This is a genomic window from Cypionkella sp., assembly GCF_028290025.1.
GTDB lineage: Bacteria > Pseudomonadota > Alphaproteobacteria > Rhodobacterales > Rhodobacteraceae > Cypionkella.
This window is the reverse complement of the sequence record NZ_JAQGKQ010000053.1, coordinates 1-56,679: the sequence shown is the minus strand read 5'-3', so window position 1 is coordinate 56,679 and position 56,679 is coordinate 1. Positions and strand designations below refer to the sequence as shown.

General features: G+C 58.5%; 55 protein-coding genes and 1 tRNA gene. 24 read left to right on the top strand and 32 right to left on the bottom strand.

Annotated features, from left to right (window positions below):
* Positions 1–61: 61 nt before the first annotated feature.
* The gene (locus JWS10_RS08745; RefSeq protein WP_299476545.1) at positions 62–844 is read right to left on the bottom strand and encodes a M48 family metallopeptidase; all 783 of its coding nucleotides are present in this window, start codon (positions 842–844) and stop codon (positions 62–64) included.
* A 109-nt stretch (positions 845–953) separates the two neighbouring features.
* Between JWS10_RS08745 and JWS10_RS08740 the strand changes: the two genes are divergently transcribed.
* Positions 954–1,196, top strand: coding sequence for a hypothetical protein (locus tag JWS10_RS08740; RefSeq protein WP_299476542.1), 243 nt, complete (start codon positions 954–956; stop codon positions 1,194–1,196).
* Here the strand turns inward: JWS10_RS08740 and JWS10_RS08735 are convergent.
* Entirely contained in the window at positions 1,193–1,462 is a 270-nt protein-coding gene (locus tag JWS10_RS08735) for a DUF167 domain-containing protein (RefSeq protein WP_299506440.1), read from the bottom strand. The genes JWS10_RS08740 and JWS10_RS08735 overlap by 4 nt on opposite strands.
* Before the next feature lie 89 nt (positions 1,463–1,551).
* On the opposite strand from JWS10_RS08735, the gene JWS10_RS08730 reads away from it, so the two are divergent.
* A complete protein-coding gene (locus JWS10_RS08730; RefSeq protein ID WP_299506437.1) occupies positions 1,552–2,115 on the top strand; it encodes a nitroreductase in 564 nt (187 codons plus the stop codon).
* Positions 2,116–2,134: 19 nt separating this feature from the next.
* Positions 2,135–2,827, top strand: a complete 693-nt coding sequence (locus tag JWS10_RS08725) for an EI24 domain-containing protein (RefSeq protein ID WP_299506493.1) — start codon at positions 2,135–2,137, stop codon at positions 2,825–2,827.
* Between the two features lie 22 nt (positions 2,828–2,849).
* Here the strand turns inward: JWS10_RS08725 and JWS10_RS08720 are convergent, their stop codons facing one another.
* On the bottom strand, positions 2,850–3,125 hold the full coding sequence (locus tag JWS10_RS08720) for a DUF1467 family protein (RefSeq protein ID WP_299476534.1): 276 nt from the start codon (positions 3,123–3,125) through the stop codon (positions 2,850–2,852).
* Entirely contained in the window at positions 3,122–3,526 is a 405-nt protein-coding gene (gene mce, locus JWS10_RS08715; protein WP_299506434.1) for a methylmalonyl-CoA epimerase, read from the bottom strand. Before mce ends, JWS10_RS08720 begins: the two co-directional genes overlap by 4 nt.
* 166 nt (positions 3,527–3,692) lie before the next feature.
* Between mce and JWS10_RS08710 the strand changes: the two genes are divergently transcribed.
* Positions 3,693–4,421: a response regulator gene (locus tag JWS10_RS08710; protein ID WP_299506431.1), complete on the top strand. Its 729-nt coding sequence runs from the start codon at positions 3,693–3,695 to the stop codon at positions 4,419–4,421.
* Between the two features lie 52 nt (positions 4,422–4,473).
* Here JWS10_RS08710 and aspS read toward each other — a convergent pair whose 3' ends face one another.
* Positions 4,474–6,462, bottom strand: coding sequence for an aspartate--tRNA ligase (aspS, locus tag JWS10_RS08705; protein ID WP_299506428.1), 1,989 nt, complete (start codon positions 6,460–6,462; stop codon positions 4,474–4,476).
* Between the two features lie 236 nt (positions 6,463–6,698).
* Between aspS and JWS10_RS08700 the strand changes: the two genes are divergently transcribed.
* Complete coding sequence (locus tag JWS10_RS08700) at positions 6,699–7,964, top strand: cyclopropane-fatty-acyl-phospholipid synthase family protein (protein WP_299506425.1); 1,266 nt, start codon at positions 6,699–6,701, stop codon at positions 7,962–7,964.
* Here the strand turns inward: JWS10_RS08700 and JWS10_RS08695 are convergent.
* Both JWS10_RS08695 and JWS10_RS08690 read right to left on the bottom strand, forming a co-directional pair.
* Entirely contained in the window at positions 7,899–8,507 is a 609-nt protein-coding gene (locus JWS10_RS08695) for an aminotransferase class IV family protein (RefSeq protein WP_299506490.1), read from the bottom strand. The genes JWS10_RS08700 and JWS10_RS08695 overlap by 66 nt on opposite strands.
* 14 nt (positions 8,508–8,521) lie before the next feature.
* Complete coding sequence (locus JWS10_RS08690; RefSeq protein WP_299506422.1) at positions 8,522–9,664, bottom strand: aminodeoxychorismate synthase component I; 1,143 nt, start codon at positions 9,662–9,664, stop codon at positions 8,522–8,524.
* A gap of 281 nt (positions 9,665–9,945) precedes the next feature.
* Here JWS10_RS08690 and JWS10_RS08685 point away from each other — a divergent pair, with 281 nt between their 5' ends.
* Entirely contained in the window at positions 9,946–11,505 is a 1,560-nt protein-coding gene (locus tag JWS10_RS08685) for an amino acid permease (protein WP_299506420.1), read from the top strand.
* Between the two features lie 67 nt (positions 11,506–11,572).
* On the opposite strand, the gene JWS10_RS08680 is transcribed toward JWS10_RS08685, so the two are convergent.
* Positions 11,573–11,962 (bottom strand): type II toxin-antitoxin system VapC family toxin, encoded by a 390-nt coding sequence (locus JWS10_RS08680; protein ID WP_299476517.1) that lies wholly within the window; start codon positions 11,960–11,962, stop codon positions 11,573–11,575.
* Positions 11,963–12,190 (bottom strand): type II toxin-antitoxin system Phd/YefM family antitoxin, encoded by a 228-nt coding sequence (locus JWS10_RS08675; protein WP_299476515.1) that lies wholly within the window; start codon positions 12,188–12,190, stop codon positions 11,963–11,965.
* 133 nt (positions 12,191–12,323) lie between these two features.
* On the opposite strand from JWS10_RS08675, the gene carB reads away from it, so the two are divergent.
* Together carB and JWS10_RS08665 are read left to right on the top strand one after the other, a co-directional pair.
* Entirely contained in the window at positions 12,324–15,653 is a 3,330-nt protein-coding gene (gene carB / locus JWS10_RS08670) for a carbamoyl-phosphate synthase large subunit (protein WP_299506417.1), read from the top strand.
* A gap of 291 nt (positions 15,654–15,944) precedes the next feature.
* Positions 15,945–16,601 (top strand): VPLPA-CTERM sorting domain-containing protein, encoded by a 657-nt coding sequence (locus JWS10_RS08665; protein WP_299506414.1) that lies wholly within the window; start codon positions 15,945–15,947, stop codon positions 16,599–16,601.
* A gap of 151 nt (positions 16,602–16,752) precedes the next feature.
* Here the strand turns inward: JWS10_RS08665 and JWS10_RS08660 are convergent, their stop codons facing one another.
* Entirely contained in the window at positions 16,753–17,550 is a 798-nt protein-coding gene (locus tag JWS10_RS08660; protein WP_299506411.1) for a DUF72 domain-containing protein, read from the bottom strand.
* A 285-nt stretch (positions 17,551–17,835) separates the two neighbouring features.
* Between JWS10_RS08660 and JWS10_RS08655 the strand changes: the two genes are divergently transcribed.
* On the top strand, positions 17,836–19,197 hold the full coding sequence (locus JWS10_RS08655; protein ID WP_299476503.1) for a DEAD/DEAH box helicase: 1,362 nt from the start codon (positions 17,836–17,838) through the stop codon (positions 19,195–19,197).
* 165 nt (positions 19,198–19,362) lie between these two features.
* On the opposite strand, the gene JWS10_RS08650 is transcribed toward JWS10_RS08655, so the two are convergent.
* Positions 19,363–19,815, bottom strand: coding sequence for a hypothetical protein (locus tag JWS10_RS08650; RefSeq protein ID WP_299506408.1), 453 nt, complete (start codon positions 19,813–19,815; stop codon positions 19,363–19,365).
* A 388-nt stretch (positions 19,816–20,203) separates the two neighbouring features.
* Here JWS10_RS08650 and JWS10_RS08645 point away from each other — a divergent pair, with 388 nt between their 5' ends.
* Positions 20,204–20,782 (top strand): thymidine kinase, encoded by a 579-nt coding sequence (locus JWS10_RS08645; RefSeq protein WP_299506487.1) that lies wholly within the window; start codon positions 20,204–20,206, stop codon positions 20,780–20,782.
* Here JWS10_RS08645 and JWS10_RS08640 read toward each other — a convergent pair.
* Positions 20,779–21,699 (bottom strand): DMT family transporter, encoded by a 921-nt coding sequence (locus tag JWS10_RS08640; protein WP_299506405.1) that lies wholly within the window; start codon positions 21,697–21,699, stop codon positions 20,779–20,781. The genes JWS10_RS08645 and JWS10_RS08640 overlap by 4 nt on opposite strands.
* A 98-nt stretch (positions 21,700–21,797) precedes the next feature.
* On the opposite strand from JWS10_RS08640, the gene JWS10_RS08635 reads away from it, so the two are divergent.
* Positions 21,798–23,423, top strand: coding sequence for an AMP-binding protein (locus tag JWS10_RS08635; RefSeq protein WP_299506402.1), 1,626 nt, complete (start codon positions 21,798–21,800; stop codon positions 23,421–23,423).
* Positions 23,424–23,487: 64 nt separating this feature from the next.
* Positions 23,488–24,501, top strand: a complete 1,014-nt coding sequence (locus tag JWS10_RS08630; RefSeq protein WP_299506400.1) for a hypothetical protein — start codon at positions 23,488–23,490, stop codon at positions 24,499–24,501.
* 60 nt (positions 24,502–24,561) lie between these two features.
* On the opposite strand, the gene JWS10_RS08625 is transcribed toward JWS10_RS08630, so the two are convergent.
* The 7 genes from JWS10_RS08625 to JWS10_RS08595 form a co-directional block, all read right to left on the bottom strand.
* Positions 24,562–25,743: an SPOR domain-containing protein gene (locus JWS10_RS08625; protein WP_299506398.1), complete on the bottom strand. Its 1,182-nt coding sequence runs from the start codon at positions 25,741–25,743 to the stop codon at positions 24,562–24,564.
* 65 nt (positions 25,744–25,808) lie between these two features.
* On the bottom strand, positions 25,809–26,441 hold the full coding sequence (gene upp, locus JWS10_RS08620) for a uracil phosphoribosyltransferase (RefSeq protein ID WP_299506396.1): 633 nt from the start codon (positions 26,439–26,441) through the stop codon (positions 25,809–25,811).
* The gene (locus JWS10_RS08615; RefSeq protein ID WP_299506394.1) at positions 26,434–27,429 is read right to left on the bottom strand and encodes an adenosine deaminase; all 996 of its coding nucleotides are present in this window, start codon (positions 27,427–27,429) and stop codon (positions 26,434–26,436) included. Before JWS10_RS08615 ends, upp begins: the two co-directional genes overlap by 8 nt.
* Positions 27,430–27,478: 49 nt before the next feature.
* Positions 27,479–28,675 carry a phosphopentomutase gene (locus JWS10_RS08610; protein WP_299506393.1) on the bottom strand — a complete coding sequence of 399 codons (1,197 nt, stop codon included), beginning with the start codon at positions 28,673–28,675 and terminating at the stop codon, positions 27,479–27,481.
* The gene (locus JWS10_RS08605) at positions 28,676–29,983 is read right to left on the bottom strand and encodes a thymidine phosphorylase (RefSeq protein ID WP_299506391.1); all 1,308 of its coding nucleotides are present in this window, start codon (positions 29,981–29,983) and stop codon (positions 28,676–28,678) included. It lies immediately after the preceding gene.
* Positions 29,983–30,432 carry a cytidine deaminase gene (locus JWS10_RS08600; RefSeq protein WP_366943524.1) on the bottom strand — a complete coding sequence of 150 codons (450 nt, stop codon included), beginning with the start codon at positions 30,430–30,432 and terminating at the stop codon, positions 29,983–29,985. Before JWS10_RS08600 ends, JWS10_RS08605 begins: the two co-directional genes overlap by 1 nt.
* Before the next feature lie 5 nt (positions 30,433–30,437).
* A complete protein-coding gene (locus JWS10_RS08595; protein ID WP_299506389.1) occupies positions 30,438–31,508 on the bottom strand; it encodes a cupin domain-containing protein in 1,071 nt (356 codons plus the stop codon).
* A 25-nt stretch (positions 31,509–31,533) separates the two neighbouring features.
* Here JWS10_RS08595 and JWS10_RS08590 point away from each other — a divergent pair, with 25 nt between their 5' ends.
* From JWS10_RS08590 to JWS10_RS08575, 4 genes are all read left to right on the top strand, one after another.
* Complete coding sequence (locus JWS10_RS08590; RefSeq protein WP_299506387.1) at positions 31,534–31,773, top strand: hypothetical protein; 240 nt, start codon at positions 31,534–31,536, stop codon at positions 31,771–31,773.
* Complete coding sequence (locus JWS10_RS08585) at positions 31,773–34,052, top strand: NADP-dependent malic enzyme (protein ID WP_299506386.1); 2,280 nt, start codon at positions 31,773–31,775, stop codon at positions 34,050–34,052. Before JWS10_RS08590 ends, JWS10_RS08585 begins: the two co-directional genes overlap by 1 nt.
* Positions 34,053–34,168: 116 nt before the next feature.
* Positions 34,169–35,728, top strand: coding sequence for a response regulator (locus JWS10_RS08580; RefSeq protein ID WP_299506383.1), 1,560 nt, complete (start codon positions 34,169–34,171; stop codon positions 35,726–35,728).
* Positions 35,725–37,155, top strand: coding sequence for a sigma-54 dependent transcriptional regulator (locus JWS10_RS08575; protein WP_299476464.1), 1,431 nt, complete (start codon positions 35,725–35,727; stop codon positions 37,153–37,155). The genes JWS10_RS08580 and JWS10_RS08575 overlap by 4 nt, the downstream gene beginning before the upstream one ends.
* A 9-nt stretch (positions 37,156–37,164) precedes the next feature.
* Here the strand turns inward: JWS10_RS08575 and JWS10_RS08570 are convergent, their stop codons facing one another.
* From JWS10_RS08570 to JWS10_RS08560, 3 genes are all read right to left on the bottom strand, one after another.
* Positions 37,165–37,587, bottom strand: coding sequence for a glyoxalase superfamily protein (locus tag JWS10_RS08570; protein ID WP_299506381.1), 423 nt, complete (start codon positions 37,585–37,587; stop codon positions 37,165–37,167).
* Positions 37,584–38,891: an MATE family efflux transporter gene (locus JWS10_RS08565; RefSeq protein ID WP_299506379.1), complete on the bottom strand. Its 1,308-nt coding sequence runs from the start codon at positions 38,889–38,891 to the stop codon at positions 37,584–37,586. The genes JWS10_RS08570 and JWS10_RS08565 overlap by 4 nt, the downstream gene beginning before the upstream one ends.
* A 524-nt stretch (positions 38,892–39,415) precedes the next feature.
* Complete coding sequence (locus JWS10_RS08560) at positions 39,416–40,180, bottom strand: NAD kinase (RefSeq protein WP_299476456.1); 765 nt, start codon at positions 40,178–40,180, stop codon at positions 39,416–39,418.
* A 203-nt stretch (positions 40,181–40,383) separates the two neighbouring features.
* Between JWS10_RS08560 and glyA the strand changes: the two genes are divergently transcribed.
* Positions 40,384–41,676 (top strand): serine hydroxymethyltransferase, encoded by a 1,293-nt coding sequence (glyA, locus tag JWS10_RS08555; protein ID WP_299476454.1) that lies wholly within the window; start codon positions 40,384–40,386, stop codon positions 41,674–41,676.
* A 199-nt stretch (positions 41,677–41,875) separates the two neighbouring features.
* Here glyA and JWS10_RS08550 read toward each other — a convergent pair whose 3' ends face one another.
* On the bottom strand, positions 41,876–42,247 hold the full coding sequence (locus JWS10_RS08550; protein WP_299506377.1) for a hypothetical protein: 372 nt from the start codon (positions 42,245–42,247) through the stop codon (positions 41,876–41,878).
* 113 nt (positions 42,248–42,360) lie between these two features.
* Between JWS10_RS08550 and JWS10_RS08545 the strand changes: the two genes are divergently transcribed.
* Entirely contained in the window at positions 42,361–43,134 is a 774-nt protein-coding gene (locus JWS10_RS08545; RefSeq protein WP_299506375.1) for an alpha/beta fold hydrolase, read from the top strand.
* A gap of 59 nt (positions 43,135–43,193) precedes the next feature.
* Here the strand turns inward: JWS10_RS08545 and JWS10_RS08540 are convergent, their stop codons facing one another.
* From JWS10_RS08540 to JWS10_RS08515, 6 genes are all read right to left on the bottom strand, one after another.
* Positions 43,194–44,252: a Gfo/Idh/MocA family oxidoreductase gene (locus JWS10_RS08540; protein WP_299506373.1), complete on the bottom strand. Its 1,059-nt coding sequence runs from the start codon at positions 44,250–44,252 to the stop codon at positions 43,194–43,196.
* Positions 44,252–45,037, bottom strand: coding sequence for a ThuA domain-containing protein (locus JWS10_RS08535; RefSeq protein ID WP_299506371.1), 786 nt, complete (start codon positions 45,035–45,037; stop codon positions 44,252–44,254). The genes JWS10_RS08540 and JWS10_RS08535 overlap by 1 nt, the downstream gene beginning before the upstream one ends.
* Positions 45,038–45,099: 62 nt before the next feature.
* Positions 45,100–46,101 (bottom strand): ABC transporter ATP-binding protein, encoded by a 1,002-nt coding sequence (locus JWS10_RS08530; protein WP_299506370.1) that lies wholly within the window; start codon positions 46,099–46,101, stop codon positions 45,100–45,102.
* A 3-nt stretch (positions 46,102–46,104) separates the two neighbouring features.
* A complete protein-coding gene (locus tag JWS10_RS08525; RefSeq protein ID WP_299506368.1) occupies positions 46,105–46,938 on the bottom strand; it encodes a carbohydrate ABC transporter permease in 834 nt (277 codons plus the stop codon).
* On the bottom strand, positions 46,938–47,903 hold the full coding sequence (locus JWS10_RS08520) for a carbohydrate ABC transporter permease (protein ID WP_299506366.1): 966 nt from the start codon (positions 47,901–47,903) through the stop codon (positions 46,938–46,940). Before JWS10_RS08520 ends, JWS10_RS08525 begins: the two co-directional genes overlap by 1 nt.
* Positions 47,904–48,021: 118 nt before the next feature.
* Positions 48,022–49,302 carry an ABC transporter substrate-binding protein gene (locus tag JWS10_RS08515; protein WP_299506364.1) on the bottom strand — a complete coding sequence of 427 codons (1,281 nt, stop codon included), beginning with the start codon at positions 49,300–49,302 and terminating at the stop codon, positions 48,022–48,024.
* Positions 49,303–49,849: 547 nt separating this feature from the next.
* On the opposite strand from JWS10_RS08515, the gene JWS10_RS08510 reads away from it, so the two are divergent.
* Positions 49,850–49,978: a hypothetical protein gene (locus JWS10_RS08510; protein WP_299476430.1), complete on the top strand. Its 129-nt coding sequence runs from the start codon at positions 49,850–49,852 to the stop codon at positions 49,976–49,978.
* Positions 49,979–50,012: 34 nt separating this feature from the next.
* Here JWS10_RS08510 and JWS10_RS08505 read toward each other — a convergent pair whose 3' ends face one another.
* Genes JWS10_RS08505 through JWS10_RS08495 form a run of 3 tightly spaced genes read right to left on the bottom strand, consistent with a single transcriptional unit; the run spans position 50,013 to position 51,940 of the window.
* Entirely contained in the window at positions 50,013–50,489 is a 477-nt protein-coding gene (locus JWS10_RS08505) for a DUF2948 family protein (protein WP_299506363.1), read from the bottom strand.
* Complete coding sequence (gene murA / locus JWS10_RS08500; protein WP_299506362.1) at positions 50,486–51,754, bottom strand: UDP-N-acetylglucosamine 1-carboxyvinyltransferase; 1,269 nt, start codon at positions 51,752–51,754, stop codon at positions 50,486–50,488. Before murA ends, JWS10_RS08505 begins: the two co-directional genes overlap by 4 nt.
* Before the next feature lie 9 nt (positions 51,755–51,763).
* Positions 51,764–51,940 carry a hypothetical protein gene (locus JWS10_RS08495; RefSeq protein ID WP_299506360.1) on the bottom strand — a complete coding sequence of 59 codons (177 nt, stop codon included), beginning with the start codon at positions 51,938–51,940 and terminating at the stop codon, positions 51,764–51,766.
* 138 nt (positions 51,941–52,078) lie between these two features.
* Here JWS10_RS08495 and JWS10_RS08490 point away from each other — a divergent pair.
* From JWS10_RS08490 to JWS10_RS08470, 5 genes are all read left to right on the top strand, one after another.
* Positions 52,079–52,153: transfer RNA gene (locus JWS10_RS08490), tRNA-Thr, on the top strand.
* A gap of 115 nt (positions 52,154–52,268) precedes the next feature.
* The gene (locus tag JWS10_RS08485) at positions 52,269–53,948 is read left to right on the top strand and encodes a site-specific integrase (RefSeq protein WP_299506358.1); all 1,680 of its coding nucleotides are present in this window, start codon (positions 52,269–52,271) and stop codon (positions 53,946–53,948) included.
* A gap of 700 nt (positions 53,949–54,648) precedes the next feature.
* Entirely contained in the window at positions 54,649–55,122 is a 474-nt protein-coding gene (locus JWS10_RS08480; RefSeq protein WP_299506355.1) for a hypothetical protein, read from the top strand.
* Complete coding sequence (locus JWS10_RS08475) at positions 55,119–55,517, top strand: hypothetical protein (RefSeq protein WP_299506352.1); 399 nt, start codon at positions 55,119–55,121, stop codon at positions 55,515–55,517. The genes JWS10_RS08480 and JWS10_RS08475 overlap by 4 nt, the downstream gene beginning before the upstream one ends.
* A gap of 548 nt (positions 55,518–56,065) precedes the next feature.
* The coding region (locus JWS10_RS08470) for a hypothetical protein (RefSeq protein WP_299506349.1) at positions 56,066–56,679 on the top strand (614 nt) is incomplete at its 3' end.

The following is a 56,679-nucleotide window of genomic DNA, read 5'->3' as shown; positions in this document are numbered from 1 at the left end:
GACCAATACCTTATAAGCTTATGATAAATAACATATACAATCAGGCGCCACACGTGGCGCGTCAGATGCCGCGCAGACCTGCCACCACTGCCGCCACCACAGCTTTGCGCTCGCTATTGCCCGGATGGGTGCCCAGAAAGTCATCGCCGGGATCGGGCAGCCGATCAAAAAATCCCGTACCGCGCATCGGATCGAACCCGGCATGAAAGGTGATCTCAGCCCCGATGGCGTCAGCCTGCAATTCGTAGTCCTTCGAGAACCGCCGCGTCGCCAAACCCGCCCCGACCTTTTGTGCCTGCTCAACCTCCGACTGCCCCGCCCCTGCAGCCGCAGCCAATATCCCCGCCATCATCGCCCCCGACAGCGCCGACTGCTCTTGCTTGGGAATGTGGCCCAGAATGTGATGCGCCGCTTCATGTCCCAGTACGAACGCGATCTCATCCGCATTGCGGGCATCCGCGATCAAAGCCAACGAGAATGCAATCACTGGCCGCCCCGCCCGATCCACGGTTTGAAATGCATTGGCGGATTGGCCGGGACGGTCATCAATCACGATCTGGAAATCACAGCGCTGCGCCACACGATGCGCCCGACAATATGCCTCAGCCACCGGTTCCACTTGGCCTACCACAGTCAGGAAGTTCAGCGCCGCCCCACGCGGCCCAAGTAGCGCACCCACCGCCTGCGGCTGGGTCAGCACAGTCACCTCAGTGACTGCCCCCCGCGCCTGGGGCGGCGCAGGATATGCCACCGGCTGCACGCAGCCCGCCAGAACCACCGCTGCCAACACCCAAAGCCCCTGCCGCATCATCATCCTGCCTTCACCGCCCGCTTGTGCTGCCATATCAAACCTGCGCCGCTTCAACAGCCCCCCTCTGCATGCACTTTCGCTTGAACTTGCCTTCGATGCGGTTTCATCTAGCCGCAGCAGATCCGGCAAAGGACGCATCCAAATGTTCACCATCGAGCATGAATTCGACGCCACAGTGATCACTCTGGTCGATGAAGGCGAGCCCGACACCCCCTTGCAAGAAGATGTGACGATCGAAGCCTTCGCCGAATGCGTCGTGCTGCGCCAGATCGACCATATCACCGACGAGCCAGTCACGATCACCCTCTCGATCGCCCAACTGCGCGATCTTGCCGCCGCCCTTGATTTGCCCGAAGGCAGCTATCGGATCGAGCGGAAAGCCTAGTCCAACCGAAACACCTTTTCGCGCGAAATAGCGCCACGCACCAACGTCAACCGGGTCTTCGCCACCCCCAACGCCTGAGCCAGCGCCATAGCCACCGCCGCTGTCGCGCGGCCATCCTCCGGCGCGGACGTAACGCTGATCTTGATCACCCAACTATTTCCCAAGCGGGCCTCGCGCACAATCGCGGCCCGCTTGGCGCGTGGCACGACTTTGCAGACAAACTCTGCCCCCGGCACCGCCCATTCCGCCCATTCACCCTTTTGCATCGCCATACCCTGCCGAAACCGCGGTGCCGCAGCAAGCCCACTTGACGCCGCCCGCCCGTAGCGCCACCTCTGGCACAAAGGAGCCTTTCATGACTCAAGATGCTTTCGCTTTTCTGCAAACCCGGCAATCCCAGCCCGCCAAGCTGTTCAAAGGCCCAGTCCCCGACCGCGACGAACTGCTCGAAATTCTTACCGCCGCGACCCGTGTGCCGGATCACGGCAAATTGGAACCATGGCGGCTGATCGTGCTGGATAAGCCTGCGATGGCCCGCCTCGCCGATCTCGCCGAGACCCATGCCACACAGATCGGTGCGGATGCTGAGAAGATCGCCAAAGGCCGCGGCCAGTATGACATGGGTCAACTTGCCGTGGTCGTGATCTCATCGCCAAAAGCCAGCGACAAGATCCCGCTCGCCGAGCAAATCCTGTCGGCTGGCGCTTTATGCTTTGGCGTGCTCAATGCAGCCCTCGCAAAAGGTTGGGGAGCGAACTGGCTTTCCGGTTGGCCTGCCCATGATGCTCAATTTGCCGCAAAAGCCTTCGATTGCACCGAGCCCGAAACCGTCGCAGGCATCATCCACATCGGCACGGTCGTCACCCCCGCCCCCGATCGCCCCCGACCTGACCTTTCCAAGCTCATCACATGGGCCTAACTCCGAGCGCCGCCAAATGATCTTCAGCGATTTCGCCAAAGCCATCAGCCAACTTGGCGACAGCCGCTTTTTGCGCATCATGTTGCTTGGCATCGTTCTTGCCGCCGCCCTGTTGACGGGAGCCTATGCCGCGCTGCTGTGGGCGATTGAGGCATTCACCCCCGGCACAATCAATATCCCCTTCGTAGGGCCGGTTGGCGGCCTCGACACCCTGCTCAGTTGGGGCTCGTTTCTGCTGATGATCGTGCTGTCGGTGTTTTTGATGATTCCGGTGGCATCGGCGTTTATCGGGCTATTCCTTGAGGACGTCGCCCAAGCTGTCGAGGATCGTCATTATCCAAGCTTGGCCGCAGTGACGCGCGCGAAATTGCTCGATACGCTGATTGATACGGTCAATTTCGTCGGACTGCTGCTGGCGCTGAACATCGGGGCGCTGCTGCTATATCCGTTTGTCGGCCCATTCAGCCCGTTGCTGTTTTGGGGCATGAACGGCTACCTGCTCGGGCGCGAGTATTTTATCCTTGTCGCCACCCGTCGTATTGGCCGTGACGCCGCGAAAGCCATGCGCAAGATCTACAGCCTTCGAATTTGGGCGGCAGGAATCCTGATGGCCGCACCCCTATCCATCCCGCTGATAAACCTCGCGGTCCCGGTGTTGGGCGTCGCCACTTTCACCCATATGTTCCACCGTTTGAACCGTAAGAAATCGTAAAAGCCTTGGTGACCACCCGAACTTAATAGCGGTTAGCCCACAAGCCAAATACGTCGAGATCGGCAATGCCGAGACGTCCCGAGGTGATCACAAGATACAGCGCCACAAAGATCACCGCTGTGATCACCGTGGTCAATTTCGCCTTCGGTTTGATCATCGCATCCATCGGCGCAGAGCGTGGTGTGCCGGGCTCTACCTCACCGGCTTGGGCCTGGCTTTTGAAGCGCATCGGCAGCACGCAGAAAAACACCATGAACCACGTGACCGAAAATAGCACCAGTGCGGCAGTGATCGTCATGTTTGCTCCAATTCCACCAAACAGCCGTTAAAATCCTTCGGGTGCAAGAACAGCACCGGCTTGCCGTGCGCACCGATTTTCGGCTCACCCGACCCCAGCACCCGCGCGCCTGAGGCTTGCAGATGGTCACGCGCCACCAGAATATCATCCACCTCATAGCAAATGTGATGGATACCACCTGCCGGGTTTTTCTCAAGAAACCCCCGGATCGGGCTGGCCACACCTAGCGGAGCCAGCAGTTCGATTTTGGTATTTGGCAGCTCTATGAAGACCACTGTGACGCCATGATCAGGCTCATCCTGTGGCGCGCCGACGTTGGCCCCAAAGGTGTTGCGATACTGATCCGCCGCAGCCATCAAATCCGGCACCGCTATCGCCACATGATTTAGACGGCCAATCATTGCACACGCTCCTCGAAAGCTTTCGATGCCTTATGGCCGCAGCCGCGCCTTCGAGCAATAGGCCGCGCTGCCGCAGGTATGAAGTTGCGAAAAAGGGTTTGCCTTTACGATTTATCAACCGAATCCATGGATGACTATGCCGATGCCACTTGTCCGCAGGTCTGCCATGCCCATCCTTTTGAATTCTGACACGCCGTTACCGTCTGGCTTTCCGCTCGCCAACCTAGGCGACCTGCCGCTGCAGGGTGTAACAATTTTGGTTGTCGAAGACAGCCGCTATGCTTGTGAAGCGTTGCGTTTGATCAGCCAGCGGGCTGGCGCGCGGTTGCGTCGCGCTGAAACCTTAGCTGCTGCCCGCGCTCATTTAAGGGTCTACCGCCCCGATGTGGTGATCGTTGATTTGGGCTTGCCGGATGGCCGCGGCGAAGCATTGATCGCTGAACTCGCCCTTTCCCAACAACGCCCTCATGTTGTGCTTGGCACCTCTGGCAATCCGGCTGGTCGCACCTCGGCATTGGCGGCCGGAGCAGAGGATTTTATGGATAAACCCGTGGAAAGCTTCGCTAGGTTTTGCGCCACCCTGCGCGCGCATCTGCCCGGCCTCGCGCCGCTACAGCAGGCAGCGTCCGAAGTGGAAGACACGGCGATCAATCCCGATCCGCTGGCGTTGCAAGATGATCTGATCCGCGCAGCAGCCGCCCTATCCCGCGATCCTGATGCGGCAGGTCGGCGCTATCTTACCGGGTTCTTGGTGGGCCTCGCACATCACGCGCATGATGTTGACCTCGCTGACGCGGCGAATCAGCCAGATCTGGAAAGTCTGCGCCTATTGCTCAACGCGCGGCTGACGACGGTTGACCAGACCGCCGTCTTTTCGGGTAAAGGCGGGGTCTAGCACTGCTCAGCGCACGAACCCGCCCGCTTGCGCTCGCCTCGACCCGCTTTGCCTATTCCTTCGGAACCACCCGCAGCCCGAGTTCCCGCAACTGCGCGTTCATCGGCTCGGAAGGTGCGCCCATCAGCATATCTTCGGCGCGCTGGTTCATCGGGAACATGATCACTTCGCGAATGTTCGGCTCGTCCGCCAACAGCATCACAATCCGGTCGATCCCCGCTGCACAACCACCATGCGGAGGTGCTCCGTATTTGAACGCCTTCACCATGCCGCCAAAACGCTTCTCAACTTCCGAGTTCGGATAACCCGCCAGTTCAAACGCCTTGAACATAATTTCGGGTTTGTGGTTGCGAATGCCGCCCGAAATCAACTCGTAGCCGTTGCACGCGAGGTCATATTGGTAGGCGTAAACTTGCAACGGATCGCCCTGCAACGCCTCCATCCCGCCCTGCGGCATCGAGAACGGGTTGTGGGAGAAATCAATCTTGCCCTCGTCGGTCTTCTCATACATCGGGAAATCGACGATCCAGGCAAATTTGAAGCAATCCTTCTCGGTCAGCCCGAGTTCCCGCCCAATCTCATTGCGAGCCCGCCCCGAGATCGCCTCAAAGGTTTCCGGCTTGCCACCAAGGAAGAACGCCGCGTCGCCTTCACCCAGCCCTAGCTGCTTGCGAATAGCCTCAGTTCGCTCTGGTCCGATGTTTTTTGCCAGTGGGCCAGCGGCCTCAAAATCGCCGAAATAAGCATTCTGCAAAAACTTTGCTTTTTCAAGGTCATTGTGCGCGACTGCTTGCACGATACTTTCCATTACGCCCTCAAGTTCTTCCGTCGAGAGGGGGGCATGCTTTTCAAGGATGCCATCAGTTGAGAGACCTTTGATGGCGGCATTCATAAGATCAGAAATTGCTTCGCGTGTCTTATCTTTCGCAGCAGCATCATCACGCTTCCGCCAGAAGATATACCCCATCCCCGGCAGGCCCTCTTTCTGCGCGAACGCGTTCATCCGGTCGCAGAATTTGCGCCCCACAGGCTCGCCAGACGGCCCTTTCGGCGCAGGAATAGCCCGCACTTCGTTGCCCGCAACCTCCAGAAGTTTTGCGAAAATCGCAAAGCCCGAGCCTGCGAAATGCTCGGAAACGTCCTGCATCTTGATCGGGTTGCGCAAATCGGGCTTATCACTGCCATACCATTTCAGACTGTCCCGATAGGCGATCTTGGTCCAGTCGGAATAGGTCTTCTTGCCCGGCGCAAATTCCTCAAAGATGCCCTGCACGACCGGCTGCACCGCCGCAAATACGTCTTCCTGCTCGACAAAAGACATCTCAATATCAAGCTGATAGAAGTCGGTGGGCGAGCGGTCTGCCCGGGGGTCTTCATCACGGAAGCAGGGTGCAATCTGGAAATAACGGTCAAACCCCGCCACCATGATCAACTGTTTGAACTGCTGTGGCGCTTGCGGCAAAGCGTAGAACTTGCCCGGGTGCAGACGCGACGGCACCAAGAAATCCCGAGCACCTTCAGGCGAAGATGCTGTAATGATCGGCGTCTGAAACTCGGTAAAGCCCTGATCCCACATCCGATTGCGCATAGAGCGCACCACGTTCGAGCGCAGCATCATGTTGCGGTGGAGCTTCTCGCGCCGCAAATCCAAGAACCGATAGGTCAACCGGGTTTCTTCTGGGTAATCGACATCACCAAACACCGGCATCGGCAGTTCGGCGGCCTCGCCCAGCACGGTCAACGAAGTTGCATAAACCTCAATCTCACCGGTTGGCAGTTTCGGGTTCACCAAAGACGCATCGCGCCCCTTCACCCGGCCATCAATCCGCACCACCCATTCGGCACGTACTTTATTGATCTCGGCAAACGCGGGTGAGTCACTGTCCGCGATCACCTGCGTGATGCCATAATGGTCGCGCAAGTCGATGAACAACACCCCACCATGGTCGCGCACCCGATGCACCCAGCCCGACAAACGGACCTCGTTGCCGACATGGGATTTGTTCAGACAGGCGCAAGTGTGGCTGCGATAGGCGTGCATAGAGACTTCCCCTTCGGGCATAGAAAACGGTTCCGGCCCGATACACCCCTTGGACGCATTGAAGTCAAGGGCTGCGGCACCAGTGGAACCGGATTGAGCCTCATTCGTTGAGCACATACTCATTTGAGTGCATAGTGAATTATTGCCCAAGCAACGCCACGCCGCTGGTTTGCATCTCGGTGTGGTATTAATCTGTGGCGTAAACGCCGCTGCTTGAACCGCCAAAAGGTATAATCATGTGGACAAAAATTCTGAATAAAATGCTTAGTCAGTTGATCCGTCATGGCACGTTGATGGTATATTTTCCGGATGGCCAGACCCAGCGACACGGTGATGGCACAGCGCCCTCGGTGTCGGTGCGGGTCACCGATCCTCAGCTTGTCGGCCGCATAGTGCGCAACCCGGATCTGGCCTTGGGTGAGGGTTACGTCGATGGCGGTTTGACGATTGACCAAGATGATCTGCGCGGCTTGCTGGAGTTGGTGATTGCCAACACCAAAAGCGGCGCGACTATGGTGTGGTGGCGGCGGATGCAGGATGCGTTCCGGGTGATGGCGCGCAGAGCTGCGCAATTCAACACCGCCAAGCGATCGGCTGAGAATGTGGAGCATCACTACGATCTTTCCGGTGCGCTTTATGACATGTTTCTGGATGCAGACCGGCAGTATTCCTGCGCTTATTTCATCCATCCCCACGACACGCTAGAGCAGGCACAGCAGCAAAAGAAGGCGCATATTGCCGCCAAACTGTGCCTGAAACCCGGCATGACGGTGTTGGATATCGGCTCGGGCTGGGGCGGCATGGCGCTGACTTTGGCGAAAGATTACGGCGCGAAGGTGTTGGGCGTGACGCTTTCGCAAGAGCAATACAAACGCTCAGTAGCGCGTGCCGACGAGGCCGGCCTGTCAGATCGCGTCACGTTTGAACTAAAAGATTATCGCGATCTCAACGGCAAGTTTGACCGCATCGTTTCCGTCGGTATGTTTGAGCATGTCGGCGTGCCGCATTACCGCAAATATTTCACCCAAGTGAAAAACCTGCTGGCTCCGGATGGCATAGCTCTGATTCACACCATCGGCCGTGCCGCACCGCCCAGTTCGACGAGCCCTTGGATCACCAAATACATTTTTCCCGGCGGTTATGTCCCGGCGCTTTCCGAAATGTCGGCAGCAATGGAAAAATCCGGTTTGTGGCCGACGGATGTGGAGGTTTGGCGGCTGCACTACGCCACGACCTTGGCGCATTGGCTGCAACGCTTTGATGCCAATATCGACAAAGCGCGGGCGCTTTATGATGATCGGTTCTGCCGGATGTGGCGGTATTATCTGATCGCTTCCGAGATGACCTTTCTGAGGGGACGGCAATGCGTGTTCCAGATGCAGCTTGCGAACCGACAGGATGCGGTGCCGCTGACACGCGATTATATCACCGAGACCTCACGGCCCGACCTTCTCAATCCCGGCCGCAGCGGTAAAAACAGCTGGGATCATGCCGCGCAGTGAATTGCCGACCCATAGCGAGACGCGGTCCAAATCCGTGCTGCGCAAAGCCGCTTCGCGCACCGCACCTGCCGCAAGCATATCGGCGCGCAGCACTCCCGGTAGTAGGCCACAGCTGAGCGGCGGGGTGCAAAGCCCGTCCCCCAGATCGAAGAACACTGTGGTGATAGAGCCGTCGCAGACCTCGTTGCGCTCATTGAGAAAAATAACCTCATCCAAGCCGTCCGGCAGGCTGGCCCGCGCCGCATCATAGGCCGCCCGGTTTGTGGATTTCACCGTCAGCCAAGGGTCGCCCGAGTCCAGCCGTTCGGCGGCAAGCCCCACCCGCCATTCCGACTTCCCAGCTGGGAGAGAATATGTCTCAACCGCCAATACACCCACTACATCTAGTGTCAGGCGCATACGAGCAGGCTTTGCAGGCAACGCCGCCCGCAACGCAGCCTCCACAGCCGTCAGATCACACCCCCAGCCCAAAGCCCGCGCCGAAGCCGCAAGCCGCGCCAAATGCAGCGGCAAACGCACCAACTGCGCGCCATCCCAAGCCATCGTCTCGATCAGCTTTAGTCCCGGCGCACCAGCCCCTGCACGTAACGCGCTTTCCACAACGCCTCCTCCCATTCGCCCTCGGTCGTGCTGTCCTGCACCACACCGCCGCCAACATTCAGCGTGATTTCACCACCCTCGAACACCGACAACGTCCTGATCGCCACCGAAAAAGACGCCGCCCCATCCGGTGCCATCCAGCCAATCGCGCCGCAGTAGGCCCCACGCGCAAATGGCTCCACCTCGCGGATAATCTGCATAGCGCGGATCTTCGGCGCACCAGTGATTGATCCGCAGGGGAACAGCGCCGTCATTACCCCCGCCATGCTCGGGGCCTCAACCAACTGCCCGACCACGCGGCTGACCATCTGATGCAGCGTCGCATAGCTTTCTACCGCGAACAATTCCGGCACCTTGACCGAGCCGACCTTCGCCACCCGGCTGATATCATTGCGTAGCAGATCGACGATCATCAGGTTTTCCGCCTGACCTTTGGCCGACCCACGCAATTCCTCTGCCAGTTCCGCGTCGCGTACTGGGTCGGCATCACGCGGCGCGGTGCCCTTCATTGGCCGCGCCTCGATCCGCCCGCTTGCGTCTATCCGCACGAACAACTCCGGCGAACGTGACACCAGCACCGGACCCACGCCCAGATCTACGAAACTGCCATGCCCCACCGCCTGCCGCGCCCGCAAAGCGCCGTAAAGCCCCAGCGCGCTGCCGTGCAACAGCCGGGTCCGCAGCGGGAATGTCAGGTTAATCTGATAACAATCGCCCGCCGCGATATAGGCCATGACGCTTTCCATCGCCAAACCGTAATCGGCCCGGCTGATCGCAGGCTCCAACGCCGCCACCACGACACCACGCGCTTCAGCATTGGCCCGCGCCAACACCTCAGCCGGATCAGACGGCCCGGCAAACACCCCGAACACCAGCAACGGCAGCACCGTATCCGGTGGCATCAGGCCCGCAAGCTTCGGCTCCAAAGCATAACCCGCCTCATAGCCGATATATCCCGCCACCCATTTGCCCTGCGCCCGCGCCGCATCCAAAGCCGCCAATGCCGGGGCCACATCGCCCGCAGCCCGCGCCACGATCAACGCCTCCGCGCCGTCAAACAGCGCAAGGCCACCGCCCGGTCCGTCTTCGATCAGGATCACGCCAGCGCCCCTTGTTACCCTGCGTACCACCTATGCCAGCCCCGACCACAAATCCAGTCTCAGCCTGCCCCGGCAAATCAACCTCTGCCCTTCAAAGGTGCGATTAAGTCGCGAAAATCACCACCAAACACCGCCGCGTCCCCTTAGTTTCCCCTGATTTCTGTAAATATCTATTCAAAGCTTGCCAGACTGAATAATCCGCGCTTCCCTAGCGTTAGGGACGGCATAACGTCGCACCGCCAGCAATAATAACGACCAATCAACGGTTCGGAGGGTACTAAATGGCATCGGAAGACTATACCGATAAAGATGCGCATGAGGACATCAAAGTCCTGCATGGCATGGGCTACGCGCAAGAGCTTTCGCGCTCTATGTCGAAATTTTCCAACTTCGCAATCTCGTTCTCGATCATCTGCATCCTGTCAGGCGGCATCAACTCGTTTGCGCAAGCGATCGGTTCGGTTGGCGGCGCGGGCGCTGGTATCGGCTGGATCGTGGGCTGCCTGATCTCGGGAATGTTCGCGCTGGCAATGGCGCAAATCGCGAGCGCCTTCCCGACAGCGGGCGGGCTTTACCACTGGGGCTCCATCCTTGGCGGCCGCTTCATCGGCTGGCTGACGGCATGGATGAACTTGCTGGGCCTGATCACCGTGCTGGGTGCCATCAACATCGGCACCGCGTTCTTCTTTGCTGGCACCTTCGGGCCGATGTTCGGCTTTACCGGCACCGCGGGCGAAGTCGTAGGCTTTGTCGCCGTCATCACCGTAGCTCAAGCCTTGTTCAACCACCTCGGCATCAAAGTCACCGCGATGCTGACCGATATCTCGGGCTATATCATCTTCGCAGCCACCGCCGCCTTGGTGCTGGCCTGCCTGTTCTACGCCCCAGCCATCGACATCTCGCGGCTGTGGACCTTCACCAACTACTCAGGCGAAGCGGGGGGCAACGTGTTCCCGCAAACCGAGAATATGGGCTATCTGTTCCTGCTGTGCCTACTTTTGCCAGTTTACACCATCACCGGCTATGACGCTTCGGCCCATACCTCTGAAGAAACCGTGAAAGCCGCGCATTCCGTGCCGCGCTCGATCATTTCCGCCGTGGTCTGGTCGTCACTGATCGGCTGGATCATGGTTTGCGCAATCACCCTTGCGATCCCGGATATGGCCGTTGCGGCGGGCCAAGGCTGGTCGATGTTCTTCTTGACGCTCGACGCCATCATGCCAGCGGGCCTGAAAAACGTGCTGTATTTTGCCATCCTGATCAGCCAACTGCTCTGCGGTCTGGCCACCGTTACCTCTGCCAGCCGGATGCTGTTCGCTTTTTCTCGCGATGGCGGCATCCCCGGCGCATCGGCGGCTTTGGCGAAAGTTTCGCCGAAATACCGCACCCCTGTCAACGCGATCTGGACAGCGGCCGTGTTGGAAATCCTCTATGTTTTCGCCGCCCAATTCGTCTCGGTCGGCGGCACCAACCTTTACACCATCGTGGTGAACTCAACGCTGGTGTTCCTGTTCTTGTCCTTCGCGATCCCGCTCACCTGCGGTATGCTCGCCTATGGCACCGATAAATGGAAAACCCCCGGCCCTTGGGCAATGCCTGCGGGCCTCTACAAACTGATCTCGGCACTGTCGATTGTCGGTATGCTGATCATCTTTTACATCGCCATCCAACCGCCAAACGACAAAGTGCTGTGGATCGTGCTGGGCTTCATCGCCCTAGCCTTGGTGATCTGGTTCGCGTTCGAAAACCGCCGCTTTGTAGGCCCACCGATTGGAGCCGAGGTCGAAAAACGCCGCGCCTCCATCGCTGCGGCAGAAGCAGCAGTCGGTCAGAGGTCCTAAGTCGCTGATATGAAACAAAAGGCGGCGGGGAAAATCCTGCCGCCTTTTTTCTATGCCAACGATCCCGCTACCAAATCCGCCTTAAGCCGGGAATCGTATCAAACGCCGTGTCAGCCGAAATAAAATCCATCCCGCCCGCCAAAGCCGTGGCCGCCAATATCCGGTCAAACGGGTCGCGGTGGTCCCAGTCCAGCAGACCAGCCCGCGTAGCAATGGCAGGATTCATCTCCGCAAAAACAAAGCCCTGCCTTTTCACGGCTTGCTCTAAAGCTACGGCATAACCCGTCATTTCGGGCCATCTACCCAAGCGAACTTTCTGCGCAACTTCATACAAACTGATTGGGCTTACCGCGATAAAAGTAGCATTTCCCATCGCCGTCATCGCATGCAGTGTCAAATTTGGGTTGGTCGTCAAAGCCCATGCCCAACTGTGAGTGTCCAAAAGGACGCCCGCCACCTATTCCCACTCTCGCAGTTCTTCTTCGGTCATAGGCTCCAGAAAATCCGGTACTGGCATGCCGATAAACTCGGGCAAACCAAAATTGAACTTCGCTTTTGCCTGCGGCAGTGGCTCTATCCGCACCGCAGGTTTACCATCGCGCGCAATAATCACTTCTTCACCCCGCAGCGCGGCCTCAATCAACTTTGAAAGCTGGGTTTTCGCCTCGTGAACGTTGACTTGCATCGCACACCCTTCAGTTTGCTTAGCTAACATAGCTAACCTCCGACCAAAATGCAAGCCAAGCTACCCCGGAATCCGCTTGCGCCCCCGCGTCGCATGGCTATAACCCGCGAAGTTTTGCGCATTGGGGGCCGACATGCCGAAAAGAACCGACATCAAATCCATTATGATCATCGGTGCGGGCCCAATCGTTATCGGCCAAGCCTGTGAGTTCGACTATTCCGGCGCGCAAGCCTGCAAAGCCCTGCGCGAAGAAGGGTACCGGGTGATCTTGGTTAACTCTAACCCGGCGACGATTATGACCGACCCGGGCCTCGCCGATGCGACCTATATTGAGCCGATTACCCCCGAAGTTGTCGCTAAAATCATCGAAAAAGAGCGTCCCGACGCTTTGCTGCCCACCATGGGCGGCCAAACCGGCTTGAACACCGCGCTGGCACTCGCCGACCTTGGCATCTTAGATAAGTTCAACGTCGAGTTGATCGGGGCGAAGCGCGAAGCCATCGAAATGGCCGAAGACCGCAAGCTGTTCCGTGAGGCTATGGACCGCATTGGTCTCGAAAACCCCAAAGCCACCATCATTGCCGCGCCGAAATTGCCGAACGGCAAATACGACATCTCGGCGGGCGTGGCTGAGGCGATTGCCGCCATCGAATACGTAGGCTTACCGGCCATCATCCGCCCCGCCTTCACCCTCGGCGGCACCGGCGGCGGCGTCGCCTACAACCGTGACGACTTTGAAGCGATCTGCCGATCGGGGCTAGAGGCCAGCCCAATGGCGCAAATCCTTGTCGACGAATCGCTGCTCGGCTGGAAAGAGTTTGAGATGGAGGTGGTGCGCGACACCGCCGACAACGCCATCATCATCTGCGCCATCGAAAATATCGACCCCATGGGCGTCCACACTGGCGACAGTATTACCGTCGCTCCTGCCCTAACGCTGACCGACAAAGAATATCAGATCATGCGCAACGGCTCTATCGCCGTGCTGCGCGAAATCGGTGTCGAAACCGGTGGCTCCAACGTGCAATGGGCGATCAACCCCGCCGACGGCCGCATGGTGGTGATCGAGATGAACCCGCGCGTCTCGCGTTCGTCAGCTTTGGCATCAAAAGCCACCGGTTTTCCCATCGCCAAAGTTGCCGCCAAACTCGCGGTCGGCTACACCTTGGACGAACTCGACAACGATATAACCAAAGTCACCCCGGCGTCGTTTGAACCCGCCATCGACTACGTCGTCACCAAAATCCCGCGCTTCGCGTTTGAGAAATTCCCCGGCAGCGAGCCGAACCTCACCACCGCAATGAAATCGGTCGGCGAAGTGATGGCCATCGGCCGCACCATCCACGAGTCGATGCAAAAGGCGCTGGCGTCTTTGGAAACCGGCCTCTCCGGCTTCGATGAAATCGCCATTCCCGGCGCGCCCGATAAAGTCGCGATCACCCTCGCCCTCTCGAAAGCCACCCCGGACCGTCTGCGCGTCATCGCCCAAGCCATGCGCCACGGTCTGTCCGACGACGAAATCAACGCGATCACCAGCTTCGATCCATGGTTCCTTGCCCGCATCCGCGAAATCATCGAGGCCGAAGCGGTGATCCGCGCCAAAGGTCTGCCGCTTGACGCCACAGGTATCCGTAAACTCAAAATGATGGGCTTCACAGACGCTCGCCTCGCCATGCTGACCGGCCGGGATGAGGCGCAAATCCGCCGCGCCCGCCGCAACCTTGGCGTGGTCGCCGTATTCAAACGTATCGACACCTGCGCCGCCGAGTTTGAGGCCCAGACCCCCTATATGTACTCCACCTACGAAGCCCCCGCGATGGGCGACGTCGAATGCGAAGCGCGGCCTTCGAACGCGAAGAAAGTCGTCATTCTCGGCGGTGGCCCGAACCGTATCGGTCAGGGCATTGAGTTCGACTACTGCTGCTGCCATGCTTGCTATGCGCTGACGGCTGCGGGCTATGAAACGATTATGGTGAACTGCAATCCGGAAACCGTTTCGACCGATTACGACACCTCGGATCGTCTGTACTTTGAGCCGCTCACCCTCGAACACGTCCTCGAAATCCTGCGAGTTGAGCAAGAAAACGGCACCTTGCACGGCGTTATCGTGCAATTTGGCGGCCAAACCCCGCTGAAACTTGCCAATGCCCTGCACGCCGAGGGCATTCCTATCCTCGGCACCACGCCTGACGCGATTGACCTCGCCGAAGACCGCGAGCGTTTTCAACAGCTTCTGCACAAGCTGGATCTGAAGCAACCGCATAACGGCACCGCGCGCAGCCGCGATGAAGCTTTCGCGGTGGCGAAAGACGTCGGCTATCCTTTGGTCATCCGCCCCTCCTTCGTTTTGGGTGGCCGCGCGATGGAAATCATCCGCGACGACGCCCAACTTGAACGCTATATCCGCACCGCCGTGCAGGTTTCCGGCGACAGCCCGGTGCTGCTCGACAGTTACCTCTCTGGTGCCATTGAGGTTGACGTAGATGCGTTAAGCGACGGTAAAAAAGTGCATGTTGCTGGAATCATGGAACATATTGAGGAAGCGGGCGTCCATTCGGGCGATTCGGCCTGCTGCCTGCCGCCGCATTCGCTGAGCCCTGAGATCATTGCCGAGCTCAAAAAGCAAACCGTACAGATGGCTCTCGCCCTCAACGTAGTCGGCCTGATGAACGTGCAATTCGCCATCAAAGACGGCGTCATTTTCGTGCTCGAAGTCAACCCGCGCGCCAGCCGCACCGTGCCGTTCGTCGCCAAAGCCACCGATAGTGCTATTGCCGCAATCGCCGCACGCCTGATGGCAGGCGAGCCAATGTCAAACTTCCCGCTCCGCGCCCCCTATGCACAGGGCGTCGGCCCCGACACCCCGCTGCCGCTCGCCAACCCCTTCACCCTCGCCGATCCGATAACCCCTTGGTTTAGCGTGAAAGAGGCCGTCCTGCCCTTCGCCCGTTTCGCCGGAGTTGATCCGGTTCTGGGGCCGGAAATGCGCTCCACGGGTGAGGTTATGGGCTGGGATCGCACCTTTGCTTTGGCCTTCCTGAAGGCGCAAATGGGCGCAGGCGTGATCCTGCCCGACGCTGGCCGCGCCTTTGTATCAATCAAAGACATGGACAAAACTGCCGCTTTCGCAACCGCTATGGCAGAACTTGTCGGCCTTGGTTTTGAAATCGTCGCGACCCGAGGCACCGCCGCTTGGCTGACCGCGCAAGGCATCAAAACCACCCATGTCAGCAAAGTCTACGAAGGCCGCCCAAACATCGTAGATCGTTTGAAAAACAATGACATAGCCATGGTGATGAACACCACCGAAGGCACCCAAGCCGTCACCGACAGCCGCGATATTCGCCGCGTCGCCCTGATGGACAAAATCCCGTATTTCACCACCGCTGCGGCCAGTATCGCCGTGGTCGAGGCGATGAAAGCTCGGGGTGAGGGATACGGTGTGCGGACGTTGCAGGGGTAAACGCACGGTCTGCGCTACACTTTTTGAGTAGTTTGCGTCTGACCAAGCTAATTCATGCAAAATACGCTTGCCTATAATTGCTAGGCTGACCTTACGATTCATCCGGCGCGCGAATCGGTTACAAAAAAGAGACCTTGCAAGTTGCGACTGCAAGGCAAAAATCGCGAACCTCCTAACTTACTGAATTTGACCTAGGCTCAACCGCAGCGCGTGCTCACCCTCGTTATATGAATTGTGTCAGCATTGTGGTAGAAATGAGACATTAGAAAATTATACCTAGGGGTTAAAAAAATGAAAATTAGGGTTATTGCTTCTGCGCTTGCGATTGCCATTGCGGGTTTTTCTGCAAGTTTAGCCGGTGCCGCTACGTTCGGCACAATTGGGCCAGATAACGAGGCCCTAGCGCCTTTGGGTCTGACCAATCCGCTGAGCGGCTATTTTGGGGCCAACCTTTATCTGATTGGCAGCAATGTAACTATTCGGGCGACTGTTCTTGGCCAAGAGGCTGGGTATAACAACCGCTTTAGTTTCTATGGGCAGACCTATTCTTCTAACAACCTTACTACATTCGAAAATGACTCCAATGGTGTCGCCCAGTTCTTGCAAAGCGGATTATCGAGCGGTCTGCTTGATTTCTGGTTTGGTGCGAATTCGGCGCTTGCAACACTATCGGCAACAAATGGTACCAACGCTGACAATAGCTCAGCGTCTATTGCAAACTTCTTTGTATCATTCTTACCAAATGCGACGGCCACGTTTGGGCAGAGCGTTTTGCTATTTTTAGATGACGGTGCTGGAGGCACATCTGACAACCACGACGACTTGGTCGTCAGGCTTGACATCGTCGGTGGTCATCTTGCGCCAGTCCCAGTTCCAGCTGCGGGCCTGCTTCTTCTTGGTGCGCTTGGCGGGCTTGCCGCTATTCGTCGTCGCCGCCAGTCGGTTTAAGCTTTAGTGTGTTTCAGAACTGTTTGAATCGGAGCGCTCAGCGCTCCGGTTTTATCTAACGATAGCACTTACTAGGCAACGCATAGGTGCTTTTACGTATGGCCCTTTTCCATAGCAAAAATGGCCGCTTTCTGGGTCGTTAAACCTTTCTTCACAACCGTTCCACAATCCCCATCGCTGCCTGCGGGTTGCGCTGTTTATACCCGCTGATCACATACAGAAACACCTCGCGCGGCGCGGGCTTGGCGGGCTTCGCAAACGTTGCTAGGCCCTTCGGCACATCCCCCGCGGCCCAGACCTTCGCGCGCTCGGCCCACTCGCCCAATGCCTTGGGTGGATATCCCAAAGGCTCATCCTCAACCGTCCCCAGTATGCGGGCATAAACGAAATCTGTCGTAATATCAGCAATTTGCGGGAAATCTCCGTCTGCCGAAACCACAATCCCCACCTCGTGCGACCTCACCAAATCCACAAACTCCGCGCAGGCAAAGCTGTCATGGCGCACTTCGACCGCGTGCCTTAATTGCCGCCCCTCAATCTCTTTCGGCAGCAGCGACAGAAATGCTGCGAAATCCTCGGGATCAAACTTTTTCGTCGCCATAAACTGCCAGTTCAGCGGCCCGAGTTTATCACCCAACCGCGTAATCCCGCTGTTCAGAAACCTTTCCACCGAGGGCCCGGCTTCCGCTAATACCTTGCGATTGGTCGCAAATCTTGGGCCCTTCAGCGCAAAAACAAAGTCATCCGGCGTCTCATCGTGCCAAGACTGAAACGTCGTGGACTTTTGTGAGCCGTAATAAGTTCCGTTTACCTCGATCGAGCTAAACTTGCTGCTGGCGTATTCCAGCTCGCGTTTTTGCACCAGATCATCAGGGAAAAAACTGCCGCGCCACGGCTCAAACGTCCAGCCGCCGATGCCCACGCGGATTTTGCCTTGTTCCTTCGTCATTTAGCCCTCCAAAACCCATTCGCCCTTAATATGCGGCGATTTCGCGCAAATGCAGCGCAAAACTGATCCTGCCTTGACATATCGGCCAAAAGCGCCCATCTGCCACCAATCGGAGTGCCCGTGCCGCGTGAGCATGTGTAAGGCCCCGAGACTGGTTCCCACCGCACGCAGGGGTTCCGCGACGGCCACGGTATTGGGCAAGCGCCTGATACGAGGGGGCGTCGCTTCCCACTGCCGCCCCTTTTTGGGGTGGACGGGCGGCTTTGGGCCGCCGGAAAGACTGTTATGACCACGACTTTCGCAGACCTCGGGCTTTCGGAAACCATTCTGAAAGCGCTTGAGAAAACCACACTGAAAATGCCATCGCCGATTCAGGTTGAGGCAATTCCGCATATCATGGCGGGCAAAGATTTGATGGGTCTGGCGCAGACCGGCACCGGCAAAACCGCCGCGTTTGGCCTGCCCTTGCTGCACCGCATCCTTGATCTAGGCCACCCGCCTGCGCCGAAAACCGTGCGGGCTTTGATCCTAGCACCGACCCGCGAACTTGTCGCGCAAATTGCTGATAACCTTGAGGTTTTTACCAAAGGCACCTCAGTTAAAGTGGCTATGGTTGTCGGCGGCGCTAGCCTGTTCAAGCAAGCTGAACGCCTAAAACGCGGCGCTGATATCCTTGTCGCTACCCCCGGTCGTCTGATCGACTTGCTGGAGCGTGGCGATGTCTCGCTTCACGCCACTGGCTATCTGGTGCTGGACGAAGCCGACCACATGCTCGACATGGGTTTCATCCATTCCCTGCGCAAAATCGCCAAGCATATCCCGCTGAAACGCCAGACTTTGCTGTTCTCGGCGACCATGCCGAAGGATATTGAGGAACTGGCTTCGACCTACCTGCAAAACCCGATCAAGGTGCAGGTTGCACCTCCGGGCAAGCCAGTTGAGCGCATCGACCAAGGCGTGCATTATTTGCCAAATGGCGATAAGGCACTGATGTTGAAAGAATATCTGCTGAAGCATCCGGGCGAGCAGGCGCTTGTGTTTGGCCGTACCAAGCATGGTTCGGAAAAGCTGATGAAGCTGTTGGTGGCTTGGGGCTTTAAGGCAGGCTCGATCCACGGCAACAAAAGCCAGAACCAGCGCGACCGCACTTTGACCGAGTTCCGTAAGGCGGAGTTGGACGTGCTGGTCGCGACCGATGTGGCTTCGCGCGGCATCGACATTCCCGGCGTGCGCTATGTGTATAACTTCGACATGCCGAACGTGCCAGAAAACTACGTTCACCGCATTGGCCGGACTGCACGGGCTGGCAAAGAAGGCACCTCGATTTCCTTCTGTGCTCCGGCAGAGATGGGTGAGTTGCAAGCCATTGAAAAGCTGTTGAAAAAGCCGATCCCGATTTTGGGTGGCGCGCCTTGGGCAGCAGATGCGGTTGCGGCTGCTCCGAAGCCCGGCCAGAATCGCGGTCAACGCCCCGGCCAAAGTCGCGGTGGTCAAAAAGCTGGCAGCCAGCCGATCCAACGCGCGGCCCCCGGCAAGCCCGGTGCCAAACCGCAAGGCAAGCCGAAGCCCGCTGGCGGTAGCTTTGCTCCGCGTCGTGCGGATGGTGCAGCTAAGCCACGCAGTGCGGTCGCTCGCACGCCACGCTAAAGGCATAGTTGCGAGCCGTCGAACTCGCTCAAGGATCGGGCGAATTCGCTGCACGGCCAAACCGCAACAGTCAAAATGAAAGCGCCCGGAGATCATCCGGGCGCTTTTCATTTTATCCAAGCTATAGTTCAGATTATAAAACCAGTTAGCCGATTAGCAGCCCAGTTAACTAACCTCGTCTTCCAAGCTCAGCTTCATATCCAGCAGAACCTGTTGAATTGCCAAGGTTTCCCGCAGCATTCGCTTGGCCTCGTTGACCGAGATCACCCCGTCGCCAATCGCCATATTATACTCGGCCATAAGCATCGCAAAGCGTTGTGCCAGCGCCACAACGTCGCCGTTGACGCCCTTGCTGTCAGAGTTGCGCTTTTCAGGGTCGTAGCTAAGCGTGATGCCGCGGAGCTCCGCCAAAGCCGAAGTTACATGCGGGAAGCGCGCCGCCGACTCTAGTTGGGCCACCACGTCTACAGGCATGAAGCGATCATCATGCTCACCAGAATCCGAATAATATCGTCCCAACGTTGCCTTCGATTTGCCCGTCAACGCGCAGGCCGCTTCGATGCCTACATCCTTAACCAGCGCCTCAGTGTGTTTTTTTAGATAACTTTCGCTACTCATGACTGTCTAACCTTATCAAACCACCTAAACCGGGGAATTCACTGTGTGTTTTCCCCATTAATCTCGTCCTAAGAGTTTGTCATTGATAAAGGTGTTCCGGGCAACCGGAACTGTAACGAGTGTTCAGCGCCTCGGTGCTGATATGGGTGGGGTCCGCCGTGCATATGTCCTTCGGGGCAAGTGTATCGCGCGGCGGACCTGTCTGCTTTAGGTTTGGTGGCTAGGTTCGCCCTGTCACGCGTTTCGTATCAAGATGGGTTGGTTGAACCCCACCGTTAACGTGTTTTTTTTGGTATGTGTCCGGTGGCCCTTTGCCATCACGCAAGGTGAGCCCGTGACTTCCTCGCACGGGCTTGCAAGCCAGCTTGGCCATGCGCTAAATCAGTGCATGGCCAAGCTGTATTTCAACTATTCAACGATGAACGCGGGCAAATCGACCCTGCTGTTGCAAGCCTCGCACAACTACCGCGAAGGTGGGATGCAGACTTATCTGATCACCGCGCAGTTTGACAATCGCGCCGGAGAGGGTCGCATATCCAGCCGCATCGGCATTGGTGAGCCTGCCGATACATTCGCCCCCGGCGACGATATGTATGCCAAGCTGCAAGCGCGCTTCGCGCAAGGCCCGGTCGCTTGCGTGCTGGTGGATGAGGCGCAGTTCCTGACAAAATCGCAGGTCTGGCAACTGGCCTGTGCTGTCGATGATCTGGGTGTGCCCGTGATGTGCTACGGGCTTCGCGTTGATTTCCAAGGCAATTTGTTTCCCGGCTCGGCGGCTTTGTTGGCTTGGGCGGATGAGATGCGCGAAGTTCGCACGATTTGCCGCTGCGGCAAGAAGGCGACGATGGTGATGCGTCGTGGCCCAGATGGCCGCGCACTGAGGGAAGGTGAGCAGGTGCAAATCGGTGGCAACGAGACCTATGTTTCGCTGTGTCGCAGGCATTGGCGCGAGGCTGTGGGCGACTAAGCTTCCACTGCCCGCGCCCGCAGTGCGATCATTGATCCTGCGGCTACGATCAGCACCATTCCCAGCACCGCCAAAGGCGTCAGAGTCTCGCGCCAGATCACATAAGACCAGAACGCCGACGCAGGCAGTATGACGTATTCCAGCACGCTCGCCCGACTGGCCTCGGTGATCTGATACGCCCTGATCATCATGCCGACCCCGACCAAAGACCCGGCCGCCTGCACGAAAGTCCAGAAGTAAAACTCACCCGAAGCCCAGACCGCGCCGCGCTGCAAAAAGCCGTCGGTGCCGACCGGAACCGCAATCGGCCACAGCGCCAGCGTGGTCATACCCACCGCCCCAATCACCCCCAAAGCGACAAAAAACCCAGCCAGCAACGTCTCGGCGCTTTCTTCCGGGCACCACTCGCGTGTGGCAATATTACCCATCGCATACATCGCCCCCGCGACAACTGGGAGCAAAGCCGCCAAAGACGCACCCGACATCGCTTCCGGCCCTAGCACCAGAATAACGCCAAGAAACCCCACAGCCACTGCGATAATCCGCACCGGGCCAATCACATGCCCATAGGCAAAGCGAGAGATCAACAAAACAAAGATCGGCGCGGTGAACAGCCCTGCGGCAACCAAAGCCACAGGCAGAAACGCCAGTGCGCCGAAATAAATCACCATCGCCAGCCCGTGAATTGTAGACCGCGCCACCACCGCCCGCAGGTTCACCGGGCGCAACCGCAGCCGCAATGGAAGCGCCAACAGCCCCAGCAAAACCATCGCCATTAGCGTGCGGGTAAAGTGGAACTGCCAAAGCCCAGCCTCCGCCGCGATCACCTTCACGTAATTGTCGGTAAAGCCGATAATCATCGCATAGGTCAGGATCAGCCCTGCGGCGGCTAAAGTATGGTCTTTTGTCGCGCTCACAGCATGATCCTTCGGTTTTCAGCTTCCCAACTGCCCGGAACGCTTCCACTCTGCACGTCAGAATGCGACATATCGCACGCAGTTTCGGGGAGGAAACGATGGGCTGGCTTGCAGACGAAACCGGGCTTGGCAAAACGCGGGCCAATTATACGCCGCTCACGCCTCTCTCTCACCTGCGCCGGGCCGCCGATGTGTTCGCGCATCGCACCGCGATCATCTGGAAATCCACCCGCCTTACTTACGCCGACTATGCCAGCCGCGTCAGCCAGCTTGCCAGCGCCCTCGCGCAAAACGATATCCAACCGGGCGATGTGGTGGCGACCCTGCTGCCCAACATCCCGCAACAAGCCGAGGCGCATTTTGGCGTCCCGGCCTGTGGAGCCGTGTTGAACACCATCAACACGAGGTTGGAGCCGGAGACCGTCGCCTATATCTTCGGCCATGCGGGCGCAAAACTGCTTTTGTGCGACACTGCCTTCCTGCCACTGGCCGAAGCCGCCATCGCGCTGATGACCACTCCGGCCCCGCAGATCATTGAGATCGTCGATCACGGCTTTACCGCGTCCGGTCGCTATCAAACCTATGAAGATTTCCTCGACCATGGCGACCCGAACTACGCTTGGCTGATGCCAGAGGATGAATGGGAAAGCATTGCGATCAATTACACCTCGGGCACCACTGGCCGCCCCAAAGGCGTCGTCACCCACCATCGCGGCGCTTACTTAGCCACCACCGCCAACACAATCGCTTGGCGGATGCAGCTTTTCCCGACCTACCTCACCATCGTGCCGCTGTTCCATTGCAACGCTTGGTGCCACGCTTGGATGATCCCAATGCTCGGCGGCACCGTGGTCTGCTGCCGCGATGTCACCGCCAAAGCGATCTATGACGCCATCGCCGACGAAGGCGTCACCCATTTCGGCGGAGCGCCGATCGTCTTGAACACCATAGTGAACTGCCGCGAGGAAGACCGCCGCGCCTTCACCCATGTTGTAGAGGTTTTCACCGCAGGCGCACCGCCCGCAGCCGCCACCCTTGCCGCGTTTGAACCGCTTGGCTTCAACGTCACGCAAGTCTACGGCCTCACCGAAACCTACGGCCCCGCCACCGAATGTCTGTGGCAAACCGAATGGGAAGCCACCACCGGCGATGACCGATCCGCCCTGAAAGCCCGCACTGGCGTCGCGATGGCGATGCTGGAGGGTGCCGAAGTCCACGACACCCACGGCAATCCCGTCCCTCGCGATGGCGCGCATCTGGGTGAAATCGCCATGCGCGGCAATATGGTGATGAAGGGGTATTACAAAAACCCCGAAGCCACCGCAGAGGCTTTCAAAGGCGGCTGGTTCCGCACTGGCGACATCGCTTTCCAAACAGCTGACGGCTATCTGAAGATCACCGACCGCGCCAAAGACATCATCATCTCTGGCGGTGAGAACGTCTCCTCGGTTGAGGTTGAAGGCGCTTTGATGCACCACCCCGCCGTGTTGCTCTGCGCCGTTGTTGCCAAACCTGATGCCAAGTGGGGCGAGGTGCCTTGCGCCTTTGTCGAACTGAAACCGGGTGCTACTGCCACCGAGGCAGAGCTCATCGCGCATTGCCGCACGCGCCTTGCTGGCTTCAAAACCCCTAAATGCGTGGTATTTTCTGAGCTTCCCAAGACCTCCACCGGCAAAATCCAGAAGTTTGAACTGCGTGCAGTGGCGAAACTGATGGACGCGTGATTGTGGCCTGCAAAGCGAACGGCTATCGTTGCGCGATGTTGGTTTTGAAAGACAATTCTGCGCGATGACGGCACTTCGTAAATACCTGCGGCTGGAAAGCTCGGGGCTGTGGCGCGAAACCGCCTCGGCGCAGCTGCGTGAGGTTATTGTCGGTCTGCGCGAGGCCACGTTGGTGCTGTCCGATCCGAAGACCGAGATGGCCTTGGCGCAATGGTCGCTGCCTGCATTAGAGCGCCGCAATCCCGGCAAAACCCCCGCCCTTTATAGCCCCGGCGATGACGCTGCCGAAACGCTAGAGGTCGATGATCCCGAGATGATGGCGGCACTGGATACCGTGCGCAACGCTTTGGAACGCCGCCGTCCCAAGCCCGGACGCTTGCGCGGTGTGCTGCTGGGCGGCTTCGGCGCGGTGATCGGATCGCTGGCGGTGTTCTGGGTTCCCGGCAAGCTGATCGACTACACCGCCGCCATGCTGCCACCCTCCACCCGTAGCGATCTGGGCAAGCTCGCGCTGCAAGATCTGACCAAGCTGACCGGCTCGCCCTGCACCGGCAAGGCTGGCACCGACGCTTCGGTGGCACTGGGTCTGCGGATAAACCCGATCCATCCGCCGCATGTGCTGGTGGTGCGCGACGCGCTGAAAGCCCCGCTCGCTTTGCCCGGCGATCTGCTGATCCTGCCCGAAAAGCTGGTGCAAGCCAGCAACCCCGATGCCATCGCGGGCTATATCATGCTGACCAGCGGCCAAGCGGCTTTGGCTGATCCGATGCAACCGCTGCTGGAAAAGGCGGGCCTGTTTGCCACTTTGCGCCTGCTCGCCAGCGGCTCGGTTGCGCCGGAAGCGTTGGATGGCTACGGCCAAACCCTGCTGACCCCGCCCGCGATTACTCTGACGGACGAGGCCGAACTGGCCGCGTTCAAATCGGCCAAAATCACCGCCCAGCCCTACGCCTATGCGCGCGATAAATCCGGCGAAACCACGCTGTCCCTGATAGAGGCCGATCCGTTCCCGAATGGCAGCGAACCTGCCGTGCTCAGCGGCACACAATGGCAAGATTTCCAAACCATCTGCCAATAATCCGCTGGCCACAGAAAACCCCCCGGTTTGACCCGAAAGGCTTATCCTTGATCCAATCGCTTAGCGGATATAGGCGTCGCCGAACCCTGCGCCGCGCGCAGTCCGTAATGCCACCAGCGCATCGGCTGACGATCCGAACGGCCCGGCCATCACAACCTGCAAGCTCTTGCCGCCCCGGTTAAGCTTCGATTTTGCCACTGGCAATCCCAAAGCTTGCAACTGCTGCGCCGCTCCTGCCGCATTCGCCGCCACGCCAAACATCCCGATTTGCACCCAAGCGCCGCCTGCCACTGCTTTCGGAGCAACCGCCGCCGCACTCATCGAGGACACAACCACCGACGCTGCCGGTGCGCGTTTCTTCGCTTTGGCCTTCTGCACATCCGCAATCAACTGCGCCGGCACTTTCTGCGTCCACAACTGATCCTGCGCCGCTTGGCCTTCTAACGTGCCAATGCCGCGCATCGGGTTCAGACGGTCATCCGTCCAAGCCAACTTATACCCCTTCGGCACCACCACATCAGGCACCGTAGCCGAGGCATAAGTCGGAGCAGAGGCCACCCGGCCCGCCGCTGCTGTTGTATCCGCCCGCGCCACCCGCACAGGCTCGCTTAACGAAGCCCCAACACGCGATCCGCGTGGATATATCGGCGGCCGCCAACCGTTCAGCGTGCCGTCGCCGCGCGTGCAAACCACTGCCGTGCCGCCATTGCGCAGCCGCACCACTTGCGCCACCGGAGCATTTGTATAACAGCCGATCTTACCCGGCGTTGAACCCGCAGTCGCCGCCCGCTGATAACTCTGCGGCGGCACGGGCAAATTCGCCGCCAACCCCGCCGTCGAATGTTCCACCCGCAGTTTCGGCACAGGTTTCACCACCACGGCTTCCGGCATCATTGCACTCGCCACGGTCGCCATCGGCGCATGGGCCTTTGCCGATTTCACCACGACCGGCGCTGCGGGAGCGACTTCGTCCGCCATCTCAATCACCGGTTTCGGTCCAATTGTGGGTGGATAGCCGCACAGAACCTTATGGCTGCGGTTCACCCGCGCGACCCATTGCGCCGCCCCGGCGTAGCTTGCATTCATAAAAACGCAGCCCCTGCTATCGACGTATTGCGCGCCTTTATAGCTGACTGGCGGGCGCTCGGCGGGCTGGCCGATTTGTGCAACCGTTTGTGCGCTCGCCGCAATTGGGGCCATTGCAGCCAAGAACACCGCAGCCGACACAATTTTAAACAGCATGACCACCCCCGCGCTTTGAGGCGAGAATGCGTCAGGATTGTTTTCGAGTAAAGGGGCTTGGCCCCTTATTTAGTGCCAAACATCCGATCACCCGCATCACCTAGCCCAGGCACAATATATCCATGGTCGTTCAGCTGCCGATCTACAGCTGCTGTGACGATCTGCACATCAGGATGCGCCTCTTTCATCCGCGCGATGCCTTCAGGCGCCGCGAGCAGGCACAAAAACCGGATATTCTTCGCGCCCGATTGCTTCAAAAGCGTAATCGCCGCGACTGAAGAATTGCCCGTAGCCAGCATCGGATCGACCACAATTGACACCCGTTCTTCCAGATGGTCGGGCAGCTTGCAGTAGTACTGCACCGGTTGCAACGTTTCCGGGTCGCGGTATAATCCGATAAACCCCACCCGCGCCGCCGGGATCAGTTCCAGAATACCATCGAGCAAGCCATTGCCCGCCCGCAAGATTGAGATCAGCACCAGCTTCTTGCCGTCAATCGTCGGCGCATCCATCGGCTCAATCGGCGTCTCAATCTGCTTGGTCGTCATCGGCAACTCGCGCGTCACCTCATAGGCCAGCAGCAAACTGATCTCACGCAAAAGCTTTCGAAAGCTCGCCGTCGAGGTGTCTTTCTCGCGCATAAGCGTCAGCTTATGCTGCACCAAAGGATGAGAAACGACGGTCAGATGTTCAGCCATTGGCCTGCTCCAGAATCTTTGTAATGCGGCTTTTGGTATCGGCGTCACAAAACGCCGCGTCAAGCGAGGTGCGGGCGATCTTGGCAAAAACCCCCTCGTCCCAGTCAAACGCCTGATGCAACATCTCATATTCGCGCGCCATCGTGGTGTGAAAGAACGGTGGATCATCGGTGTTGATGGTGACTTTGACACCGCGATCAAACATCTCGCCAATCGGATGTTTGCGGAAACTCGGGTAAATGCCGAGCGCGACATTAGAGCCCGGACAAAGTTCCAGCACGATGCCGCGCTCGGCAATCTCCTCGACCAGCGCGATATCTTCAATCGCCCGAACCCCGTGACCCACCCGCTCTGCACCTAAATCATTGATCGCCGCGCGCACCTCATCCGGGCCCTTCCACTCGCCCGCATGGGCCGTAATCGGCAAACCAGCCTCACGCGCCATATCGAACGACCACAGGAAATCCTTCAACTCGCCGGATTTCTCATCGCCGCCAATGCCAAAACCAACGATGAAGTTGCCCGCAGTTTCCGCCGCACAACGCGCCACCGCCCGCGCTTTTTCCGGCCCAAAATGTCGGATCGGCGTGACAATTCCGCGCAGAATGATGCCGAAATCCTTCTCGGCCTTCGCAGCGGCTTCCTCAATCGCATGAAGATATTCGCGCCAAGCGCCCAAATCGCGACCGCCACAGAAATCAGGCGACAGGAAAGTTTCGCTATAGACCACGCCACTCGCAGCACTTTCCTCAAGCACGGCAAGGGTCAACCGATAGAAATCCTGCGGCCCTTTCAGCGGCTCACAAGCCGCCTCATAGACCTTCAGAAAATTCCAGAAGTCGGTGAAGCGATAGCTGCCGTCCTCGTTAAAAATCCCCGAAATGTCGATGTTCTTCTCTTTCGCCAGCCCCTTGATAAACGCGGGCGGGGCCCCGCCCTCCAGGTGCAAATGCAACTCAATCTTCGGTAATTGATTCAAATTGTTCATCCTCTCTGCACAAATATCCTGGGGGTCTGGGGGCAAGCCCCCAGCTTGGTCACAGGAACGACTGCCCCGGCCCCGTCGGAGCCACCCCCAGATGCGCGGCAACACTCGCCCCTACATCCGCAAACGCCCGCAGCCCCAACCCACCCGAGCCAATCCCGGCACAAATCACCGGCACCCGCTCTCGCGTATGTTCCGTCCCTACCCAAGTCGGATCATTGCCATGATCGGCGGTAAAAATCGCGAGATCGCCGGGCCGCAGTCGCGCCAGAAACGCTCCAACGCGACCGTCAAACCACTCCAACGCCCGGGCATATCCCGCAACATCGCGCGGATGTCCATATAATGTGTCAAACTCGACGAAGTTCGCAAAGGTCAAGGAACCCTCCTCTGCGTCCTCCACTAACCCATCCAAATGCCCGAAAAGATCAAGGTCGCTTTTGCCCTTCCAAAGTTTCCCCACACCTTTCATCGAGAAAATATCGCCGATTTTCCCGATGCCATGGGTCGCCCGCCCTGCACTTTGCACCCATTCCAACAAGGTCGGTCCCGGCGGGTCCATCGCATAATCATGCCGGTTCGCTGTGCGCTTGAACGCCCCCGAAATCCCGGTAAACGGCCGCGCAATCACCCGGCCCACCTTCATTGCGTGCAGATGCGGAGCCAAATCCTGACACAGCTTAAGCAGCCGCTCCAAGCCAAACGCTTCTTCATGCGCTGCGATCTGAAACACGCTATCGGCGGAAGTATAGCAGATCGGCCAACCGGTGCGCAGGTGTTCGGCGCAATGCTGCTCGATGATCGGCACGCCCGAGGCATGGCAGTTGCCCAAAATCCCCTGCGTTCCGGCCAGCTTACAGACCAGCGCCACCAGATCATCGGAAAACGCTGGAACCTTGTCGGGGAAATATGTCCAGTCCCACGGCACCGGCACCCCGGCGAGCTCCCAATGCCCCGAAGGCGTGTCCTTGCCGCGCGACACTTCCGTGGCAACGCCCCAGCGACCCATCGGCACCGCATCAAACCCCCGAGCATCTAACCCCGAGGCCAGCCGAATGGCTGCGCCCAACCCCAGCCCATCCAGATGCGGCATCCGCAACGGCCCCGAGCGTCCAACATCCGCCCGCCCCGCCGCACAAGCCTCGGCAATATGGCCCAAAGTATTCGCGCCCGCATCGCCAAAAGCCGCCGCATCTGGCGCACCGCCACAGCCAACCGAATCCATCACAACCAGAAAAGCCCGCGCCATTCAGGCAATCCTTTTGATTATCAATTCCGGGTCCGGCGGCGGCGCACCGCCCATCACGTAAGCCGCCTGCACCCGCTGAATTGCCTCATCGGCCGCCGCTTCCGTTGCCGCATGCACCATGCACAAAGGGTCGCCCGCGCCGATATCCTCGCCGATCCCCGCCAGATCGGACAGCCCCACCGACAGGTTCAGCTTGTCGCCCTCGCGCTGCCTTCCACCGCCAAGCCCAACCACCGCCAGCCCCAACACCTGCCCATCAATCGAGCGGACAAATCCCGGACCAAGGCTAGGCACCTCGCGGATTACCGTCGCCGCTGGCAACCGATCCGGCCATCGTTCGACAAAATCCAAAGGCCCACCCTGCGCCGCCACCATCCGACCAAACCACTCGGCAGCCGCTCCAGACTCCAGCGCCTGCTCAATCCGCCTCGCGCCATCCGCGGGGTCAGCCGCAAGCCCGCCCAGCGCCAAAGCCTCCCCGCCCAGCGCCATGGTGATATCCCACAAGGCCGCGTTGACGCTCGTGCCGGTCAGCGTTTCCATCACCTCACTTACCTCCAGCGCATTGCCCGCCGCCGTCGCTAAAGGTTGGCTCATATCCGTGATCAACGCGCTGGTCATACAGCCTGCGCCCTGCGCCGCAGATACCAAAGCCCGCGCCAAAACCTCGGCATCCTCCAGCGTTTTCATAAACGCACCCGAGCCGCATTTCACATCGAGGACAAGGGCTTCCAACCCGGCCGCCAGCTTTTTCGACAAGATCGACGCGGTGATCAGATCGACAGACTCCACCGTCCCGGTCACATCGCGCACCGCGTAAAGCCGCCGGTCCGCAGGCGCAATCTCGGCGCTCGCCGACACGATTGCGCAGCGAATATCAAGCAACTGCCGCCGCAACTGGTCTTCCGAAAGCCCGGTTTTGAGCCCCGGAATTGACTCCAGCTTATCCAGCGTGCCGCCAGTATGCCCAAGCCCCCGCCCCGAAATCATCGGCACATATGCCCCGCAAGCAGCCAGCGCGGGCGCAAGCATCAGCGACACGCAATCACCGATCCCGCCGGTCGAATGCTTGTCCAACACCGGCCCCGGCACGTCCCATTCCAGCACATGCCCGGTGTCGCGCATCGCCCGCGTCAGCGCCACGCGCCCCTCATCGCCCAAGCCTTTCAGCAGCACCGCCATCGCAAACGCACCCGCCTGCGCATCGCTTACCGCACCCGAGGCTAACCCTTGCGCAAACCACTGCAACTCCGCCGCCGAGGGCACCGCACCGTCGCGCAAGGCCACGATAATGGCGCGCGCGTCCATCAGGTTTTGTCCATATGTGCCGCCGTAAACACCCCCGGCAAAAGCTCTGCCACCGTCAGCACCTTGGATTTTCCGTCAGTAGTATATAGGGTTACGCGCACGCCTTGGTCGGCAAACTCCGCGATTTTCTGACGGCAGCCGCCACAGCATGGCACGGGTTCTGGGCTGTCCGCGATCACCGCAATCTCGGCAATCCGGGCGTCGCCCGCCGCAATCATCGCCGCAATCGCGCCCGCTTCAGCGCAAGTCCCCTCTGGATAGGCGACATTTTCAACGTTGCAGCCGACATGCACCCTGCCTTCGACCGACATAATCGCCGCGCCGACCTTAAACCGCGAATAAGGCGCATAAGCGCGCAGCCGCACCTCGGTTGCAGCGTTTAAAAGCGACATGAAGGGCTCCACTTCCATATGGTCCAGAAGTGTGAGCCGCTTCGCCCCAAAGTGCAAGCAGGCTACAATATCTGCGTCGGCGGATTTCCCGGCAGCGAGACCTCAAGCAGCTGCAAATCCTTCGAGCATTCGGCATAGCGCGTCGCCATTCCCGGTGGGACCACGAAAGCATCGCCGGGCGACAGCCGATAGGGGTCTTTGCCCTCACCTTCCAGTGTCATTTCGCCAGTCATCACGAAGCTGAACAGAATATCACCCTCGTGTTTCGTCCACGGAGCGACGCCCGTTGGCCGCGCCACCATCACGCTCGCCACGCCCTGGGTGTTAGCGTTGATCGTAGTATCGCGCGCCTCAAATCCGGGAATACGGAACGGCGCAAACGCCCCCGAGTTTCCGATATTATGCACAAAGCGCTGGCCGTCCCACTCGCGATCCCGGTTAACAATGCCATTCGGCAGCGTCATATCGTGGTCAATCTCGGTGACATGCTCGGCCGGCACACCGATTTCCACCGCCTGAACACCCTCAGAATGAAGCACTTTATGCCGGATACCGGGCGGCTGAATAAAGCAATCGCCAGCCTCGATCCGCATGATACCACCTTGATCTTCATACAAAACATCAACCCAGCCCGCGACGCAAAAGATCAGCTGAAAACCGACTTTATGGTAATGCACCATATCCGGCACCGGGCCATCCGGCACCCGAATGTGGCTGGCGATCATCGCCCCCCCGAGCCGCGTCGGTATCAGATCGCGATACTCCATCCCCGCCCGCCCGATCACCCAAGGCGCTTGGTCGGCCAGCCTGCGCACCACAAACGCATGTTCGGTTTTCGGCAGCACCAGCGGCGGGTTCAACTCGTCAATCTCAACCCGTGTGCCCCCCGGTGAGGTCAAAGCCTTCGCGCCATCCGCAATCGGATCATCGGTCAAAATCCGCAAAAACCCCGGCGCCGCTATGCGTTCGGCATCCAGCCGCAGCCGCAAACCATGCCCCGATACCACCGCCACCGCGGGGTTATCGGCGGGATAAATCATGTCCATCCGCATCCCCAAGACCTTGGTGAAGAACGGCAAATCCTTGCGCAGATCACTGGTCGGCAGCACGATTTCGGCGCGAATATCAGACATCAGCTTCCCCTCTTGGGCAATTCGGTTGCGCTATATTTCAAACTTAAAGCTTCGAGTTCAAGCGATTTATTGTGATGCGACCTATCAGCCAAACCGCTCTGGCTTTGCGACCGACGCTCTTTGCTTTAAGCCTGCCACTGAATACCTGACCGATACTTGGCGCAGGATTTACAATGCGCGGCTACAAGTGCTGATGCAAAGCCACAGTTGGCGCAAAATAAAAAATGGTTTAAGGCTAAACCATATCTTTGAGGGAGGCTTTTGATGGACGAGACAAGGCACGATAACGCACGTCAAGCGGCGCTGGATTACCATGAGTTTCCCAAACCTGGCAAACTAGAAATCCGCGCCACCAAACCGCTTGCCAATGGCCGTGACCTATCCCGCGCCTATTCGCCCGGCGTGGCTGAGGCTTGTCTGGAGATCAAAGCCGACCCCGCCACTGCCTCGCGTTACACCACGCGCGGTAATTTGGTGGGCGTTGTCACCAACGGCACCGCCGTCTTAGGTCTTGGAAACATTGGCGCTTTGGCCTCAAAGCCGGTGATGGAAGGCAAGGCGGTTCTGTTCAAGAAGTTCGCCAATATAGACTGTTTCGATATCGAGTTGAACGAACCCGACCCCTATAAACTCGCCGACATCGTCTGCGCTTTGGAACCCACTTTCGGCGCTATCAACCTCGAAGACATCAAAGCGCCGGATTGTTTCATCGTTGAACAACTTTGCCGTGAGCGGATGAAAATCCCGGTGTTTCACGATGATCAGCACGGCACCGCCATCGTCGTCGGGGCTGCGGCGACCAATGCGCTATATGTTGCGGGCAAAAACTTTGCCGATATCAAGATCGTCTCAACCGGTGGTGGCGCTGCGGGAATCGCTTGCCTGAACATGCTGCTGAAACTCGGCGTCAAACGTGAAAACGTCTGGCTGTGCGATCTTGCGGGCCTGGTTTACAAAGACCGTAATGAGCAGATGACCGAGCAGAAAGCTGCTTACGCCCAAGGCAACACCGCCGCGACCCTCGCCGACGTGATCCAAGATGCTGATATGTTCCTCGGCCTGTCTGGCCCCGGCGTTTTGACCGCTGAAATGGTCGCCAAGATGGCCCCCCGCCCGATCATCTTTGCGCTCGCCAACCCCAACCCAGAGATCATGCCCGATGCCGTCCGCGCCGTGGCCCCAGATGCGATCATGGCGACCGGGCGCAGCGATTTTCCCAATCAAGTCAACAACGTGCTGTGCTTTCCCTTCATCTTCCGTGGCGCTTTAGATGTCGGGGCGACCGTGATTAATGATGAGATGCAGTTGGCCTGCATCGAAGGTATCGCAGCCCTCGCCCGCGCCACCACCAGTGCCGAAGCCGCCGCCGCCTATACCAGCGAAAAGCTGACCTTTGGCGCAGATTATCTGATCCCGAAACCTTTCGACCCTCGCCTGATCGGCGTCGTGGCCAGCGCCGTCGCCAAAGCCGCGATGGAAACCGGTGTCGCCACGCGGCCCATCTACGATCTTGACGCCTACCGTGAGAAACTGAACGGCTCGGTTCTCAAATCCGCCCTCATCATGCGTCCGGTGTTTGAGGCCGCTGCCACCGCCAGCCGTCGCATCATCTTTGCCGAAGGCGAAGATGAGCGCGTGCTGCGCGCCGCCAACGCGATGTTGGAGGAAATGACCGACAAACCAATCCTGATCGGTCGCCCCGAGGTCATCGCCACCCGCTGCGAACGTGCAGGTCTGCCGATCCGCCCCGATATCGACTTTGAAATCATCAACCCCGAAAGCGATCACCGCTACCGTGACTATTGGGGTTCTTACCACGAGCTGATGGCCCGCCAAGGCGTCACCCCGGATATTGCCCGCGCCGTGATGCGCACCAACACCACCGCCATTGCCGCAATCGCTGTGCATCGCGGTGATGCGGAATCGATGATCTGCGGCACCTTCGGCCAATACCTGTGGCACCTCGGCTATGTCCGCCAGATCCTTGCGCGCGATGGCTTGCACCCCCGCTCGGCCCTGTCGCTGATGATATTAGAGGACGGCCCGCTGTTTATCGCCGACACCCAGATCAACGCGGTGCCGACGCCAGAGCAAATCGCAGAGACAGTTATCGGTGCTGTCCGCCACGCCAAACGCTTTGGCGTCACCGCTCAGGTCGCACTTTGCAGCCATTCCAGCTTCGGCAACTTAGACAACGACTCGGGTCGGCGGATGCGCGAGGCGCTCGAAATCCTCGACAACCGCGAGGTCGATTTCGTTTACGAAGGTGAGATGAACGCCGACGCCGCCCTCGACCCCGAACTGCGCGCCCGCATTTTCCCCGGCTCACGGATGCAAGGCCCGGCGAATATCTTGGTGTTCGCTTATTCCGATGCCGCCAGCACAGCGCGTAACATGCTGAAACTAAAGGCGGGCGGGCTAGAGGTCGGCCCGATCCTGATGGGCATGGGCAACCGCGCTCATATCGCCACCCCGTCCATCACCGCGCGCGGTCTGCTGAACATGTCGGCCATCGCGGGCACTCCGGTCGCGCATTACGAGTAACGCACCCACACCAACAAACGCTATCTGCGGCGGGCTGGACAATACCGCCGCAGCGCGTAACTTGCAGCTATGCACAACCGCACGCATCATAGCCGCGCGAAGTCCGGGAGCTCACCATGAGCATCCCGGCATTTGGCCCACAAGACGCCCAAACCGTCACTCTGCTGGGCCACGATCTGCGCGCAGCTTTGTCTGAGGTGATCGGCGGCCTGCGCCTGATCGACCCCGCCGATATCCCCGCCCACCCCCGCGCCCAGATCGCCCGCGCCCGGGCGTCGAGTGAGGCTCTGGCCCTGCTGCTGGAACAGGCACTCACCCTGCTGCTGGGCGACACCAGCACGGTACCGCCGCAGCACATCCAGACCGCCGATTTCTTGCAAAGCATCACGCTGCGCTGGAACGCCCGCACCGCCGAGCATGGTCTCAGCTTCAGCTTGGATACCGAAGACCTCCCGCCGCAGATCGCGCTTGACCCGGCTTTGGTCGAACGCATCCTCGCCAATTTACTGGGCAACGCGCTGAAATATGTCGATAGCGGCTGCATCCGCTGCACCCTACGCGCCACCGCCGACAACCAACTGCAAATCGCCGTGCAAGATCAAGGCAAAGGCTTTTCCCCCGCTACTTTGTCTCGACTGTTCACCTGCAACAACTATGACGCGCAATCAGATAAGACTGGCTCGGGGCTTGGGCTGTATATCGTCTGGGACATGGTCGAACGTGCAGGCGGCCAGATCACCGCAGGCAACAACGCGGCCGGTGGTGCCGAAATCATCGTGCACCTGCCGCTGCCTGCGGCAGCCATGCCACAGACCAGCCCGCCCCTGCTGCAAAACCTCCGCCTGCTTGTCGCCGATGACAGTGAGACCGGACGCTTGCTGCTGACCAATCTTCTCACCCTGCAAGGCGCGCAGATCACCGCCGTCGCTGATGGTGTGCAGGCGCTCGACCAGCTTGGCCGCGCGCGGTTTGACGCTTTGCTGATCGATATAGAGATGCCGCAACTGAACGGGCTAGAGGTGATCGACCGCATTCGCAAACATCCCGGCGCACTGGCGCAGCTGCCAATCCTGGCGATCACCGCCTATCAAATGCGCGCCAACAAAACCGCGATTCTGGCAGCCGGGGCAGACGGCCTGCTGTGCAAACCGGTGCTCGATGACAAACAACTCGCCGAAGCGGTGATGCAAGTGCTGCACCGCACCGACAAAGCCACCGCAGCGCCACCGCAGATTGAGCCGAGCCAGTTCGAACAGCTGCTGAAAATGGCCGGTCCGCAGGTTGCCAATGAACTGCTGCATCACCTGCACGAAGATTTGCGCGCAGCCGAGCGTGGTTTGCTTGCGGCCTCGCATGGCCCCGATTGGCCAGCAGTGCGCCGCCAATCCCATGTGATGATCGCGCTTGCGGGCACTGCAGGGGCGACCGCGCTGCACCAGTTGGCAAAAGTGATCAACGATCTTGCGCATCAGGCAACGCCGGACCGCGGCACTTTTCGGACCCTGTTGCCCCAAGCATTAGAGCAGTTGGATATGCTGATCCACTTCGTCAGCCAGCAAACCCTGACCCCGGCGCTTTTGACCCCGGCGCTCTCGATGCCGGCGCTTTTGACGCCTGCCAACCTGACTTCGCCGATTTCACCGCCGTCGAATGCGCGTGGTGAGGAGACGGCATGACCGCGATCCGCGCGCCTATACTGCTGATCGAAGACACCCCTTCGCTGCAACTGCTTTACCGTGCGGCGCTCACCCAGGGCGGCTACAGCGTACTCACCGCAGGTTCCGCCGCCGAGGGCATGGATTTGCTGCGCGAAAGCTCCGTACAAGTGGTGCTGTTGGATCTGGTATTGCCCGACCGCGACGGCCTCGATCTGATGCAAGACATGTTGACCCTGCGCCCAGACCTGAGCTTCGTGGTGATGACTGCGCATGGCTCGATCAACAAAGCGGTTGAAGCAATGCGACGCGGCGCACACGAATTTCTGGTCAAACCGTTTGACGAAACCCGGTTGCTGAATGTGGTGTCGAACGCCAGCAATGTATCGGCGGTAAAACGCCCGCGCCCGAAACTCGTCGAAAGCGCCCCCGTTTTGCCTGCCCTTGCCGCGCCTGCCGCAACCAACTCCTTCATTGGCTCGTCCGAGGCGATGGCCGCCATTCAAGCCACCATCGTCTCGGTGGCGCGCTCGATGGCTACGGTGTTCATTACGGGCGAAAGCGGCACCGGCAAGGAATTGTGTGCTCTGGCGGTGCATGGCAATTCGCCCCGTGCCAATGGCCCGTTTATTGCGCTGAACTGCGGTGCCATCCCGCAAGATTTGCTCGAATCCGAAGTGTTCGGCCACATGAAAGGCAGCTTTACCGGCGCGATTTCTGACAAACCGGGGGCGGCCACCGCTGCGGATGGCGGCACGTTGTTTCTCGACGAGATTTGCGAAATGGCCCCGGCGCTGCAAACCAAGCTGTTGCGCTTTTTGCAAACCTCGACCGTGGTGCCTGTCGGCGCGACGCGACCCAAGAAGGTCAACGTCCGCATCGTCTGCGCCACCAACCGCGACCCGATGGATGCGGTGCGGCGCGGTCAGTTCCGTGAGGATTTGTTCTACCGATTGTTCGTGGTGCCGATCCACATGCCACCCTTGCGCGAACGTGGCGATGATGTGATCGAGATCGCCGAAACCGCGCTCGCCCGTTTTGCGCAGGAAGAGGGCAAACAGTTTGACGGTATTGCGCCGGAAGTTCGCGCGCTATTTCGCAGGCTGCCTTGGCCGGGCAATGTGCGGCAAGTGTTGAACGTGATCCGCAACGTCGCCGTGCTGCATGATGGCGGCGTGCTGACCACCGCCATGCTGCCCGCCAGTTTGCCACAACAAGCGCAGGACGCGTTGATTTCCCAGCGTCCGGTTTACCACGCCGAGGCTTCCCCGACCTCCGAGCCAATGGGGCTCGACTCGCTTTTGGGTCGCCCGTTGGCCGAGGTAGAGCGTATGGTGATCGCCGCTACCCTGTCCCGTCACGGCGGCTCGGTGCCCAAAGCCGCCCGCGTGCTCGAACTTTCGCCCTCGACACTTTATCGCAAGATCGAAAGCTGGACGAAAAGCTGAGCGCACATCTCAGCCTTTCTCTTTTCTGACAACAAGCTGCGCCATGCCGTCTGACGTGTGGCGATGCGACAGACCATCTTCATTGATGGTCGCCCTGATTTGCCGGCGAAAGTTCGAAAAGCTTTCGAACCTTACCACATCGACGGGCTGATCGAAACGTATCTCGATGTGGCGATGGCTGGCCGGGCCGGAGAGAGCGATGATCTGTCCCAGAAACGGCTGCCCAAGATAGCGACCTTGCACACGATCGCCCAAAGCGAGTGCTGTCGGCGCGTTGCCGAGTGCCAACCTTGCATGGAGCGTATTCCAGTCCTTCGCACCGTGCTGCCGGGCTATCAACTCCAGCGCCTGCGCATGGCCGATGACGGTTCCCTGAGTTTGAAGCGCCAAACGCAGGGCCTTGGCTTGCACTTTCGCATCTTTAAGGGTCATGGCCGCTCCTTCAGGGTGATCGGTTGTGGATACCCGCCGCGCAAAACCCCGCCCCACATCACAAGGGCGAACACAAGAACCATCGCATCCGCCACCGGAAATGCCAGCCAGATTCCCCGAACCCCGAAGATCGTCGAAAGCGTCAATACAAGCCCTGGCGTCAGCAGCCAGGGTTTCGCCAATGTCAGCGCTGCCGTTCGTCCTGGCTGGCCAAGCGCTTGCAAATGCAGCGCCAGCACAAGGATCGGGCCGGACACCGCGTAAAGTACCATCATTGGTTGCAAGATCTGTGGGACTATGCGCGCCACCGAGGCATCATCACTGAAACAGCCAGCAAGAGTGCCTGTTGCAAAAACGCCAACAACCACCACCCCAAGGCACCACAGGAGCGCGGCCCCCAGCCCCAGTCGCAATGCGGTCTGTGCCCGGTCGAGCCGTCCAGCACCGGCGTTGTTCCCGGAGATGCGCTGTATCGTGAGCGCAATCGCCATCTGCGGCAGAAACGCAAAACCCATCAGCCGCGTCACCACACCATATGCCGCGACAAACTTATCGTGATCCGCCCCGGCGTGTAGCCGCAGGCTCGTTATCACCACACCCGCCGCAACTGCGATGCCGATAAAACTGAGGCACAGCGGCAAGCCCAGTCGAGCAATCTTACCCCAGCCCACCAGCCAGCTTTCAACGCGCAGAACCGACAGCGGCAGCAAACTTTGGTTGCGCCCCCTCACGGCGATCAGCAGACCCAGCCCTAAAGCCTGCGCCGCCACAGTGCCAGCGGCCGACCCGGCGACGCCCAGATCAAGCACCACGATGCCAATCCAGTTAGCGCCGATGTTGATAAGATTGACCACCACTGAAAGGGCCGCAATCAGACCGGCCCGGCCCTCGTTGCGCAGCGCATCAGCATGAAGCCCAAGCATAAGCTGCACTGGCGCGCCAAGCAGAACGATCCGCAGATAATCCCATGCCAATCGGGCAACTGTGGAACTGCCCCCCGCCAAGGTGTCAATAAACACCCCTCCTAGCAGGGATGATAAGACAACAAGCCCCACCGATATCGCCAGCGCCAGCCCATGCGCCCCGACAAAGACGCGTCCGGCGGCGGCGCGATCCCCGGCGCCCAGATGTCGTGCCATAATGCTCGACATACCGCCGCCCACCAGTGTCGCCAGCGCCGAAAGCAGCATGGCAACCGGGAAGTCAAGGCTGACCGCCGCCAGCGCCTCTGGCCCGATCAGGCGGCCGACGAAAATCCCATCGACCACATTGAAAAACCCACCCATCGCCATGACCATAGCCATGGAAATAGCATTGGACCAAAACAGCCGCCCTATGGGGGCGGTCAAAAATGGATTGTCCTGTTGGACAGCGTGCCGGACAGACATCGCTCACTCCTCTGACGAGGCATTTCAAGGTGCATTGGGGCCTGCATTGCCACCGCGCGAAATGCTTCGAGGGTGAGATGTTGTCGCGGTCCGGGCTTCACCGTGACTTTCGTCTGCAGGCGGCAGGTGCCCGGCACCTCGACGCTGCGTATAAAGTTTGGCGGTTATCTAGTCAACCGCCGAGCCCGTATGCCAAGCCCGTATCTGTCACCGGCAGCATTTAGGACCGCCGTCAAGCGACCGCTATGGGCTTTCAGCCTCGTTTCCTACCTCCTGCTTGACGCCAGCTTCTATTCGAACGCGAGTGCAAGCCAGACCAGCATCAGAGCTGCCGTGGCCGCCGAGAAGAAAACCACAACTGTTAAGATTCCCTAAATCTCACTTCGCAAACCATTGATTTTATTGGGGCAACGCTCGCGCCACACGTGGACACACCCTAATCACGCAAATTGCTCCACAATCAGACGCTCCTCCAAACCATGTCCCGGATCAAACAAAATCCGATGCTGGATGGCAGGCTCCGACCGAATTTCCACCGAGACCACATCCGTGACAGGCCGACTATCGGCATCAGCCCGCACCGGGCGTTTCTCTGGCTCCAGAATATCAAACCGCACCACGACAGACTTCGGAAGCAAAGCCCCCCGCCACCTTCTCGGCCGAAACGCCGCCATCGGAGTCAAAGCCAGCACGTCCGACCCAATCGGCAAGATCGGCCCATGCGCCGAATAATTGTAGGCGGTAGACCCCGCCGGAGTGGAAACCAAAACGCCATCACAGACCAGTTCCTCCAACCGAACCTTGCCATCGACCGAGATGCGAACCTTTGCCGCCTGCGGCCCTGCCCGCAACAGCGACACCTCATTGATCGCCAAAGCCTGCGTCACCGATCCATCTACCGACACCGCCGTCATCGCCAACGGATGGATCACCGCCTCCTCCGCCACCGCCAACCTTTTTGGCAGCAGATCGCTCGAGAACGTATTCATCAAAAAACCCACAGTGCCGCAGTTCATCCCATAAACCGGCAGTCCCAGTTTCTGAGTCTCATGCAAGGTTTGCAGCATAAAGCCGTCCCCCCCCAGCGCCACCACCACATCCGCCTCGGTGACATCAACCTGCCCATGCAAAGCCACCAGATCGGCCAAAGCCTCCTGCGCGGGCGGGGTCAAACTTGCGACGAACGCGATCTTCCTGAACACCACCTAAAGAATCCCTGTACCTGACGCCGCATCCTTGGCCGCCACGTCGCCAAACTCAAGCCCCACAGATGCTTTGAGTAGCGCTAAGAAGTTTCCGATAGTAAACAAGACGGCGTAACCGAGCCACCCTGGGTCGTTTATTGCCTTCCCAGACCCATCCCCTTCGCCTAGAACCGCTGCAAACGCCCTTCACCGCAGGAGACGCCATGACCGCCCACCGCGACACCGGATTTTTCACCGAAAGCCTCTCCAGCCGTGACCCTGAACTGTTCGGCTCGATCACCAACGAATTGGGGCGTCAGCGTCACGAAATTGAGCTGATCGCCTCGGAAAACATCGTCAGCCGCGCGGTGATGGAAGCGCAGGGCTCGGTGATGACCAACAAATACGCCGAGGGCTATCCGGGCAAACGCTACTACGGCGGTTGTGAATTTGTTGACGTTGCGGAAAATCTGGCGATTGAGCGGGCCAAGCAGTTGTTTGGCTGCGGTTTCGCCAACGTGCAGCCGAACTCGGGCAGCCAAGCCAACCAAGGCGTGTTTCAGGCGCTGATCAAACCCGGCGATACTATTTTGGGGATGAACCTCGCGTCGGGCGGCCACTTGACCCACGGTGCGGCGCCAAACCAATCCGGCAAGTGGTTCAATGCCATCCAATACGGTGTGCGCCAGCAAGACAGCCGCATCGACTACGACCAGATGGAAGCTTTGGCGCTGGAGCATAAGCCGAAGCTTATCATCGCGGGCGGTTCCGCCGTGCCGCGTCAGATCGACTTTGCCCGCTTCCGCGAAGTGGCTGACAAAGTCGGCGCATACCTTATGGTCGATATGGCGCACTTCGCTGGTCTGGTCGCCGGTGGCCACCACCCCTCGCCGTTCCCTTATGCCGACGTGGCAACCACCACGACGCATAAAACCCTGCGCGGTCCTCGGGGCGGTATGATCCTGACCAACAACGAGGACATCGCCAAGAAAGTGAACTCGGCGATTTTCCCCGGCATCCAAGGCGGTCCTTTGATGCATGTAATCGCGGCGAAAGCCGTGGCATTCGGTGAGGCTTTGCGCCCCGAGTTCAAAGCCTATGCGGGCCAAGTGATCAAAAACGCGCAGGCGTTGGCGGATGAGTTGATGAAAGGTGGCCTTGATATCGTCACCGGCGGCACCGACACTCACGTCATGCTGGTCGATCTGCGCCCGAAAAACGTCAAGGGCAACGCCACCGAGAAAGCCTTGGGACGCGCCAATATCACCTGCAACAAGAACGGCATTCCGTTCGACCCGGAAAAGCCGACAGTGACCAGCGGCGTGCGTCTTGGCACTCCGGCAGGAACGACGCGCGGCTTTGGAGAGGTTGAGTTCCGTCAGATCGGCAAATGGATCGTCGAAGTGGTCGATGGCCTGGCAGCGAATGGCGAGGACGGTAACGGCGAAGTAGAGGTTGCTGTGAAAGCGCAAGTCGAGGCTTTGTGCCAGAAGTTTCCGATGTATCCCGGGCTGTGAAGCTTTTTAGATAAACGATGAGGCGCAGGGAAACCTGCGCCCTTTGCTTTTGCGCGGGTCGGTGCTGTCAGGCCAGTCGCTCTTATACAACATATGCGGTTATTTAAGCCGCTGGGCTTAAGAATTTGATAACCACATTCCGCGAGTCAAATAATGCCGGCTTTTCCGAAATGATTACCCAAAGGTGCCGCGCACCTGATCAAACAAACCCGCGCCAGTACAGCACCCCCAACAGCAAAACCGCCACAGCAAGAACCGAGAACGCCACCGAAGCCGCGATCCCAACCACCGCGCCTTTGCGGCGATCACCACCATCGACACCGTTTAGGTGCCGCACGCAGGTATCATAGGCTTGCGCCACGGATTGCTGATCGACCCGCGCCCAAAGCTTGGGGTTTTGCGCCATCACCGCACCGGTTTGTAAAACCTCTGCCGCCGCCCGCACCCGGCGCGGCAGCAAGCGCCCGCCCTTGTGCAGCTTTTCGCCAAGGCCCGCGCCGCGTACCCGCAGGCGTTGCTCCATCAGACCGGCCACGCGGTCGGCCATCTGCTGAATAGGCACTCCCGTCATGTAGGCACTCCGGTCATATCACGTATCCCTTTGACTTCGCCAAAGCTTATCGCCACAGCGACAGGGCTTCAACTGGTCTGGCCGAAACTGCCGATCCGCGCTATCAAAGCCACATGCTCGCGATTACCACCTATCCCGCTACGACGATCGACCCCAAACTGCCCGATCTGTTGATTGTGCACGGTCTGTTCGGCTCTGCCCGCAACTGGGGCGTGATCGCGCGGCATCTGGCGGACGTGCGCACGGTGCATGTGGTGGATATGCGCAACCACGGCTCAAGCCTGCGAGCTGAGACGCAAAGCTACCCCGATATGGCGGGCGATCTGGCAGAGGTGATAACATCGTTGGGTGCGCCGATGGATGTGATGGGGCATTCCATGGGCGGTAAGGCCGCGATGCATTTGGCACTGACCCGGCCCGAATTGATCCGTAAGCTGGTGGTGGCCGATATTGCGCCCGTGGCTTACAGCCATGATCAATCGCAATATATTGCCGCGATGCGGGCGCTGGATTTGACCGGACTTTCGTCACGCAGCGAGGCGGATCGCAGGCTCAGCGCCACGGTGGACGACCCCGCCCTTAGGGCGTTTTTCCTGCAATCTCTGGACCTGAAGGCACAGCCCCCAGTCTGGCGCCTGAACCTAGACGTGCTGGAAGATCAAATGCCGCTGATCGTCGGCTGGTCTGGCATCGACGGGCAGTTTGGGGGCCATACGTTGTTTCTCACCGGAGCCTTGTCGCATTACGTCAAGCCGGAATACCGCGAGACGATCCGCAATCTGTTCCCGAAATCACACTTTGCCAGACTGCCCGGCGCGGGCCATTGGCTCCACGCCGAGCGCCCACGAGAATTTGAGCAGGCGGTGCAAGTTTTCTTGAAGGCTTGAGGCTTAATCGAGCGGGCTTTTCATCCGCAGTAGCAGCTTGTCATTGCGAGAGGCCCGCGTCAAACCTTTAGGCTTAGCCCGGCTTGTCCTGCCGATTGCTCGGCGCGGTCAAGCAAGCGTTGCAAGTCGGCACCGCGGGCAAAATTGGGCTCGGAGGGGCCCTCACCCCGGATCGCGGCGATGAACCGTTGATAGATCGTCGGCAATAACAAAGCTTCGACGTCGTGCCAAAGCGCCGTTTGCAAATCGGGTTCCAGACAGGCGCGTAGGGTGCTTTGGTTTTGCTGCCAACCCACCTCCAGCCCGCCTTTGTCACCGTAAATCCGCAAGCGCAGATCGTTCAAATGGCCGCTAGCAAACCGCGTTGCGGCCACCGTGCCGAGCGCTCCATTCTCCAGCAGTATCTGCATGGTGGCGCTGTCATTGGCATCCAGAGGGTATTCACCGATCTGATCGCCGGGCGCTTTGTGGAATGTGGCGAGGCGGCATGAGACTTCGACCGCAGCTTGTCCGGCGATAAAGGTTGCGAAATCAAGGATGTGGATGCCGACATCGCCTAAGACACCCTTGGAGCCATGCTTGGTAGACAGCCGCCACAGCCATTGGCTTTCTTTGTCCCAATGGCCCCACGCGGGTTGGGCCAGCCAGCTTTGCAGATAGCTTGCCTCAAAGTGCCGGACCGTGCCGATGGCACCTTCGCGCACCATCGCGGCGGCTTTTTGCAGGGCGGCGACGTTGCGGTACGACAGGTTAATCATGTTGACCACGCCCGCCTTGGCGGCTGCTGCAGCCATTGCATCAGCTTGAGCTTCAGAGGTGGCGAGGGGTTTTTCGCACAACACATGCTTGCCCGCCGCAAGGAACGGCAGGGTGGTCGCGTAGTGAGCGGCGTCTGGTGTCACGTTGGTAACGGCATCAAACTGACCCCAAGCAATCGCCTCATCAATCGAAGCGAAGCGATTGGCTATGCCGTGGCGATCACAGAAATCGGTCAGCTGCGCGGGCCGCGTGTCGATGCCGCCAACGAGCGTCACCCCTGCAATCGCCTCAAAATTTTCGACATGGTTGTGCGCCATGCCTCCGGTGCCAAGGATCAAAATACGGACCGGAGCCGCCATCACCGATACCCCGCCTCGCCGTCGTGGTGCAGGCGCGGGCCACGTTCGGTGATCGGCTCCAGCGCCTTATCCACGGGCGTATTTGGCGCGTCGTTCGGATTGGCGATGCGTTGGTTCGGGTTATAAGCCCATTTGACCGCGTTCGAGATCACCCGCTGCACGTGGGCGTCGTGATAGGTCGGATAGGTCTCATGCCCCGGTCGGAAGTAAAAGATATTGCCCGCACCGCGCTTGTAGGTCAGACCCGAGCGGAACACTTCGCCACCCGCAAACCAGCTGATGAACACGGTTTCCAACGGCTCCGGCACGCCGAAAGGCTCGCCATACATTTCCTCATATTCCAGCTCAAAATGATCCGGCAGACCTGCGGCAATTGGGTGCTGACGGCTGGTCACCCAAAGCCGCTCGCGCTCGCCCGCCTCACGCCATGACAGGTTGCACGGAGCGCCCATCAGGCGTTTGAATGGTTTGGAGAAATGTGCGGAGTGCAGGAAAATGATGCCCATGCCGCCCCAAACGGCGTTGCAAACCCGCTCAACAATGGCGTCATCAACGTCGCCGTGGGCTGCGTGACCCCACCAGATCAGCACGTCGGTCGCGGCCAGTTTCTCGGCGCTCAGACCGTGATCTGCATCCTGCAAGGTCACGGTTGTGGCCGCAATCCCTTCGGCCTTGTTCAGGCTCGCGGCAATCGTGCCATGCATGGTCAGCGGGTAAACATCTGACACGACTTTGTTCTTCTGCTCGTGGACGTTCTCGCCCCAAACGGTGACGCGGATGCTCATGGCATGTTCCTTTTATAGCTGCCGCGACCCTATGCCGGGCGCGACCAGACGGTTTTATCAATTCAGCGGATCGGCTTGCCGTTCTGATCGAACTTGTGCAACTGGCCAGCTTTGGGCGAAAGCGAAACGGTGTCGCCGACCTTCATCGTCAGTTTGCCCTCGCGCCGCACGATCAAAGGCTCGTCGCTGCCCACTTCAACGAACAAATAATTGTCGCTGCCCAGATCTTCGGCATGCACGATCTGGCCCGTCCACAAACCGCCCTCGCCCACCTCGATATGCTCCGAGCGAATACCCAAAGTGGTGCAACCATGATCGCTGGCGAATTTTCCGGTCAGAAAGTTCATCTTCGGGCTGCCGATAAAGCCTGCGACGAAGATCGAAATGGGGCGTTCGTAAAGCTCCGCCGGGGTGCCGACCTGCTCCAGACGGCCATCGCGGAGCACGGCGATACGGTCGGCCAAGGTCATCGCCTCAACCTGATCGTGGGTGACGTAGATCATCGTCACGTCCGACATCGCGTGATGCAGTTTGGCGATTTCCAACCGGGTTTGCACCCGCAAGGCGGCGTCGAGGTTCGACAACGGCTCGTCAAACAAGAACACACGCGGATCGCGCACGATGGCACGGCCAATGGCGACGCGCTGCCGCTGGCCACCCGACAACTGCTTTGGCAACCGCTCAAGCAGGTGATCAATTTGCAGCAGTTTCGCCGCCTCCATCACCCGCTTTTTCATCGCCTCGGGGCTGGCTTTCGCGAGCTTCATCCCGAAAGCCATGTTGTCGTAGACAGTCATATGCGGATAAAGCGCATAAGATTGAAAGACCATCGCGATGCCACGTTGGCTGGGCAGCACGTTGTTGACGCGTTCATTGTCGAACAGCATGTCGCCCGAGGAAATCTCCTCCAGCCCCGAGATAAGCCGCAACAGGGTGGATTTACCGCAGCCCGATGGCCCGACAAACACCATAAATTCGCCTTTCTCAACGGTCAGGTCGATGCCCTTGATCACATCCACCGCGCCATAGGACTTTTTCAAATTCTTGAGTTCAATTTTTGCCATTTTTCAGCCCTTCACGCCGCCTGCGGTCAAACCCGCGACGATTTTGCGTTGGAAGATAAGAACGAGGATAATCAATGGCACCGTCACGATGACAGAGGCAGCCATGATTGGCCCCCAAGGGATTTCCTGCTGCGATGCACCAGAAAGCAGCGCAATCGCTACGGGAACAGTGCGTGTTGACTCGGATGAGGTGAAGGTCAGCGCGAACAGGAATTCGTTCCACGCGCCGATGAAGGCGAGCAGCCCCGTCGTGACCAAAGCGGGCCACAGCAGCGGCAAAAATACTTTGGTTATGATGATCCACGGCGTTGCGCCATCAACGATTGCGGCTTCTTCTATCTCGACCGGAAGGTCGCGCATGAAGGTAGTCAGCACCCAGACAGTGAACGGAAGCGTGAAGATTGTGTAAGACAGGATCAGCGCTAAGGGCGAATTGAACAGACCAAGATAGGTGATCAGCTCGAACAACCCGGCCAGCACAGCGATCTGCGGAAACATCGACACCGCGAGGATGGTCATCAGCAGCAGGCCCCGACCCCGGAAGCGCACGCGGGCTAGGGCGTAGGAGGCGGTTACCGCGAGGAACAGGGCGAACACCACGGTTGTGGTCGCTACGAACACCGAGGTCAGAATGTTGCGCGGAAACGTCGCGCCGCCCAAAACTTGACGGTAGTTCGCCCATTCAAAGTGCTTCGGGAAGTAGTTGGTTTCAAACAAGGCCGTCCCGGTCGCGAACGAGGTGACAATGGCGTAGTAAAACGGGAAGATTGAGAAGATTACGATCACCGCGACAAGCGCGTAGAAAGCGATGATTTTCAATAGCTTGTTGGCGGTCATTAGCCAGCCTCCCCGCTAAGATCGACCTTGCCGAGCCAAATATACAGCGACACAAAAATCGCCAAAATCGCGAACAGCAAGGTTGATTGCGCCGAGCCATAGGCAAATTTATCGAACTCGATCAGGTTCTCACGGCTGATCACCGACATGGTTTTGGTGGCCGCCGAGTTTGGCGTCAGCACATAGATCAGATCGAAAATCCGCAGCGCATCGAGCATACGGAAGATCACCGCGACCATCAGCGCCGGCCGGATCAGCGGCAGTGTGATCCTGAAAAACACTTTCACAGGGTTGATGCCATCGATCTTTGCTGCTTCGTAAATATCGCGCGGCACCATTTGCAAACCCGCGAGGCACAGCAAAGCCATGAACGGAGTGGTTTTCCAGATATCTACCATCAGCACGGCGTACATCGCGGTGTCGGTGTTTGCGGTCCATGCGATCTTGGAACTGATGATGCCGAGGTGCAGCAGGATATCGTTAATGATGCCGTATTGGTCGTTCAGCATCCACGCCCACATCTTCGCCGAAACGATGGTTGGAATAGCCCATGGGATCAGGATGGCCGCGCGCACGAATCCTCGGCCTTTGAACTCGGCGTTCAGCACCAGCGCCACGATCAGCCCGAGTATCGTCTCACATACCACAGAGACTACCGAGAACCGCACGGTGTTCCAAACGGCGTTCCACCATGCAGGATCAACCAGCGTTCCCTTGTAGCGCACGGTGCCGTTCGACAGGGTTTGCACGCGCAGATAATTGTCGAAACCGATAAACCTGCCGCCATAGAGATTGTTCAGCGATGTGTCGGTCAGCGAGAACCAAACCGTTCTCAGCAATGGCCAAGCCGCCACGCAAAACAGCGCGATCAGCATCGGTGCCAGAAACAAGATCGCGGCATTGCGGCGCTGCTGCTGCAGGCTGCGGCCGCTTTCCCGTCCAATCGCAGTCGTTGAAGCTGTCATGTTTGTCCCCCTTGTGACGGCCCTTTCACGCGGCCGCGCGCAGAATATGGGCGGCGAACTGCGCCTGCGTCAGCGCAAGCCACCGCACATCCTCAAGCCATGCCCGATAACGGGAGGATTACCAGGCGTCGCCTTTCAGGTCGGTCAGGTCAGCTTCCAGACCAGCCAAATTGTCAGCAGCCGAGCCATTGCCCGACAGGGTTTCATGCACGGCCGACCAGAATTTCGAGGAAACTTCGTTGTATTTGCCCAACGTCGGTGCCGACGGACGTGGCACGGCGTTCATAAACACGCTTTTCCACTGCGGGATGATCGGCGATTTTTCAGCAATCTCTGGATCATCATACAAGGCTTGGATGGTCGGCAGGTGAGTTTCCATGATGGCGCGCATTTTCTGCGCCTCTGGTCCGGCCAGATAAACCGCCAGCGAAATCGCGGCTTCTTGGTGCTGCGAGTATTTTGACACTGCGATGTTCCAGCCGCCCAAAGTCGCTGCCGAACTGTCACCCTCTGCGCCAACTGGCAGCGTGGTCACAGCAAATTTGCCCTTCACAGCCGAATCCGCGCCGTCGCCCAAAGCATAGGCGTAAGGCCAGTTGCGCATGAACGCCGCGTTGCCAGTCTGCCAAACACCGCGCGCTTCTTCTTCCTGATAGGCGTGAAGGCCTTCCGGGGAGATCGTGCCAACCCAGCCAGCAGCCGTTTCCAGCGCCTTCACGGCTTTCGGATTGTTGACCGAGATCGTGCCATCGGCCTCAACAATTTGCCCGCCACCGAAAGATTTCACCCATTCCAGCGCATTGCAGGTCAGCCCTTCATAAGCGTTGCCCTGAAACACATAGCCCCAGAAATCGCCGCTGCCTGCCGCACGCTCACCCTCTTGGATTTTGGTCGCCGCGGCGGTTAGCTCATCCCAAGTTTTCGGCACTTCGACGCCGTATTTCTCCAGCAAATCCTTCCGGTAATACAGCGCTGGCGCGTCGGTGAAGATCGGCAGAGCGACCAGCTTGCCGTTGACGGTTTGTGATTGGATGATTGAGGGGAAGTTTGCCGGTATCAGGTCTTTCGCGGCTTCGGTCAGATCGACAAAATGGTCAGCCAATTGCGGAGCCCAGATCACATCCGTCTGATATAGGTCGATGTCGGTCGCGCCCGCCGCTAGCCACAGCCGATACTGGCCGAACTGATCAGAAGTCGAGGACGGCATCGGCACCACGGTGACTTTGTTGCCGGTCTTGTCTTCCCAAGGCTTCACAATCGCCGGGAAGTCTTGCAAATCCGAACCCGTTGCACCCGAAACGACAGAAATTTCTTCGGCCAAAACGGGCATTCCAATGGCGGCAAACACTGCGATAGCCGCAGCCGACCGCAACATGCGGCTGTCCAATCCAAATGACATGGATTCCCTCCCCTATATTTTGATTGCGCCAAACCAGCGCTTCCCTATCAAAACACCGCTTTTCCAGATCTTGCGAACCGGCCTCCCGCAGTGTTTGAAAAGGCTGTAGCGCAAAAACGGCTAATTCGTCAACGATTCTCAATTCAAAGCGCTTTCAAATTGAAAGCTTGCGATCAGTTTCTCGCTAAGCCACCGCGCGGATCCAGCATGACCTGCTATGCTGCATCGCTGCGATAACCGCAGCAGCGGCAACATTTAATCGTGTCCACAGCTGGCTTAAAACGCCCAATTTATTGATTTGTTGACTTGCATGCTGGCTTGAAGGCCCTGAGGTAAGTCTGGGGTTAGTCTGGCTTTCACCGTGCGCACTTACTTTCGATGCGTCTCGAACCGCATTAAAACTGACGGACTTTCAGCGTAGCATTACGACATCAGCTTCGCGCGCGGGCCAAGCCAACCATCGCAGTTGAATGGGCTTGGGTTTGTCGCTGCAAAGGTGCATGATGCCATCGGTCTATTGGTTGACCGACATGAGTAAGGAAAAGACATGGCCAAGGGCATGAGCAAACCCGGCAAGAACGTGAAAAAGCCGAAGAAAGACAAAGCGAAGCCATCGGTGGCGACGCCAAGCACCAAGAATTCCGTGGTGATCAATACCAACGGTCCGCGCGAGTAAGCGCGCAAGGCTGTTGCTGAACGCAGGTTACCGCTTAAACATCATGCGCTGGCACCTTACCCGAAGGTGCCAGATAAGGTCGCGTCACATCGCGCAAAGTCGCGTCTAGCGCCTCAACCTGCAACCCAATTGCTCCATCTCCTGCCAAGATAAGCGTCACCAACCCGGTGCCGTCTTCCCCCGGCGTGAAGGTAATATCCAGCAGCGACAAGATGGTGTCTTTATCATCACGATCAATGCCCTGAGAACGTACAGCCAGCACGTCCTCGAACACCAACAGGCTTTGCACCCGCTCAAACTTGCCGCCTGCCCGCTGGGCTGCGTCAAGATACTCCCAGCGAAAGCGGTTCAACATCAGGGCAAACCGGCGTTTCTGCCGCACCAAAGACATCTCGGTAATCGGAAACACCGCGTCCTGCAGCAATGCGGCAAACACCGCCAGCCCCTCAGCATCCTGCGCAATTAGCCGCAGCGGAGCCTCATCGCCATCTTCGAACCGAGCATCACTCATGCACTGATCCGCTCAATCAAAGCCCCGACGCCGCGCAGTTTTTCCTCAACCCGCTCATAACCGCGATCGAGATGGTAAACCCGGCTGACCACCGTCTCGCCCTCTGCTGCCAAACCGGCCAAGATCAGCGACACCGAGGCGCGCAAATCCGTCGCCATCACCCGCGCCCCGCGCAGTTTTTCAACGCCGGTGACCGTGGCATGACCGCCATGCACATCAATCTTTGCGCCCATCCGCACCAGTTCCGGCGCATGCATGAAGCGGTTCTCAAAGATTGTCTCCTCCAGCACCGAAGTGCCGTCAGCGGTACACAGCAAAGCCATCATCTGCGCCTGCAAATCGGTCGGAAATCCTGGGAATGGCTCCGTCACCACATCCACCGCATTCACCCGGCCATTCTTGCGCGTAACCTTTAGCCCGCGCTCGGTTTCCACGACCGAGACTCCTGCTGCATCCAGCTTTTCCGCAAACGCGCCCACAAGGCTCATCTTGCCACCCAAACATTCGACCTCACCGCCACAAATCGCTGGCAGCAGCATATAGGTTCCCAACTCTATTCGGTCTGTCACCACAGGGTGCGTCGCCCCGCCCAAACGGTCTACGCCCTGAATGGTGATTGTACTGGTGCCCTCACCGTCGATCTGCGCGCCCATCCGGCGCAGACACACGGCGAGATCGACAATCTCAGGTTCCCGCGCTGCGTTCTTTAAAACTGTGGTGCCCTTTGCCAGAGTCGCAGCCAACAAAGCGTTCTCGGTCGCCCCCACCGAGACAAACGGAAACTCGATAATCGCCCCGCGCAAGCGTCCACCCGGAGCCTTCGCATGCACGTAGCCATCGCGCAATTCCAACTCGGCCCCCATCGACTCAAACGCCTTCAAATGCAGATCCACCGGGCGCGCGCCAATCGCACAGCCACCGGGCAGCGAGACAATCGCATGACCGTCGCGTGCCAAAAGCGGCCCCAACACAAGGATCGAGGCACGGAATTTGCGCACAATCTCATAGTCGGCGGTATGATTATCGACCTTGTGGCTCGACATCGCCAATACCAGACCGTTCTGCATTGAGGCCACTTCCGCGCCCAAAGACTGCAAAAGCTGGGTCATCGTCGCAATATCCGACAGCCGCGGCGCATTGGTCAGCGTCAGCGGTTCTTCCGACAGCAACGTCGCGGGCATCAGCGTCAGGCAAGCATTTTTCGCCCCCGCAATCGGGATCACCCCGTTAAGCGGCCCATTGCCCTTGACCAAAATCGAATCCATCTGCCCGCCTCACTCGTTTTTGTTGTTATCATCGGCCGCGTCCGAATCCGCTGCCGTTCTCGCCCGCGCTTGCGCCTTCCTGCGGCCCATATTCGCCTTCAGCGCCAGCTTCAAGCGTGCCTCCCGCTCGATCTCGCGCTGCGATTTGGGCTTCGGCTGGTCAATGTCATCAGGTTTTTCACGCATGCGGTCTTTCTATTACAGCGCGCTCCAAGCGTCCAGCAACTCACCAAAGAAACCGCCAGTTTGCACTTGCACGCGGCCGCGAACGCGTCTATTCAGCCGCCACGCAAGCGGTTCCACACGGTTCCGCCAGCATCCGGCGCTGCAGTAGCTCAGTGGTAGAGCACACCCTTGGTAAGGGTGAGGTCGAGAGTTCAATCCTCTCTTGCAGCACCATTATCTTTCCTTACATATCAAAAGCTTAGCAAATACAGCATCTTAGCTGGCTATCCTTGTGTTAACCTTTGTGTCAACGTTCGTGTTAATCGAATTTAGCACAAGGTCGCTGCCCATGAATCTGCCCAAAGTACCCGGCACTCAGATCAGAGGCACGACCTACCATTATAACTTGCCAATACCGACAGCGATTCAGTCTCAGTACACCGCCTTTCCGGCGGGCGTTATGCGCGGAACGCTCAAAACCTCCGACCCAAAAGACGCAGCAAGCAAGATAGGTGACCAGCGGACTATCTTTGGCCGACAGGTGAAGGAGGCACAGCGCCTTGCCGAGCGCGACCGCATTCTTGGCACACTCGGGCAGGAAGACCGCGATCTGTTGGCAGAGATTGGTGGCGCGGAGAAACTGTTAGGCACCATCCGCGATCTACGATTGCAAGCCGCCTTCACGCTTGCTGGGTCTGGTGCAGATATCGCAATCCTCCGTGAAACCACCGACACCGCCGAGCACACGTTGCGCGTTGCAGAGGAAGTCTCAAAGCGAGAATCAGAAGCAGGTTTAACCACGCTGACAGCCGAAATCCGGCGCTTAAAGCATGTAGCCGAAAATCTCGGTGAGGGCGTTCTCGGGGACGAAATCAGAGTCCCTGCTACAAAATTCTTCAAAGGAAGCCAAACCCCCGGCAGAGCCGAAACTCTGAAAGAGTTTCTCGCCACTCCGCCGAAAGGGATTGATGAGAGCGGCGATGGCATCCGCGAACTTGCTGCACGGTTTGCCGATGCCAATAGCTGGACTATTCAAAATCGGGAATCCTTGGCCTTGACTGTCCGCCGCTGGATCGAAATGCACGGAGACTTGTCCGTGGCAAAATGGGAACGACGCCATCTTGATCAGTTTGACAAGGTTCTGGCAGAACTTCCCCTGACAAATCGGGCCGACCTGCGAAAATTAACCATTCACAAGGCAGTCGAGAAAGCCAAGCGCGACAAGCTAAGCTTGATCAGCTTCAAAGTTCGCGACAGATATTCAACGCATATGAAGGCACTCACCAAATACGCGTTGAACACTGCGGGATTGATTCAGGCTGATCCATTCGCCGGATACCAGCCCCGCAAGGCGAAAGAGAAATTCAGCGAACAGAAGATCACCACAACGGCCTACACACCTAAGCAGGTGGGGGCCATCCTTGATCATTGCGCCGTCACCTATGACACCGATGTGATAGATTACTGGCTACCCATCCTTGCTGCCTTCACCGGGGCGCGTAGGGAAGAATTAGGGCAACTGCTTGTTAAGGACGTATACACGGAGGGCAATTTCCAAGTTATTTCGATCACCGACAACGACCCGGCACAAAAGATCAAGAATAAGCATTCATTGCGGCTCACCCCACTCCCGTCCGCCGTGGTCGCTGCAGGATTTCTTGAGTACGTTGAGCGCCGCCGTAAGGCGGGAGGGCATTTCCTGTTCCTTGAAGATTTGGAGGGGCGGAAGGTCGCACGGGCTGAAGTCGAGCAAGACAAGCGCGGACGTCTGACCGAGCGATACGGGCATAGGTTCGCGCGCGGGGTGCGAGACAAGTTGGGATTTAAGCTTCCCGGTTTGAATCTGCACAGCCTGCGCCACAGTTGGACGGATGCAGCACGTCGCGCCAAAATTGATCCAGAAATCCGCCGATTGATTGCGGGTCGGCTGGACGGAGAAGACGCGACAGAGGCCGGATATGGTGGCAATGAACTGCTGGCGGACAAGCTGGAGGCACTGGAGGCGGTAGCAGCATTTGTCTGGGCCTGACGGCCTCAGAGCATCACCACAAGCCCTGCCCTCTCATGGTCTTCAGATCAGCGTCACAAACCCCGCAACGTGCCCCTACAGCCTCTCCATGGGGCGGCGGGCATACATTACAGACAATCACCACCGCCATAACGCACCATGCCAGCGCTGGGCTGGGCTGTGGACTTCTTCACCCGAGATTGCCCGTGATCAGATTTGACATTTCCAGAACTGAATGGTTTCCGGATCATTGACTGTCGGACAGGTAAAGTATTGGGCTGGTATGTTTTACTTTGGCTGCGACAGCGGGAATTACCAAAATAACCGTTAACCGCCTAAATTTGACAGTTAACGCCTCACTTGCTAAGTTAATTTCACAGGTATTTGCAACGGGGCTGCGAATTTCCAAAAAGCGACGGGGTCGCTAAAATAAATCATAATATCAAATTTAGAAAGGAACTCCCATGAGTTTCAACACCATGCGCGAAATACGCGATATTACAGGACTTGGAGTCGCGGCTGTAAGGTGGCTTTTGCGACTGCCATATCCGTTGCCGTTCTTGCTGTCCCCCGCGCCAGAGCAGGGCGGAAAACCAACCCGCCGCTACCTCTGGGCGGACGTCGCACCACGCCTGCGGCAACTTCACCAAATCACTGACGAACAGATCAACGCGCTTCTTCTAGTCGCCCAAAAACGTCAACAAAATAAAGGACTAACCCCATGAGTCGATCCAATCAAAAAACAATCGACGACCTACGCGAGTCACGTCTCCACGCGCTGCGCACAACGTCCCCAGAACACCAGCTTGATAGACTTAAGCCGCTGGAGCATCAACTAGAGTTGGCGCTGGCACGGGTCGCAGGCACGAAGCTGGCCCCCATCGTGATCAATCGAATGCTGGAAAGCTTGCTCTTGCATCCAGAAATTCTAATCCACATTTCTGGATCGGAAATGGCAGAGCTTCCGAGTAATGCCGAGGGGTGGAATGCGTTCGCCCACGATGCCATTAAGACCGAGCCACTGGCAGTCCTATGTATTGAATCTCGTGATGCCACGCGCCGCGAAGAATTAAAGCAAATTTATATCGCAGGTTTAAAACTAACGGATCGAATAACGAAAGCGCGTGACGGTACGCTGGACGCGGCGGCTGAGTCATATGTGGTGGTTGAATTGCAGCGAAGCGCTGGGCTATGACCGCGCTCCAACTGACCCGTGTCGAGCAATCGCGCTTATACACTGCGATGTGTGCCGCGCTAGGTGTCCCTGACCAGATCGAGACGCAACGCCTTGCTGCATTTGAGGCCCGCGCGCATGCCTTTTCCTATGAGTGCTTGGAGGCTTATATTCTCGCGGATACACTGGATACTCACATCCACTCGACGGGGGCAGAACATTACTCGATTAATGCGGCTGACGTGGAAGAACAGGCAGAATGCACCACTGCTATTGCAAAGAATGCGTTGGGATTCCTTGGCCTATTCAGAAGCCCAGCGCGTGGTCGTCTATATACCAATGACCCCACCTTGTTCTCACCGGTCCTAGCACTGCCGCAAGATTTGTTCACCGACTGGCGGTCGCTAGATTGGTGAAGCAACACATGGACAGACGCCGTAGACGCGGACTCCATGTCCGGCCTTGGCTCTGGCAAACCAAAAGCTTGCCGAATGGGGACTAATGAAAATCCCAACAAAATCCGACGTGCTGCCGAAACTTACCCTAAGGCTCGATGACCTGACGGTGACCGCATTGTGGTCGTTCAACAAATACGCGTGGCCGGGATATCTTTAGGAGCCGGGAGACGCAGGTGCGCGATGACGAATGCGGAACTAGCGAACGCAGTGACCGATTAGATCACAGATCTTCATCTTGGGACGGCTAGTGCGATCAAACGCGTTCGGCAGAAGGAAGCCTTTTTTTTAACCGCTTTTTTGCCCTGAGCGGCTGCGCGATATGCCGACATCGAACTTTTACAGTTTGGGCGCATGGCCATCAACGAGGCCGAACGGAATTTAAAAACAAGAGGCGCGCAGCCCGGTAAAGCTGCGCGCCTTAAAGAAGAATGGGCGTCATAACCGCCCATGTTTGCACCTCTCACAGGTACAACGAAATCAACCTAATCGCAAGAAAGTTTGCACACATGAACACCAAGACACAACAAGACAACAGCGCCAAAGCGTGTGAGCCTGATGCAATCATTGATGAGGCCTTGGTAGGCCTGCAAGATTGCGCGCAGGATGCTGCAGAGGCCTCACAGGAAGCCCCAGAGGCACCAGCCGCTCTGATCAAGCTCAATGACGCCGTCATCACTGGCACCGAAACGGAAGCAGGCAACGCCTTGCTGGAAACGCCCGTCACCATGATGTTGGGTGAAATGTGGGAACAACGCGACAAGCGCAACACCCAAGATGGGCAATGGATTTCACAGACGCGCAGTTGGGCGCAATGGATTGAAGGCGGACCCGGTGATAAGAACAACCCTGCGTGGGGTTTGTCCCGTCATAATGTATCAAAGGCCAAGGAAGGCCCGTGTATGGTCTTGGGTTCCTCCACAGAGAATGCCCGCAAGGCTGTGGCGATGGTCAACATGTCAGCGATGGGACTCGATATCGACAGTGGCGCAAGCCGCGAAGCCGTAGTGGCTAAGATCAAGAGCCTAGGCTTGTTCTGTATCGTTTACACTTCCTACAACAACGGCAAGCGTGTGCTGCAACTGAAGCGCGACCATGTTTTGCAGAAAATGAAGATCAAGCG

What these genes read in the sequence shown, in the direction of transcription:
- JWS10_RS08745 (WP_299476545.1), bottom strand. Translation starts at nt 844, where the DNA reads ATGGCAGCACAAGCGGGCGGTGAAGGCAGGATGATGATGCGGCAGGGG.
- JWS10_RS08740 (WP_299476542.1), top strand. Translation starts at nt 954, where the DNA reads ATGTTCACCATCGAGCATGAATTCGACGCCACAGTGATCACTCTGGTC.
- JWS10_RS08735 (WP_299506440.1), bottom strand. Translation starts at nt 1,462, where the DNA reads ATGCAAAAGGGTGAATGGGCGGAATGGGCGGTGCCGGGGGCAGAGTTT.
- JWS10_RS08730 (WP_299506437.1), top strand. Translation starts at nt 1,552, where the DNA reads ATGACTCAAGATGCTTTCGCTTTTCTGCAAACCCGGCAATCCCAGCCC.
- JWS10_RS08720 (WP_299476534.1), bottom strand. Translation starts at nt 3,125, where the DNA reads ATGACGATCACTGCCGCACTGGTGCTATTTTCGGTCACGTGGTTCATG.
- mce (WP_299506434.1), bottom strand. Translation starts at nt 3,526, where the DNA reads ATGATTGGCCGTCTAAATCATGTGGCGATAGCGGTGCCGGATTTGATG.
- JWS10_RS08710 (WP_299506431.1), top strand. Translation starts at nt 3,693, where the DNA reads ATGCCCATCCTTTTGAATTCTGACACGCCGTTACCGTCTGGCTTTCCG.
- aspS (WP_299506428.1), bottom strand. Translation starts at nt 6,462, where the DNA reads ATGCACGCCTATCGCAGCCACACTTGCGCCTGTCTGAACAAATCCCAT.
- JWS10_RS08700 (WP_299506425.1), top strand. Translation starts at nt 6,699, where the DNA reads ATGTGGACAAAAATTCTGAATAAAATGCTTAGTCAGTTGATCCGTCAT.
- JWS10_RS08695 (WP_299506490.1), bottom strand. Translation starts at nt 8,507, where the DNA reads ATGGCTTGGGATGGCGCGCAGTTGGTGCGTTTGCCGCTGCATTTGGCG.
- JWS10_RS08685 (WP_299506420.1), top strand. Translation starts at nt 9,946, where the DNA reads ATGGCATCGGAAGACTATACCGATAAAGATGCGCATGAGGACATCAAA.
- JWS10_RS08675 (WP_299476515.1), bottom strand. Translation starts at nt 12,190, where the DNA reads ATGCAAGTCAACGTTCACGAGGCGAAAACCCAGCTTTCAAAGTTGATT.
- carB (WP_299506417.1), top strand. Translation starts at nt 12,324, where the DNA reads ATGCCGAAAAGAACCGACATCAAATCCATTATGATCATCGGTGCGGGC.
- JWS10_RS08665 (WP_299506414.1), top strand. Translation starts at nt 15,945, where the DNA reads ATGAAAATTAGGGTTATTGCTTCTGCGCTTGCGATTGCCATTGCGGGT.
- JWS10_RS08660 (WP_299506411.1), bottom strand. Translation starts at nt 17,550, where the DNA reads ATGACGAAGGAACAAGGCAAAATCCGCGTGGGCATCGGCGGCTGGACG.
- JWS10_RS08655 (WP_299476503.1), top strand. Translation starts at nt 17,836, where the DNA reads ATGACCACGACTTTCGCAGACCTCGGGCTTTCGGAAACCATTCTGAAA.
- JWS10_RS08650 (WP_299506408.1), bottom strand. Translation starts at nt 19,815, where the DNA reads ATGAGTAGCGAAAGTTATCTAAAAAAACACACTGAGGCGCTGGTTAAG.
- JWS10_RS08645 (WP_299506487.1), top strand. Translation starts at nt 20,204, where the DNA reads ATGGCCAAGCTGTATTTCAACTATTCAACGATGAACGCGGGCAAATCG.
- JWS10_RS08635 (WP_299506402.1), top strand. Translation starts at nt 21,798, where the DNA reads ATGGGCTGGCTTGCAGACGAAACCGGGCTTGGCAAAACGCGGGCCAAT.
- JWS10_RS08630 (WP_299506400.1), top strand. Translation starts at nt 23,488, where the DNA reads ATGACGGCACTTCGTAAATACCTGCGGCTGGAAAGCTCGGGGCTGTGG.
- JWS10_RS08625 (WP_299506398.1), bottom strand. Translation starts at nt 25,743, where the DNA reads ATGCTGTTTAAAATTGTGTCGGCTGCGGTGTTCTTGGCTGCAATGGCC.
- upp (WP_299506396.1), bottom strand. Translation starts at nt 26,441, where the DNA reads ATGGCTGAACATCTGACCGTCGTTTCTCATCCTTTGGTGCAGCATAAG.
- JWS10_RS08615 (WP_299506394.1), bottom strand. Translation starts at nt 27,429, where the DNA reads ATGAACAATTTGAATCAATTACCGAAGATTGAGTTGCATTTGCACCTG.
- JWS10_RS08610 (WP_299506393.1), bottom strand. Translation starts at nt 28,675, where the DNA reads ATGGCGCGGGCTTTTCTGGTTGTGATGGATTCGGTTGGCTGTGGCGGT.
- JWS10_RS08605 (WP_299506391.1), bottom strand. Translation starts at nt 29,983, where the DNA reads ATGGACGCGCGCGCCATTATCGTGGCCTTGCGCGACGGTGCGGTGCCC.
- JWS10_RS08595 (WP_299506389.1), bottom strand. Translation starts at nt 31,508, where the DNA reads ATGTCTGATATTCGCGCCGAAATCGTGCTGCCGACCAGTGATCTGCGC.
- JWS10_RS08585 (WP_299506386.1), top strand. Translation starts at nt 31,773, where the DNA reads ATGGACGAGACAAGGCACGATAACGCACGTCAAGCGGCGCTGGATTAC.
- JWS10_RS08580 (WP_299506383.1), top strand. Translation starts at nt 34,169, where the DNA reads ATGAGCATCCCGGCATTTGGCCCACAAGACGCCCAAACCGTCACTCTG.
- JWS10_RS08575 (WP_299476464.1), top strand. Translation starts at nt 35,725, where the DNA reads ATGACCGCGATCCGCGCGCCTATACTGCTGATCGAAGACACCCCTTCG.
- JWS10_RS08570 (WP_299506381.1), bottom strand. Translation starts at nt 37,587, where the DNA reads ATGACCCTTAAAGATGCGAAAGTGCAAGCCAAGGCCCTGCGTTTGGCG.
- JWS10_RS08565 (WP_299506379.1), bottom strand. Translation starts at nt 38,891, where the DNA reads ATGGCTATGGTCATGGCGATGGGTGGGTTTTTCAATGTGGTCGATGGG.
- glyA (WP_299476454.1), top strand. Translation starts at nt 40,384, where the DNA reads ATGACCGCCCACCGCGACACCGGATTTTTCACCGAAAGCCTCTCCAGC.
- JWS10_RS08550 (WP_299506377.1), bottom strand. Translation starts at nt 42,247, where the DNA reads ATGACGGGAGTGCCTATTCAGCAGATGGCCGACCGCGTGGCCGGTCTG.
- JWS10_RS08545 (WP_299506375.1), top strand. Translation starts at nt 42,361, where the DNA reads ATGCTCGCGATTACCACCTATCCCGCTACGACGATCGACCCCAAACTG.
- JWS10_RS08540 (WP_299506373.1), bottom strand. Translation starts at nt 44,252, where the DNA reads ATGGCGGCTCCGGTCCGTATTTTGATCCTTGGCACCGGAGGCATGGCG.
- JWS10_RS08535 (WP_299506371.1), bottom strand. Translation starts at nt 45,037, where the DNA reads ATGAGCATCCGCGTCACCGTTTGGGGCGAGAACGTCCACGAGCAGAAG.
- JWS10_RS08530 (WP_299506370.1), bottom strand. Translation starts at nt 46,101, where the DNA reads ATGGCAAAAATTGAACTCAAGAATTTGAAAAAGTCCTATGGCGCGGTG.
- JWS10_RS08525 (WP_299506368.1), bottom strand. Translation starts at nt 46,938, where the DNA reads ATGACCGCCAACAAGCTATTGAAAATCATCGCTTTCTACGCGCTTGTC.
- JWS10_RS08520 (WP_299506366.1), bottom strand. Translation starts at nt 47,903, where the DNA reads ATGACAGCTTCAACGACTGCGATTGGACGGGAAAGCGGCCGCAGCCTG.
- JWS10_RS08515 (WP_299506364.1), bottom strand. Translation starts at nt 49,302, where the DNA reads ATGTCATTTGGATTGGACAGCCGCATGTTGCGGTCGGCTGCGGCTATC.
- JWS10_RS08510 (WP_299476430.1), top strand. Translation starts at nt 49,850, where the DNA reads ATGGCCAAGGGCATGAGCAAACCCGGCAAGAACGTGAAAAAGCCGAAG.
- JWS10_RS08505 (WP_299506363.1), bottom strand. Translation starts at nt 50,489, where the DNA reads ATGAGTGATGCTCGGTTCGAAGATGGCGATGAGGCTCCGCTGCGGCTA.
- murA (WP_299506362.1), bottom strand. Translation starts at nt 51,754, where the DNA reads ATGGATTCGATTTTGGTCAAGGGCAATGGGCCGCTTAACGGGGTGATC.
- JWS10_RS08495 (WP_299506360.1), bottom strand. Translation starts at nt 51,940, where the DNA reads ATGCGTGAAAAACCTGATGACATTGACCAGCCGAAGCCCAAATCGCAG.
- JWS10_RS08485 (WP_299506358.1), top strand. Translation starts at nt 52,269, where the DNA reads ATGAATCTGCCCAAAGTACCCGGCACTCAGATCAGAGGCACGACCTAC.
- JWS10_RS08480 (WP_299506355.1), top strand. Translation starts at nt 54,649, where the DNA reads ATGAGTCGATCCAATCAAAAAACAATCGACGACCTACGCGAGTCACGT.
- JWS10_RS08475 (WP_299506352.1), top strand. Translation starts at nt 55,119, where the DNA reads ATGACCGCGCTCCAACTGACCCGTGTCGAGCAATCGCGCTTATACACT.